The 54,939-nt window shown below is 66.5% G+C and carries 56 protein-coding genes (1 of these 56 cut by a window edge); 29 read left to right on the top strand and 27 right to left on the bottom strand.

All coding sequences use genetic code 11. From position 1 onward, the window contains the following. The first annotated feature begins 162 nt into the window (after window positions 1-162). From DN388_RS24035 to DN388_RS24015, 5 genes are all read left to right on the top strand, one after another. The gene (locus tag DN388_RS24035; RefSeq protein WP_100634002.1) at window positions 163-471 is read left to right on the top strand and encodes a DUF3077 domain-containing protein; all 309 of its coding nucleotides are present in this window, start codon (window positions 163-165) and stop codon (window positions 469-471) included. Between the two features lie 165 nt (window positions 472-636). Continuing rightward, the gene (locus DN388_RS24030) at window positions 637-1,152 is read left to right on the top strand and encodes a sigma-70 family RNA polymerase sigma factor (protein ID WP_255002486.1); all 516 of its coding nucleotides are present in this window, start codon (window positions 637-639) and stop codon (window positions 1,150-1,152) included. Beyond that, window positions 1,149-2,129 (top strand): FecR domain-containing protein, encoded by a 981-nt coding sequence (locus DN388_RS24025; protein ID WP_255002483.1) that lies wholly within the window; start codon window positions 1,149-1,151, stop codon window positions 2,127-2,129. Before DN388_RS24030 ends, DN388_RS24025 begins: the two co-directional genes overlap by 4 nt. Window positions 2,130-2,226: 97 nt before the next feature. Beyond that, window positions 2,227-4,692, top strand: coding sequence for a TonB-dependent siderophore receptor (locus DN388_RS24020; protein WP_255002481.1), 2,466 nt, complete (start codon window positions 2,227-2,229; stop codon window positions 4,690-4,692). A 1,046-nt stretch (window positions 4,693-5,738) separates the two neighbouring features. Beyond that, complete coding sequence (locus DN388_RS24015) at window positions 5,739-5,900, top strand: DUF2986 domain-containing protein (protein ID WP_078480115.1); 162 nt, start codon at window positions 5,739-5,741, stop codon at window positions 5,898-5,900. 10 nt (window positions 5,901-5,910) lie between these two features. On the opposite strand, the gene gcvA is transcribed toward DN388_RS24015, so the two are convergent. Continuing rightward, complete coding sequence (gcvA, locus tag DN388_RS24010) at window positions 5,911-6,798, bottom strand: transcriptional regulator GcvA (protein WP_104573117.1); 888 nt, start codon at window positions 6,796-6,798, stop codon at window positions 5,911-5,913. 129 nt (window positions 6,799-6,927) lie between these two features. On the opposite strand from gcvA, the gene DN388_RS24005 reads away from it, so the two are divergent. Beyond that, the gene (locus tag DN388_RS24005) at window positions 6,928-7,563 is read left to right on the top strand and encodes a glutathione S-transferase family protein (RefSeq protein WP_235384162.1); all 636 of its coding nucleotides are present in this window, start codon (window positions 6,928-6,930) and stop codon (window positions 7,561-7,563) included. Between the two features lie 22 nt (window positions 7,564-7,585). Further along, window positions 7,586-8,632, top strand: coding sequence for an LLM class oxidoreductase (locus tag DN388_RS24000; RefSeq protein WP_255002475.1), 1,047 nt, complete (start codon window positions 7,586-7,588; stop codon window positions 8,630-8,632). A gap of 3 nt (window positions 8,633-8,635) precedes the next feature. On the opposite strand, the gene DN388_RS23995 is transcribed toward DN388_RS24000, so the two are convergent. The 3 genes from DN388_RS23995 to DN388_RS23985 all read right to left on the bottom strand — a co-directional run bounded on the left by DN388_RS23995 (window position 8,636) and on the right by DN388_RS23985 (window position 10,682). Continuing rightward, complete coding sequence (locus DN388_RS23995) at window positions 8,636-9,286, bottom strand: hypothetical protein (RefSeq protein WP_255002472.1); 651 nt, start codon at window positions 9,284-9,286, stop codon at window positions 8,636-8,638. Window positions 9,287-9,329: 43 nt separating this feature from the next. Beyond that, entirely contained in the window at window positions 9,330-10,061 is a 732-nt protein-coding gene (locus tag DN388_RS23990; RefSeq protein WP_255002469.1) for a carbon-nitrogen hydrolase family protein, read from the bottom strand. A 138-nt stretch (window positions 10,062-10,199) separates the two neighbouring features. Further along, window positions 10,200-10,682, bottom strand: coding sequence for an Lrp/AsnC family transcriptional regulator (locus tag DN388_RS23985; RefSeq protein ID WP_043860522.1), 483 nt, complete (start codon window positions 10,680-10,682; stop codon window positions 10,200-10,202). Window positions 10,683-10,812: 130 nt separating this feature from the next. Between DN388_RS23985 and DN388_RS23980 the strand changes: the two genes are divergently transcribed. Beyond that, window positions 10,813-12,273, top strand: a complete 1,461-nt coding sequence (locus DN388_RS23980) for an L-lactate permease (protein ID WP_255002465.1) — start codon at window positions 10,813-10,815, stop codon at window positions 12,271-12,273. Here DN388_RS23980 and DN388_RS23975 read toward each other — a convergent pair whose 3' ends face one another. Continuing rightward, the gene (locus DN388_RS23975) at window positions 12,274-13,083 is read right to left on the bottom strand and encodes a sulfite exporter TauE/SafE family protein (protein ID WP_255002462.1); all 810 of its coding nucleotides are present in this window, start codon (window positions 13,081-13,083) and stop codon (window positions 12,274-12,276) included. Between the two features lie 105 nt (window positions 13,084-13,188). Here DN388_RS23975 and DN388_RS23970 point away from each other — a divergent pair, with 105 nt between their 5' ends. Further along, on the top strand, window positions 13,189-13,986 hold the full coding sequence (locus tag DN388_RS23970; RefSeq protein WP_043860525.1) for a helix-turn-helix domain-containing protein: 798 nt from the start codon (window positions 13,189-13,191) through the stop codon (window positions 13,984-13,986). A 1-nt stretch (window position 13,987) separates the two neighbouring features. Here DN388_RS23970 and DN388_RS23965 read toward each other — a convergent pair whose 3' ends face one another. After that, the gene (locus DN388_RS23965; RefSeq protein WP_088515349.1) at window positions 13,988-14,872 is read right to left on the bottom strand and encodes a DMT family transporter; all 885 of its coding nucleotides are present in this window, start codon (window positions 14,870-14,872) and stop codon (window positions 13,988-13,990) included. A 123-nt stretch (window positions 14,873-14,995) separates the two neighbouring features. On the opposite strand from DN388_RS23965, the gene DN388_RS23960 reads away from it, so the two are divergent. Together DN388_RS23960 and DN388_RS23955 are read left to right on the top strand one after the other, a co-directional pair. Continuing rightward, window positions 14,996-15,559 (top strand): helix-turn-helix domain-containing protein, encoded by a 564-nt coding sequence (locus DN388_RS23960; protein ID WP_054915334.1) that lies wholly within the window; start codon window positions 14,996-14,998, stop codon window positions 15,557-15,559. Window positions 15,560-15,597: 38 nt separating this feature from the next. Then, complete coding sequence (locus tag DN388_RS23955) at window positions 15,598-16,095, top strand: hypothetical protein (protein ID WP_043860528.1); 498 nt, start codon at window positions 15,598-15,600, stop codon at window positions 16,093-16,095. Between the two features lie 21 nt (window positions 16,096-16,116). Here the strand turns inward: DN388_RS23955 and DN388_RS23950 are convergent, their stop codons facing one another. Further along, the gene (locus tag DN388_RS23950; protein WP_043860529.1) at window positions 16,117-16,599 is read right to left on the bottom strand and encodes a MaoC family dehydratase; all 483 of its coding nucleotides are present in this window, start codon (window positions 16,597-16,599) and stop codon (window positions 16,117-16,119) included. A 36-nt stretch (window positions 16,600-16,635) separates the two neighbouring features. Beyond that, complete coding sequence (locus DN388_RS23945; protein ID WP_255002457.1) at window positions 16,636-17,253, bottom strand: LysE family translocator; 618 nt, start codon at window positions 17,251-17,253, stop codon at window positions 16,636-16,638. A 148-nt stretch (window positions 17,254-17,401) separates the two neighbouring features. Between DN388_RS23945 and DN388_RS23940 the strand changes: the two genes are divergently transcribed. Further along, a complete protein-coding gene (locus DN388_RS23940; protein WP_043860530.1) occupies window positions 17,402-17,854 on the top strand; it encodes an Lrp/AsnC family transcriptional regulator in 453 nt (150 codons plus the stop codon). A 102-nt stretch (window positions 17,855-17,956) separates the two neighbouring features. Further along, a complete protein-coding gene (locus DN388_RS23935; protein ID WP_236171939.1) occupies window positions 17,957-18,577 on the top strand; it encodes an AraC family transcriptional regulator in 621 nt (206 codons plus the stop codon). Here DN388_RS23935 and DN388_RS23930 read toward each other — a convergent pair. From DN388_RS23930 to DN388_RS23915, 4 genes are all read right to left on the bottom strand, one after another. Then, window positions 18,560-19,453, bottom strand: a complete 894-nt coding sequence (locus tag DN388_RS23930; protein ID WP_255002454.1) for a sterol desaturase family protein — start codon at window positions 19,451-19,453, stop codon at window positions 18,560-18,562. The two genes, DN388_RS23935 and DN388_RS23930, sit on opposite strands and share 18 nt — an antisense overlap. A gap of 98 nt (window positions 19,454-19,551) precedes the next feature. Continuing rightward, window positions 19,552-20,082, bottom strand: coding sequence for a glyoxalase superfamily protein (locus DN388_RS23925; RefSeq protein ID WP_100633977.1), 531 nt, complete (start codon window positions 20,080-20,082; stop codon window positions 19,552-19,554). A 178-nt stretch (window positions 20,083-20,260) separates the two neighbouring features. After that, window positions 20,261-21,106 (bottom strand): TIGR03915 family putative DNA repair protein, encoded by an 846-nt coding sequence (locus DN388_RS23920; protein ID WP_255002452.1) that lies wholly within the window; start codon window positions 21,104-21,106, stop codon window positions 20,261-20,263. Then, a complete protein-coding gene (locus tag DN388_RS23915) occupies window positions 21,103-22,323 on the bottom strand; it encodes a putative DNA modification/repair radical SAM protein (protein WP_196932402.1) in 1,221 nt (406 codons plus the stop codon). The genes DN388_RS23920 and DN388_RS23915 overlap by 4 nt, the downstream gene beginning before the upstream one ends. A 280-nt stretch (window positions 22,324-22,603) precedes the next feature. On the opposite strand from DN388_RS23915, the gene mrdA reads away from it, so the two are divergent. Then, window positions 22,604-24,496 carry a penicillin-binding protein 2 gene (gene mrdA, locus DN388_RS23910; RefSeq protein ID WP_043860536.1) on the top strand — a complete coding sequence of 631 codons (1,893 nt, stop codon included), beginning with the start codon at window positions 22,604-22,606 and terminating at the stop codon, window positions 24,494-24,496. 101 nt (window positions 24,497-24,597) lie between these two features. After that, window positions 24,598-25,668, top strand: coding sequence for a hypothetical protein (locus DN388_RS23905; RefSeq protein ID WP_052504211.1), 1,071 nt, complete (start codon window positions 24,598-24,600; stop codon window positions 25,666-25,668). Here DN388_RS23905 and DN388_RS23900 read toward each other — a convergent pair. Next, a complete protein-coding gene (locus DN388_RS23900) occupies window positions 25,657-26,103 on the bottom strand; it encodes a MarR family winged helix-turn-helix transcriptional regulator (protein ID WP_058540700.1) in 447 nt (148 codons plus the stop codon). The genes DN388_RS23905 and DN388_RS23900 overlap by 12 nt on opposite strands. A 131-nt stretch (window positions 26,104-26,234) precedes the next feature. On the opposite strand from DN388_RS23900, the gene aceE reads away from it, so the two are divergent. Next, window positions 26,235-28,907, top strand: coding sequence for a pyruvate dehydrogenase (acetyl-transferring), homodimeric type (gene aceE / locus DN388_RS23895; protein ID WP_255002448.1), 2,673 nt, complete (start codon window positions 26,235-26,237; stop codon window positions 28,905-28,907). Window positions 28,908-29,014: 107 nt separating this feature from the next. Here aceE and DN388_RS23890 read toward each other — a convergent pair whose 3' ends face one another. Then, window positions 29,015-29,332, bottom strand: coding sequence for a DUF2388 domain-containing protein (locus DN388_RS23890; RefSeq protein WP_043860539.1), 318 nt, complete (start codon window positions 29,330-29,332; stop codon window positions 29,015-29,017). 155 nt (window positions 29,333-29,487) lie between these two features. Here DN388_RS23890 and DN388_RS23885 point away from each other — a divergent pair, with 155 nt between their 5' ends. Genes DN388_RS23885 through DN388_RS23875 form a run of 3 tightly spaced genes read left to right on the top strand, consistent with a single transcriptional unit; the run spans window position 29,488 to window position 32,387 of the window. After that, complete coding sequence (locus tag DN388_RS23885) at window positions 29,488-30,546, top strand: NAD(P)-dependent alcohol dehydrogenase (RefSeq protein ID WP_058540721.1); 1,059 nt, start codon at window positions 29,488-29,490, stop codon at window positions 30,544-30,546. A 37-nt stretch (window positions 30,547-30,583) separates the two neighbouring features. Continuing rightward, on the top strand, window positions 30,584-31,207 hold the full coding sequence (locus DN388_RS23880) for a glutathione S-transferase family protein (RefSeq protein WP_043860541.1): 624 nt from the start codon (window positions 30,584-30,586) through the stop codon (window positions 31,205-31,207). After that, the gene (locus DN388_RS23875; RefSeq protein ID WP_255002444.1) at window positions 31,185-32,387 is read left to right on the top strand and encodes an MFS transporter; all 1,203 of its coding nucleotides are present in this window, start codon (window positions 31,185-31,187) and stop codon (window positions 32,385-32,387) included. Before DN388_RS23880 ends, DN388_RS23875 begins: the two co-directional genes overlap by 23 nt. Before the next feature lie 279 nt (window positions 32,388-32,666). On the opposite strand, the gene DN388_RS23870 is transcribed toward DN388_RS23875, so the two are convergent. After that, window positions 32,667-33,557, bottom strand: coding sequence for a DMT family transporter (locus DN388_RS23870; protein WP_253087006.1), 891 nt, complete (start codon window positions 33,555-33,557; stop codon window positions 32,667-32,669). A gap of 105 nt (window positions 33,558-33,662) precedes the next feature. Here DN388_RS23870 and DN388_RS23865 point away from each other — a divergent pair, with 105 nt between their 5' ends. Then, window positions 33,663-34,994 carry a PLP-dependent aminotransferase family protein gene (locus DN388_RS23865; RefSeq protein ID WP_255002441.1) on the top strand — a complete coding sequence of 444 codons (1,332 nt, stop codon included), beginning with the start codon at window positions 33,663-33,665 and terminating at the stop codon, window positions 34,992-34,994. A gap of 10 nt (window positions 34,995-35,004) precedes the next feature. Here the strand turns inward: DN388_RS23865 and DN388_RS23860 are convergent, their stop codons facing one another. The 3 genes from DN388_RS23860 to DN388_RS23850 form a co-directional block, all read right to left on the bottom strand. Next, complete coding sequence (locus tag DN388_RS23860; protein WP_255002439.1) at window positions 35,005-37,293, bottom strand: TonB-dependent receptor; 2,289 nt, start codon at window positions 37,291-37,293, stop codon at window positions 35,005-35,007. 81 nt (window positions 37,294-37,374) lie between these two features. Continuing rightward, complete coding sequence (locus DN388_RS23855) at window positions 37,375-38,493, bottom strand: aryl-sulfate sulfotransferase (RefSeq protein WP_236176913.1); 1,119 nt, start codon at window positions 38,491-38,493, stop codon at window positions 37,375-37,377. 66 nt (window positions 38,494-38,559) lie between these two features. Continuing rightward, entirely contained in the window at window positions 38,560-39,549 is a 990-nt protein-coding gene (locus tag DN388_RS23850) for an ABC transporter substrate-binding protein (protein WP_255002436.1), read from the bottom strand. Between the two features lie 46 nt (window positions 39,550-39,595). Here DN388_RS23850 and DN388_RS23845 point away from each other — a divergent pair, with 46 nt between their 5' ends. Beyond that, window positions 39,596-40,723, top strand: a complete 1,128-nt coding sequence (locus tag DN388_RS23845) for a GlxA family transcriptional regulator (RefSeq protein WP_235593671.1) — start codon at window positions 39,596-39,598, stop codon at window positions 40,721-40,723. 27 nt (window positions 40,724-40,750) lie between these two features. Next, entirely contained in the window at window positions 40,751-41,227 is a 477-nt protein-coding gene (locus DN388_RS23840) for a hypothetical protein (RefSeq protein ID WP_043860504.1), read from the top strand. A 140-nt stretch (window positions 41,228-41,367) separates the two neighbouring features. Here the strand turns inward: DN388_RS23840 and DN388_RS23835 are convergent, their stop codons facing one another. Then, window positions 41,368-41,838: a hypothetical protein gene (locus DN388_RS23835; RefSeq protein ID WP_054915351.1), complete on the bottom strand. Its 471-nt coding sequence runs from the start codon at window positions 41,836-41,838 to the stop codon at window positions 41,368-41,370. Between the two features lie 113 nt (window positions 41,839-41,951). Here DN388_RS23835 and DN388_RS23830 point away from each other — a divergent pair, with 113 nt between their 5' ends. Beyond that, a complete protein-coding gene (locus DN388_RS23830; protein ID WP_043860502.1) occupies window positions 41,952-42,254 on the top strand; it encodes a hypothetical protein in 303 nt (100 codons plus the stop codon). On the opposite strand, the gene DN388_RS23825 is transcribed toward DN388_RS23830, so the two are convergent. The 5 genes from DN388_RS23825 to DN388_RS23805 form a co-directional block, all read right to left on the bottom strand. Beyond that, window positions 42,251-42,580, bottom strand: a complete 330-nt coding sequence (locus DN388_RS23825) for a hypothetical protein (RefSeq protein ID WP_043860501.1) — start codon at window positions 42,578-42,580, stop codon at window positions 42,251-42,253. The two genes, DN388_RS23830 and DN388_RS23825, sit on opposite strands and share 4 nt — an antisense overlap. A gap of 72 nt (window positions 42,581-42,652) precedes the next feature. Next, on the bottom strand, window positions 42,653-43,378 hold the full coding sequence (locus tag DN388_RS23820; protein ID WP_213605717.1) for a DUF72 domain-containing protein: 726 nt from the start codon (window positions 43,376-43,378) through the stop codon (window positions 42,653-42,655). Continuing rightward, entirely contained in the window at window positions 43,375-44,163 is a 789-nt protein-coding gene (xth, locus tag DN388_RS23815; protein ID WP_043860499.1) for an exodeoxyribonuclease III, read from the bottom strand. The genes DN388_RS23820 and xth overlap by 4 nt, the downstream gene beginning before the upstream one ends. 17 nt (window positions 44,164-44,180) lie before the next feature. Continuing rightward, window positions 44,181-44,423, bottom strand: a complete 243-nt coding sequence (locus DN388_RS23810) for a hypothetical protein (protein WP_054915353.1) — start codon at window positions 44,421-44,423, stop codon at window positions 44,181-44,183. Between the two features lie 75 nt (window positions 44,424-44,498). Next, a complete protein-coding gene (locus DN388_RS23805) occupies window positions 44,499-45,632 on the bottom strand; it encodes a GGDEF domain-containing protein (protein ID WP_255002423.1) in 1,134 nt (377 codons plus the stop codon). A 171-nt stretch (window positions 45,633-45,803) separates the two neighbouring features. Between DN388_RS23805 and DN388_RS23800 the strand changes: the two genes are divergently transcribed. The 3 genes from DN388_RS23800 to DN388_RS23790 all read left to right on the top strand — a co-directional run bounded on the left by DN388_RS23800 (window position 45,804) and on the right by DN388_RS23790 (window position 48,053). Continuing rightward, the gene (locus DN388_RS23800) at window positions 45,804-46,532 is read left to right on the top strand and encodes an AraC family transcriptional regulator (protein WP_043860496.1); all 729 of its coding nucleotides are present in this window, start codon (window positions 45,804-45,806) and stop codon (window positions 46,530-46,532) included. 77 nt (window positions 46,533-46,609) lie between these two features. Further along, window positions 46,610-47,569, top strand: a complete 960-nt coding sequence (locus DN388_RS23795; RefSeq protein WP_078480222.1) for a DMT family transporter — start codon at window positions 46,610-46,612, stop codon at window positions 47,567-47,569. Between the two features lie 16 nt (window positions 47,570-47,585). Beyond that, on the top strand, window positions 47,586-48,053 hold the full coding sequence (locus DN388_RS23790; protein WP_058540690.1) for a GNAT family N-acetyltransferase: 468 nt from the start codon (window positions 47,586-47,588) through the stop codon (window positions 48,051-48,053). 85 nt (window positions 48,054-48,138) lie between these two features. Here DN388_RS23790 and DN388_RS23785 read toward each other — a convergent pair whose 3' ends face one another. From DN388_RS23785 to DN388_RS23775, 3 genes are all read right to left on the bottom strand, one after another. After that, entirely contained in the window at window positions 48,139-48,990 is an 852-nt protein-coding gene (locus DN388_RS23785) for a CAP domain-containing protein (protein WP_043860494.1), read from the bottom strand. 177 nt (window positions 48,991-49,167) lie between these two features. Continuing rightward, window positions 49,168-49,887 (bottom strand): GNAT family N-acetyltransferase, encoded by a 720-nt coding sequence (locus DN388_RS23780; protein ID WP_100633953.1) that lies wholly within the window; start codon window positions 49,885-49,887, stop codon window positions 49,168-49,170. Between the two features lie 73 nt (window positions 49,888-49,960). Next, window positions 49,961-50,845, bottom strand: coding sequence for a LysR family transcriptional regulator (locus DN388_RS23775; protein WP_123752518.1), 885 nt, complete (start codon window positions 50,843-50,845; stop codon window positions 49,961-49,963). A gap of 111 nt (window positions 50,846-50,956) precedes the next feature. Here DN388_RS23775 and argC point away from each other — a divergent pair, with 111 nt between their 5' ends. The 3 genes from argC to DN388_RS23760 all read left to right on the top strand — a co-directional run. Further along, entirely contained in the window at window positions 50,957-51,880 is a 924-nt protein-coding gene (gene argC / locus DN388_RS23770; RefSeq protein WP_100633949.1) for an N-acetyl-gamma-glutamyl-phosphate reductase, read from the top strand. Window positions 51,881-52,283: 403 nt separating this feature from the next. Further along, the gene (locus DN388_RS25445; protein WP_255002498.1) at window positions 52,284-53,978 is read left to right on the top strand and encodes a DUF262 domain-containing protein; all 1,695 of its coding nucleotides are present in this window, start codon (window positions 52,284-52,286) and stop codon (window positions 53,976-53,978) included. Next, window positions 53,975-54,939, top strand: the start of a protein-coding gene (locus tag DN388_RS23760; RefSeq protein ID WP_255002418.1) for a DUF262 domain-containing protein. The gene runs 1,399 nt beyond the window's last position; the window shows 965 of its 2,364 coding nt (coding positions 1-965); the start codon lies at window positions 53,975-53,977; the stop codon falls past the right edge of the window. Before DN388_RS25445 ends, DN388_RS23760 begins: the two co-directional genes overlap by 4 nt.

Here is a 54,939-nt window from a genome sequence, read left to right as displayed (position 1 = left end):
CGCATACCGCTGTAGAACGCCTTGAATCCCCACCCCAACCCCGCTAATCTTGCGACGTCGCTGTCAATTCAGCGACCGGGCGTCGCGGCCCGCTAATGCAAAAGGCGCTACTGCGCCACCTGAACATCAGATGGCGGTTCCACTCAAAAAGGGAGCTGCACAATGGTCAAAACCGTCTCCAATCCCCCGCTTACTACTCAACCCCGCAAACGTATCTACACCGCCTTCGGCTGTTGCAACGGCAATCACCCGCCCCTGTTTTCCGTCTGCGAAGGCATCGAGCTGGAAGACGCCCTGGTTCACCTGTCGCTCCAGATCCAATGCGCCAAGGACACCACCGCCCAAGCCTGCGAACGTGCCGACGAGCAGTTCAAGACGCTGCTGATCGCCGCACAGCAATCGCTGGAAATGAGCACCGTACTGATCGACACCGTGCTGGACGGCATGGAAGCAAACGCGACACCCGAGTAACGACGCAACACACGGGCCGCACACGCGGCCTACCGAGCTCGCTCCGCCCACCAAAACCCCACCTGCCCCCCAACATCACGCACTCTCCCCTTGCTGTCCACGGCCCACTGGCACTAGGATGCGACAAATTCTCAAATGCACCTGGCTATCATGCTGAGGTTTTCCGTGTCGTCGCCATCCACTTCCCCCACCCCTCACGCCGATGTTCGTGCGCTGTACATCAACCATCACGCCTGGTTGCTGGGCTGGTTGCGCAAGCGCATGCGCCACGGCGACCACGCGGCGGACCTGGCCCAGGACATCTTCGTGCACATCCTCGGCAAGCCGGAGCAGCTGCAGCAGTTGCGTCAGCCGCGTGCCTGGTTGAGCACCGTGGCCCACGGGCTGCTGGTGGATCGCGTGCGCCGCCAGCGGGTCGAGCGGGCGTATCTGGAGGCCATCGCACACCTGCCCGAAGCCGAGGTGCCGTCGCCCGAGTCGCAGCTGATACTGCTGGAAACCCTGGCCCGTGTGGACGCCCTGCTCAACGGCCTGCCGCCCAAGGTGCGCATGGCCTTTCTGCTGTCGCGCCTGGAGGGCCTGAGCTACAAGGAGATCGCCGAGCGCCTGGCGGTAAGCCTGAGTTCGGTGGAGAAGTACATGGCCAGCGCCATTCGCCATTGCTACCTGGCCCAGCGATGAGCCGCCCGCCATTGCCCGAACTGCCCGACAACGTGCTAGACCAGGCCATCGGCTGGCTGGTGCGCATCGAGTCCGACGGCGCCAACCCGCAACTGCTGGAAGCCTGCCAACGCTGGCGTCAGGCGCACGCGCTGCATGAGGTGGCCTGGCAAGCGCTGCAGAAAAGCGATGCCACCTTCCAGGGCCTGGCCGCACTGCCCGGCTCGGTGGCGCGGGACACCCTGCAACGCCTGCAAGGCGGTCGTCACAGCCGGCGCCAGGCGCTCAAGCTGCTGGGCGTGGGGCTGCTGGCCAGCGGCGTTACCGGCTGGTCGATGCGTGACAGCGCGCTGGTGCCCTGGGGCGCGGACTACGCCACCGAGGTGGGCGAGCGCCGTCAGTTTTTGCTGGATGACGGCACCCGCCTGCAACTGAACACAGCCAGTGCAGTGGACGTGCAGTTCACCGCCCAGCGCCGGTTGATCGTGCTGCGGCGCGGCGAAATCTTTATCGACACCGGCAAGGACGCCGCCACGGCGGGCGGGCGTCGCAGCTTCTGGGTCAGCACGCGGCATACACAGTTGCAGGCCATCGGTACGGCCTTTGCGGTGCGTGATGAAGCCAGCGGCACGCGGTTGCGGGTCGAGGATGGGGTGGTGGCGATTCAGGGCAAGGGCCAGCCGGTGATGGTTGCCGCCGGGGAGCAATACCTGATCGATGCAAACGGCAGCCAGCGGGTCGAAACCAGCCCCCTCAATGCCAGCGCCTGGGCGCGCGGGCAACTGGTGGCCAAGCGCATGCAACTGCGCGAGCTGACCGCAGAACTGGCGCGCTATCGCCACGGCTGGCTGCGCTGCGACCCGGCCATCGCGCACCTGGAGGTGTCGGGCGTGTTCCAGCTCGATGACATCGACCAGGCCCTCAGCGCCCTGAGCGATTCGCTGCCGGTGCGGGTGGAACGCTTTACCCCGTTATGGACCCGTATCGTCGCCCGGTAAGGCTGATGAGAAGAAATCTCAAAAACTTTTACGGGTTTTGCCGCCCTCTTCGACAGACAGGCAATACACCTCGTCATTCGAAAGGAGCACGCCGTCCATGTCTTCTGCTTTTATCCCCACCCGGCCTTTGCAGCGCAGCGTGCTGGCACTGACCCTGCGCAGTATGTTGCTGGCCGGTGCCACCAGCGTGTCGCTGGCCAGTGCGGCCGCGCAGGCCGCCGAGGCAAGCAGCCACCACTACGAGCTGGCGGCCGGCCCGCTGGAAGAGTCGCTCAACAGCTTTGCCCAGGTGGCCGGCATCAGCCTGCCGTTCGACCCGGCGCTGGTGCAGGGCAAGCGCGCCCCGGCACTGCGTGGGGACTATGCCGTGCAGGATGGCCTCGAACGCCTGCTGGCCGGCAGCGGCCTCACGGTTACCCGCACCGCCAGCGGCAATTACCTGCTGATTGCCCGTAGCCAAAGCGCAGATGCCCTGGAACTGGGCGCCACCACCATCAGCGGCCTGGGCCTGGGCTCGACCACCGAGCACAGCGGTTCGTACACCACCGGCGCCATGCAGACCGCCACCAAGCTGCCGCTGTCGCTGCGCGAAACACCGCAGTCGGTCACGGTGATTACCCGCCAGCGCATGGACGACCAGGGCATGCGCAGCCTCGACGACGTGGTGCAGGCCACGCCCGGGCTGCGCCTGTCGGCCGCGCGCCCGGCCAACAGCGAGTTCTTCGCCCGCGGCTTCCCCATCACCAACCTGATGTTCGACGGCCTACCCACCACCTACAACGCCGACTGGGTGGCCACCGCCGACCTGGCCCCCTATGACCGCGTCGAAGTGGTGCGCGGCGCCACCGGCATGATGCAAGGGGCCGGCAACCCGTCGGCCGCCATCAACATGGTGCGCAAGCGCCCTACCCAGGCGTTCCAGGCCAGCGTGACCGGCAGCGCCGGCAGCTGGGACAACTACCGCAGCGAGCTGGATGTGTCCGGCCCGCTGAACGACAGCGCCAGCGTGCGTGGCCGCATCGTCGGCGCGTACAACGACAAGGGCAGCTATCAGGATTACGCCGGGCGCGAGCGCGGGGTGTTCTACGGCATCAGCGAGTTCGACCTCACCGACAGCACCACCCTGACCGTGGGGGCGTCCGACCAGAACGACAATAACAACATCAACTGGGGCGGCCTGCCGGTGAACCCCGATGGCAGCCACATGGGCTTTTCTCGCTCCAAGACCTTCGGCTACAGCTGGTCGCACCAGGACGTCGAGAACAAGACGGTGTTCGTCGAGCTCGACCAGCGCTTCGACAACGACTGGCGCCTTCACCTGGGCGCGTCGAAAAACTGGTCCGAATTCAAGATGATGGGCGGCGTGCTGGAGCGCAACAACGACGCCACCTACCGCCAGCGCATCTTCAACCAGAACCGCGACTTCGATCAGTCCACCTACGATGTCTATGCCACAGGCCCGTTCACACTGCTGGGGCGCGAGCATGAACTGGTGGTCGGCGCCAGCAAGCGCCAGCTCAAGACCGAAGCCACCGGCGGCACGGTGTTCGTCGATGTGCCGGACATCAACCGCTTCAACCCGGGTGGCCTTGCCAGACCGAACGTGCCGGACATCTACTCCATCGACGACAAGGTCGATCAGGAAGGCCTCTACCTCACCACGCGCTGGAACCTGGCCGACCCGCTGAAGGTGATACTCGGTGCGCGCCTGGACTGGTACGACGCCACGGCCATCTATGACCAGATCAACGATCAGTACTACACCTCGGGCAAGACCAAGGTGGTGCGCAACGTCACCCGTTATGCCGGGGTTATCTATGACCTGGACGACAACCATTCGGTGTATGCCAGCTACACCGATATCTTTCAGCCGCAGACCGAGAAGGACGGCCAAGGCAAAGGCATCGAGCCTATTACCGGTGAAAACTACGAAGTAGGTATCAAGGGTGAGTATTTTGGCGGCGCGCTGAATGCCAGTGCTTCGCTGTTCCAGATCGACCAGCTCAACCGCGCTGCCGAGGTGGCGGATGCAAGCCTGTGCAAGGTCATCCCGGTGGGTAGCTACGGGTGCTATGAAGCGGCTGGCAAGGTGCGCAGCCAGGGCATCGAGTTCGAGATCAATGGTGCGCTGACGCCCAACTGGCAAGTGGGCGCCGGCTATACGTTCGCCCAGGCCAAGTACGAGAAGGATGCCGACAAGGCCAAGGAAGGCCGGCTGTTCGACACCGACCTGCCGCGTCATATGTTCAAGGCCAGTACCACGTACCAGTTGCAGGGTGATCTGAAGCAGTGGCGTGTGGGGGCCAACCTCTATAGCCAGAGCGCGACCTTCAACAAGGGCAGCAATGTGTTCGGCAACTACCATGTCGAGCAGGAGGCGTATGCGCTGGTCGGGTTGATGGCGGGTTACCAGGTCAACAAGCATCTGGATACGCAGTTGAACATCAACAACGTGTTCGACAAGAAGTACTACCAGGGCATCGCCAGCAACTCCACGTGGAGCCCATATGACGTGTTTGGCGACCCGCGCAACTTGATGGTTACGGCGAAGTACAGCTTCTGATGATGCGCCGGGGTCAGCGTGATTGCCGGCATATGCAGATTGACTGATGCACCGTGCATTCAGGCGCTGCGACCGCTTCGCGCTCGATTCGCGGGTCAAGCCCGCTCCCACGCCCTGCGGGCAGAAGCGGATTATGCATGGCTCGATGATCTGTTTCGGGCCGCCAGGCCGTGGGAGCGGGCTTGACCCGCGATCTGGCGCGCAGCGCCAGTAAAACCTGCACATGCGGTTTGCCTGATACACCGTGCATTCAGGCTTTACGACCGCTTCGCGCTCGTTCGCCGGCAACGCCGGCTCCTACGCCCTGCGGGCAGACTCCGCCTCTGGCCGCCAGGCCGTGGGAGCGGGCTTGATCCGCGATCTGGCGCGCAGCGCCAGCAAAACCTGCACATGCGGGTCGCCTGACACACCGTGCACTCAGGCGTTGCGACCGCTTTGCGCTCGTTCGCCGGCAACGCCGGCTCCTACGGCCTGCGGGCAGACTCCGCTTCTGGCCGCCAGGCCGTGGGAGCGGGCTTGACCCGCGATCTGGCGCGCAGCGCCAGCAAAACCTGCACATGCAGTTTGCCTGATACACCGCGTACTCAGGCGTTGCGACCGCTTCGCGCTCGTTCGCCGGCAACGCCGGCTCCTACGCCTGCGGGCAGACGCTGCCTCTGGCCGCCAGGCCGTGGGAGCGGGCCTTGACCGCGATCTGGTGCGTAGCGCCAGTAGAACCTGCACACGCGGTCTGCCTGATACACCGCGAACTCAGGCGTTGCGACCGCTTCGCGCTCGTTCGCCGGCAACGCCGGCTCCTACGCCCTGCGGGCAGACTCCGCCTCTGGCCGCCAGGCCGTAGGAGCGGGCCTTGCCCCGCGATCTGCCGCGCAGCGCCAACAAAGCCTGCGAACGCGCCCTCAAAGCCCCCCACGCACAACGCTCACGCTTGCAGCGCAACCTTTAGTAAACTCGCCCCAACCGGCAGTACCGGCAAGGCTCTGCAGAACACCTGCAACCTCCCCGCCATCGCACCGCTTTCAAGCATCTACAGGCCCAGCAGAACCATGAACCGCCAAAAGAAGATCAAGCAGATACTCAAGGCCAACGCCAAGAAGGCCAGCGCCAAGCTGGCCCCCAAAAGCAAACCCAAATACATCTGCAAGGCCGACCGACTGAAGCTGGCTGCCGAAGCCGCCGAAACCCCGACCCCCGCCGCCGAAGGCTGAGCCACACCTGTCACGCAGCGCCCGCCTGCTGCGTTATCCACTCGATGAACGCCTGCACCTGCGCCCGCTTCAAGGCCTCTTTGCGCGTTACCAGGTAGTACGCAAATCGCGACGGCCACGGCCTGTCCAGCGCCACCACCAGCCTGCCGTTGTGCAGATCTTCCTGGGCATGATTGTCCTGCACCAGGGCGATGCCCTGCCCGCTCGCCGCCGCGCGCAGCAGCAACAGGTCTTCATCGTAACTGGCACCGCGCTGGCTACGGCTGTCAGCCTCCACGCCATGCGCTTGCAGCCACAGCGGCCAATCCGCTCGCTCGGTGTCGTGCAGCAACGGGTAGTTCAGGCAATCCTGCGGGCTGTTGATCGGCGGCCCCTCGGCCAGCAGCCGAGGGCTGGCCACCGGTAGCAGCACCGGCGCCATCAGCGGGATCGACTCCAGCCCCGGGTACTGGCCCAGGCCATGGCGCAGCGCAATGTCGATGCGCTCGCGCTGGAAATCCACCAGCCTTGCCGACGCCTCCACCCGCACTTCGATGTCAGGATGCCGGGCACTGAAGTCACCCAGGCGCGGCACCAGCCAGGTGGACGCGAACGACGGCACGGTGCTGATGGTAAGCGTTTGCTCGTGGGTGAACGACTCAAGTTCGAGTAGCGCGTTCTCGATCTGCCCAAAGCCCCGCGACAACCCGGGGAAAAGACGTGCGCCGGCATCGCTGAGCTGCACCCCATGCCGCCCCCGCACCAGCAGCGTGACGCCCAGGCGGTCTTCCAGCTGGCGGATCTGCTGGCTGATGGCGCCGGGGGTGACGCCCATGTGCTCGGCCGCCGCCTTGAGGCTGCCCAGCCGTGCAGCTTCGGTAAAGGCGCGCAGCGCCAGCAAGGGTAGAACGGCGCCCATGGCGTATTCCTTGGTTTAGAAAATCTAACGTCAAAGCGCAGGACTAATCGTTTTTGTCCCAGGCAATCACTTACTAGCATGGCACCCACACCACGCAACAAGCATTAGTCTGCCTGAGGTATGTGCCCTGTGTCCGATCCTGACCTGATTCTCTACACCGACAGTTCGCCAAACGGCTTCAAGATCACCATCGCCCTGGAAGAAATGGGCCTGCCCTACAGCCTGCGCCATGTGCGCATCGATGAGGGCGAGCACCAGCGGCCCGAGTTTCTTGCGCTCAACCCGCACGGTCGCATTCCGGTGCTGATCGACCGCGCCACGGGCATCACCCTGTTCGAGTCCGCCGCCATCCTGCTGTACCTGGCGGACAAGAGCGGCCAGTTGCTTGGCCACGACGCTCCCGAGCGCTGGGCATGCATCACCTGGCTGATGTTTCACAGCGCCAGCATGGGGCCGTTGCTGGGCCAGCGCGTGCACTTCGAATGCTTCGACAGCGTGCCCAACCCTGCCGCCATCCAGCGTTACAGGACCCTCACCGAAGCCACCTTCGTCACCCTCGATCAGCATCTGGCAAACCAGCCGTGGCTGGGTGGCGCCACCTATTCGATTGCAGACATAGCCACCTTCGCCTGGCTGCATATCGCGCAGCTGGTGGGCTTCGACTTCAGCCAGCAGCCCTGGTTGAGCCAATGGTACGCGCAGGTAGAGCAGCGCCCTGCGGTACAACGCGGCATTCGCCTGCCCGCCCCTGCCACCGGCCCATGAACCCCGACACCAAGGAACAGGCATGAACACCATGACCCACCCCACTGCACCCGCCGTCACCTGCGGCGCGAACGCCGAAGCCTTCGCCCACCACCCCGGCTACCGGCGCATGTTCGCCGCCGATCACCTGACACTGGGCATCTTTCTGCCACTGCGCTTCTACCAGGGCGACATGGTGGTGCTTCACGCCCAGGCGCAGCATGTGAGCGAGATCGAGCGCCTGGGCTTTGCTGCCGTATGGGTGCGCGACGTGCCCTTGTTCGACCCGGCCTTCGGCGATGCCGGCCAGGTGTTCGACCCCTTCGTGTACCTGGGCTACCTGGCCGCCCATACCCGGCACATCGCGCTGGTCACCGGCAGCGCCATCTTCACCTTGCGCCACCCCATCGACCTGGCCAAGTCTGCCGCCAGCCTCGATCGCCTGTCGGGCGGCCGGTTGGTGATGGGCATCGCGTCGGGGGACAGGGCCGTGGAGTTCCCGGCCTACGGCCTGGCCCATGACCAGCGCGGTGAGCGCTTTGCCCACAGCGTGGACTACTTTCGGCAATTGCTGGCGCAGGGCCCTGCGACCATCCGCTCGCCGCTGGGCCAGACGAACGGCACGCAGCTACTGCCACAACCGGTCACCGGGCGCATTCCGCTGATCGTGACGGGGTCGTCGCGTCAATCCCTGCAGTGGCTGGGTGAGCAGGCCGATGGCTGGCTGACCTACCCGGACGCCACCCACACGGCGCAGGGCCCGCTTCGCCTGGCAGAAAAGGTTCGGGCGTGGCGCTCGCAGATCCCCAACGGCGGGTTTCGCCCGCACATGACCAACGAGTGGATCGACCTGGACGAAGACCCCGACTTCCCGCGCACGCCGTTGCAAGGTGGGTATGTGCTCAAGACCGGGCGCAACGGGCTGATCGCGTTGCTTGGCGAATGGAAGGCAGCGGGCGTCAATCATGCGGCGCTGGGCATTCAGATGGCCCGGCGGCCGGTTGACGAGGTCATTCAGGAATTGGCCGAGGAAGTGTTGCCGCTGTTTCCCACCTTGCAAGGGCCAGCGCCGCTGGCCCAGGGGTGGTAGCACTTATCTGGCGCAGGGGTAGCCCGTTTCGACAGCCGAGGCCACCGCCTCGGCAAAGTCCAGTTGCGGGTTGAGCGCGGCCACCAGGTCGGCGGTCAACGGGGTGTGGTCGTAGAGTTGCTGCACCGCCGCCAATGGCACGGCCTGTTCGTAGTACCACTGGGCAAACTCCACGTAGCCACTGGCCGGTTCGATCAGCAGCGCCAGAAACTCCACCGAGCCATCGTCGAGGTTGTCCGTTGTGACGTTCGGCGCTGCCACCTTCTGCCAGGCCGCGTCGTCAGGGCTTCTCCAGTAGCAGTAGCTCAGCCAGTCCATGCTGAAGGCCGCTTCGTTGAGAAAGGCGGCAAAGGCCGGCGGCACTTGTTGCTGTACGGCCTCGACGAGACGGCTGTCGCCGGCTAACGGGGATTCATGCGCAATCCCCTTGATGGCCGCGCCGAACGGCCCGAAGTGCACAAACCATTCATCGCCCGAGCCATTGCGCATCGACGCCATTTCCTCACCGTCGAACCAGCTCGCGTTGTAGCTGAAATAGCGGTATTCCCATTCGGGCGAGACGATGGCATCGAGCATGGCCAGGGCCTTGGCGCGCTGGCGCAGCGTGGCGATGTCCGGGAGTGTTGCGGGGTCAAGGGGAATCAAGGCGGGCATGAGTGCTTTCCGAAGGTCGACGAATTGGGGTGGCGATGGTGATTCAAGCCAGGCTGACAGTGCCCGCTTCTCCCGTGCGTGTGTCATATGCGACCAGGGCTTGCCGGGTGGCGTCGGCAGTGCAGACGCGCTTGCCATGCGGGTTCCAGACCGCGGACTGGCCTGCACCGATGAAGTTGTCGGCGGGGCCTACGCAGTTGGCCATGATCACGGTCATGCCATGCTTGCGGGCCATTGCCGGGTAATGGTTGCAGGCCAGGTCCACGCCCTTCTGCGACTTGGCCACGCTGGCCAGGTACACCTGGGCACCTGCCGCGGCGGCCTGGGCTGCATGGGCGGGCTGCAAGGATTCATAGCAGATCGCGGGCACCAGAACATGCCCGCCCTGGCGGAACACCTGCTGCTGGGTACCGGGCGTGAAAAAAGGCAGTTCATCGGCGTGCAGAAGCTGCTTGGAATACACCGCACGTGGCAGCCCTGGCTGGAAGGCGATCATGCTGATCTGGGTGCCCTCCCTCCCCTGGGTTGGCGCACCCACGGCGATGAGCAGGGTGTAGCGATCGCTCAAGGCCTGGAACGCATCGAGGCGGCTGTCGGTGGGCGCCATCGCCAGGCCACCGGCCAGTTCGGGTTCGTAGCCGGTCAGCGAAAGTTCGGGGAAGACCACCGCATCGGCTCCCTGGCTTGCGGCGGCGTGGATAGCGTCGATGTGTTGGGCGAGGTTCTTTTCGACATCCCCCGGGGTGGCCGAGATTTGCGCAGCGATCAGCTTCATTCGAGTCTCATGTCCCTTTGTCGACGCGGGCCTATGCTGCACCAACATCGTTACCTTGGAAAGTGTGCGGTGTATCAGGCTGATCGCGTCGCAGGTTCTGCTGGCGCTGCGCGCCAGATCGCGGGGCAAGGCCCGCTCCTACAGGCTGGGCACCTGCAACCCGACCTTCACCCGGTCCAGCGCCACAATGGTCTTGAACCAGGTGACATTGGCGTTCTCGGCAAACAACCGCCGCGCCAACGCCTGGTACTCCTGCATGCTGGCCACGGTCAGCACCAGCACGAAATCCACCTCGCCAGTGACGTAGTAGCACTGCTGCACTTCAGGCACCGCAAAGTGCGCCTTCATGGCCTCCAGCGCATCGAGGCTGGTGCGCTCGGCCATCACCTCCACGATGATGGTGATCGGCCGACCCACCGCAGTAGGGTCGACGACGGCGACATTGGCGGTGATGACGCCCCGCTCCTCCATGCGCTTGATGCGCCGCTGCACCGCCGCCGTGGACAGGTTGACCTGCTCGGCCACCAACCGCAGCGGCACGGTGTTGTCGCGCTGCACCAGGTCAAGAATGGCGCGGTCGAACTTGTCCAGCGGCTCAGCCGCTACATCGTGAATGGCCATGGAAACCCTGCGAGAAATTTTCTCGAAAACTACCAGAAATCCGCGCCCCTTTATCTGACAGCGAGAAATATTATCGAGCCCCAGCCTGCAGCCGCAGCCCTGGTCGGGACTCACACAGGATATTGCTCGCATGCTCGCACTGTTTCATCTGTCGCCCGTGCTGCTGGTCACGGCCATGCTGGTGGTACTGCGCCGCCCACCCGCGCACGCCGCCATCGCCGGTACGCTGCTGGTAATGGTGCTGTGGCTGGTCGGTGCTGCCGATACGTGGCGCCTGGGCAGCCTGGTGGCGGCCGCCCAGGACACTGCCGTGCTGTTTGCCAGCACCGCGTTCGTGATCGTACCGGGGCTGGCCTTCGTGATCTTCATCGAGCGCCTGGGCGTGAACCTGGCATTCAGCCAGTGGGTACGCTCGCTCGGGCTCGGGCGCGGCGACCAGGTGGTGTTCATCGTGCTCGGGCTGGCCCCGTTGCTCGAAGCCATGACCGGCTTTGGCGTGTCGTTGATCGCCACCGTGCCGCTGCTGCTCAGCCTGTTCGACCGCCGGGTGGCGCTGCGTATCGCGTTGGCCGGCATGGCGATCATGCCGTGGGGGACGCTGGGCCTGGCATCGGTGATCGGCGCTTCCCTGGCCCATCTGGACGCTGCGGCGCTGGCAGCCACCTCGGCACTGACCAGCGCACCGGTGTTTCTCGCGCTCGGGGCGATGGCACTGTACCTGGCCGAGGTTCGCACCTTGCGCGAATGGACGGTGCTGGGCGCTGGCTGGCTGGTATTCGTGGGGGTGCTCTACAGCAGCAGCCGCGGGTTGGGGCCGGAGGTAGCCGGCGTGGCGGCGGGCCTGGTGAGCGCAGCCGCCGTACTGGCCAACGGGCTGTGGCGCCTGCACAACCACGGCGGCACACGCAGGGCGCGACAATGGCCGCGCCAGGCGTGGCCTTACCTGGTGCTGATCACCAGCATCGTCGCGCTCAAGGCGCTGTGGGCCATCACCGGCTGGCAGAACCTGTGGGTCGTCCAGGGCGCGCAGGTCACCTGGAAGCCGCTTGCCTCGCCGGGCGTGGCACTGATCCTGGTGCTGGTGGGCCTGGGGTTTCACGCGCGAAGCGCACCGTCCCTGCCGGTGCCGGGCACCCGCATCGGCACCGCACTGCTGGCCCGGGCGAAGCGGCCCCTGTTGACGATCTTCTTTTTTCTCGCCATGTCGCAGTTGATGGTCAAGGCCGGCTTTCTGGCGGTCCTGATGCAGCTGCTGACCGGCCTGGCACCGGCCGCCGCCTCGTTGCTGGTCGCCCTGCTGGGCGGGTTGTCCGGCTACATGACCGGCTCGAACGTGGGCGGCAATGCGATCTTCATGCCCGCCATCGCCATGCTGCCCGAACACGGCCGCCTGTTGCTCGCGGCGGTGCAGAACAGCGCGGCGGGGCATGCGGCGCTGGGCTCGCTGTCGATCGTGATGCTGATCCTGGGCCTGGCCAGAACCAGCACCAGTGAAGAAGGCGAACTGGTGCGCTTCGGCTTTGCGCTGGTGTGCCTCAACACGGCACTGGTCGCGCTGGCTGCGGTGTTGCTGAGCGTCTGGCTGGGCTAGTCAGGCAACCACCATCACCACCAGCACCACCCCCAGCAGGGCCAGGTAGCACTTCACATGCAGCGCGTCGGGCATGCGCCCGATCCACGGCGCGGCCAGGCGAATGCCGCACCACGAGCCCAGCACCAGCACGGCCAGGGCACGCACGTCGATATAGCCGGCAAACCAGGGCCCCAGCACTTCGGTGCGCCACGCAAGCACGGCGTAGGCGGCAGTACCGGCAATCGCCATCGGCAGCGACAGCGGGTTGGCCGACGCCGTCGCCACGGCCATGCTCGCCCCACGCCTGCGAATCAGCGGCACGCTCATCACGCTGCCGCCGACTCCCAGAAAAGCCGCCACGGCGCCCATGCCGACACCGATCACGGCGCTGGCTCGACGGCCCAGCGGGCGCATGCCATCGCTTGTGCTCACGGTAAACCCCGGGCGCAACACGGCATCAAGAATGGTCAGGCCAAGGTAGCCGATGAACAGCCAGCGTATCCACGCCCCTTGCACCTGCGTGGCGGCCCATGCGCCCAGCACTGCACCCAGCGCAACGTAACCCAGCAACGGCCGCACCACCGGCCACTGCAAGGTGCGCGCACGGGCATGGCGCAAGGTCGAAAGGCCTGCGCCGAAGATCATCGCCGCCGTGGAGGTGGCCACGGCGATATGCATCGCGGCCTCGCCGATGGCCGACCCCGGCGCATGGCTCACACTGATAAGGGTGAACAGCAGCGGCACCGCCACAAAGCCGCCACCAAAGCCGAACAGCACAGTCGTCACACCAGCTACCACACCGAACGCACACAGCAGAAACCAGAACATGCATCGCTTCCAACACAAGGGGGAAGCCACACGTTAACGGCCAGACATGTGGCCAGCCCTCGCGAATTGGCCAATAATCCTCGCGTTCCGGCCAAGGTGCTTCACATGCTCAATATTCCGCTCGCCAGCGTCGACGCCGTCGCCCGCCCGGTGCTCGCCATCGGTACCGACTACCCGCCCGACACACTGCTGCCCACCCATGTGCATCGGCGCGCACAGTTTCTGTATGGCATGAGTGGCCTGATGGAGGTCCAAACCCAGGACGGCAGCTGGGTGATTCCGCCCGGTAGCGGGGTGTGGATACCCGCCGGCAAGCCGCACCAGGTGCTGATGCGCGGGGTGAGCACCCGCAGCCTGTACATAGAGCCGGCGCAGCCGGTGCGTGATACCTCGCAGTGCCAGGCCCTGGTGGTCTCGCCCCTGCTCCACCACCTGTTGCTGGCCACGGCGCACGTACCCGCACTGTATGAAACACACGGTCGCGACGGGCATCTGATTCAGTTGGTACTGCACGAGCTGCGCAGCGCGCCGAGCCTGGCGCTGTTCGCACCCTTGCCAAACGACCCGCGGCTGGCCGAACTATGTCGCAACTTCCTGCGCCAACCCCGCATCGACACCAGCGCCGAGTCCTGGGCAAGTGCCCTGCATTGCAGTGCAAGAACCTTCAGCCGCCTGTTCCGCCAGCAAACCGGGCTTTCATTCGGCACCTGGCGCCAGCAGGCCTGCCTGATGGCTGCCGTCACCCGCCTGGCGGCCGGCGCCTCGGTCACACGGGTCGCGCTGGAGCTGGGCTACGACAGCCCCAGCGCCTTTTCCAGCATGTTCCATCGTCAATTGGGCGCCCCGCCCAGTGTTTACCTGGCCACGCTCGACCAGTGCGGCCCAGGGCACGCGGTGGTCTAACTCAGGTATTCAGGGCCGGCTTTGAGCCCAGGCGCCAGCCCAGGTTCATGCCGGCCGCCGCCAGCAATATGGCCAGCGCCCCGGCTGCCTGCAGCGCGCTGAGGGGGTGATCGAAGGCCAGCCAGTCGACCAGGATGGCCACCGCCGGGTACAGAAACGACAGGGCGCCGATCAGCGCCGTGGGCAGTTTCTGGATGGCGCCGTACAGCAGGGTCGACATCAGCCCGGTATGCACCGCGCCAATGGTCAGCAGGTAGGCCCAGGCCTGGGGCTGCGCGGTCATGTCCGGCACCTGCGCCCAGGGCCAGAGCATGGCCGCGCCCACCAGCAGCTGCACCAGCACGATCAGGTGCGGCGGCACGCCCTGCAGGCGCTTGGCGATGATCGCCGCAATCGCGTACAGCAAGGCCGACGCCAGCGCGAGCATCACACCCATCAGGTAGTTTTCCCCGGCCGCCCCCGTCTTGGCCGTCACAATCAGCAGCATGCCGACAAACGCCAGGCCCAACCAGCCAGCACCACTGGCCGAAATTCGCTCGCCGAACAGCAGCACGCCCAGCCCCACCAGCATGAAGGGTTGCGTGTGGTAGACCACCGTGGCCACCGCGATGGAGGCCTGGCTGTAGGCGCTGAACAGCAGCAGCCAGTTGCAGGCCAGCGCAACGCCACCCAGCAGCATCCACCCCCACTGCGCGCGCGTCGGGCGCAGCGTGCCAAACACCCCCAACGCCCAGCACGCCAGGGCCATCACGGCGGCGCCGAACAGGCAGCGCCAGAACACCATCGACGAAGGCGACTGGCCCGACTGCACCACGAACCAGCCGACAGTGCCAGAAATGCACATGGCGGTGACCATTTCGAGGGTGCCGCGTGAACGTGCATTCATGGCGCGCGGTGTCCCGTCGAGGCAAAAACAGAAGGCTGTGTCATCGAACAAAATCCATCAAAACGAACAAGTGGGTGCCATAATGTCCGCCGCCCTCTCTCCCAGTCAACCCATAACGAACAAATGACCATTATATCGAACGATGCGCCGATCATGATTCTTGCCCAGGCCATCAGGCGCGAGCGCTTGCAGTCGGGGATGTCCGTCAGCGATCTGGCGCGCCGCGCCGGCGTGGCCAAATCCACGCTGTCGCAGCTGGAGTCCGGCCTTGGCAACCCCAGCATCGAGACCCTGTGGGCGCTGGCCACGGCATTGGGCATTCAGGTCACGCGGTTCTTCGAGCAGCCGGCGCAGACGGTCACGGTGATTCGCGCAGGCGAAGGTGCGGCGCTCAAGGCCGACGACGCCGACTACGCGGCGACCCTGCTCGCCGACTGCCCGCCCGGCATACGCCGGGACCTGTACCGCGTGCATGCCCAGCCCGGGCAGCCGCACCATTCCCAGGCGCACCCGGCGGGCACTTTCGAGCATGTATTCGTGTGCCAGGGGGCCGCCAGCGCAGGCCCGGCCAGTGCACCGGTGCTGTTGCATGCCGGCGACTACCTGCGCTACCCGGCCAACCAGCCCCATGTGTTCGAAGCCTTGGAGCCCGATACCGTTGCTGTCATGCTGATCGAGCACAGCTGAAGCAACTGCCTGCCCTATCCCTCAGGACCCCCACCCCCATGACCAACCACAGAATCGAGCTGTCAAACGGATGGATCGCCGAGTTTGCCAACCAGGGCGAGTTCCGCATGGATGCCGAAGGCTGGAACCTGGTGCTGCACGGGCCGCAGGGGCAATCCATCCAGTACTTCAACGACCAGATCGTGCTGGTGAACGATGACGACGGCACGCAGGCCAAGGCGTGCCTGCAGCTGTCGGAGGATGGCGTCTACGGTTACCTGAGCACCTCGGTGGGCACCGGCTGGGTGATCGACTTTGCCCGCGGCATGCTTGCCCCGCACCGGGTGGATATTCGTCACTACCACGACGGCTACGACGAGAGCATCGCATTGACCGAGCAGCCGGCCTTCCAGCGTGCACGCCAGTACATTCAGGTGAAGGGGCGATTCGTGTACCTCACCTTCCCGTTCATCCGCGAGGCGGAGTTCCCCAAGGTGTGGGAGCAGTATGTGGCGATCCGTCGGCGCCAGCTGGACGAGCTGTACTTTCGCAATTGAACCCTGCCGCGTGCCGGCGCCTTAGGCACCTGCCGCAGCCAGGTTGCCGGGGTCGCCCTCGGCCAACAGCTGCGCCATGCGTTCACGCGCCGCTGCGTTCGGCAACACCCCGGTGGTCATGCCTTCCAGCACGGTTTCGCCCTGCGCGTTGACGATGCTCAACTGCGCCCGCGCATGCCCGCGCTCGTCCTTGTCCACGATCAGCCAGTGGCAGGTGATTGCATCGCCGGCATACACCGGCCGCTTGAACTCGAAGCTCATGCTGGTCGCCAGCCAGCCGATCTGCCCGCCGATCTCGGTCACCAGGCTGGCCGTCAGCAGGCCATGGGAAATGATCGACCTGAACCTGCGCAGTTCGGCCGAGGCGGCATCGTAGTGCACGGGGTTGTAGTCCCGCGAAAGCTGCGCAAAGCAGCGGATGTCCTCATCGGTGAAGCACCGGCTCACGCTCAGTTGCGCCCCCACCTCCAGGCCCTGTACGGCCCGTGCTCTCAAGCTCTTCATGGCACTCCCCCTGTTCGATTGCCGCGTACATTCTGCCTACCTGGGTAGCTGCCCGCCCAGCAGCACCAGCGCGATGATGACCATCGCCGCCCCCGACACCCGGCTGACCCACAGCGCCGCCGCAGGCCGCGCGCCCAGCACGGCCTGCGAACCAAAGCCCACCAGCAGGTAGATCACCCCGCAGCTGAGCGCATGCACCAGCCCCAGCGCCACGATCTGCAGCGGTACCGGCCACGGCGCCGTGGCGTCGGTGAACTGTGGCAGCAATGCCAGAAACAGCAGGAACACCTTGGGGTTCAGGCCGCTCACACACAGGCCCTTCACCGCCCAGCGCTGCCACGCACCGGCTACCTGCACCTGGTCCGCCTGGGGCACAGTCGGGTGCCGCAGCATGCCGATGCCCAACCATAGCAGGTACCCGGCCCCGGCCACCGTCAGCACCAACAGCGCAAACGGATGCCCCGCCACCAGCGTGCCCACCCCGGCGGCGACGATCAGTGTCGCGATCAGATGCCCCGACAACAGCCCGGCCACGGCGGGCAATACCACCCGCCCCTTCAGCCCGGCCGATATCGCATAGGCCCAGTCCGCACCCGGCGTGATGATGAACAACATCGACACCGCCCAGAACGCCACGAAAACACTCAGGGTCATGGCGCTACCCACGTCAGGGATGTGTACACGGTTGGCTGCATCGTCCTGCTCCACAAGCAAATTGGTGCAGGGAACAATAATGAAATCTTGCTAGAATTTTCTTTCGAAGATAATCGCGACATAGGCCAATAGGGGAAGATCCTTCCAGATGGACCGCATCGACCGGAACATTCTTGCCGAACTGCAAAAAGACGGGCGCCTTTCGATCACCGAACTGGCCGAGCGGGTGGGGTTGAGCCTCTCCCCCTGCCACCGGCGGGTGCGTGCCTTGGAAGAATCGGGGGTGCTGCTGGGATATCGGGCGAAACTGGACCCCATTGCCCTGGGCCTGACCTTTTCCGCCATGGTCTTCGTCACCCTTCGCGAGGGCGATCGCACGGCGGTCGAGGCGTTCGAGAACGCGCTGGTGGCGTTGCCACAGGTGGTGGATGCGCAGCGCCTGTTCGGCGAGCCGGACTACCTGCTGCACGTGATCACCCAGGACCTGCCGGCCTTCCAGCGGCTCTATGATGAAAGCCTGTCGTCGCTGCCCAACGTGCAGCGGCTCACCTCCACCCTGGTGATGAAGCGCGTGGTGCAGGACCGGCCCTTGCCGTTGTAACCTCGCCGCCCGCCTTCAGCCTCACCCAGGAGCACCACTATCCACCGCGCACCCAACGAACCCTGGCAAGGCGACCTGTGGCTGGCCACCGACTACTGCCTGGTGGCCGGGCAGGTCGGGCAAACCCAGGCCCACGCCCACTATGCCCACCAGGTGCTGATCGCCTGCGCTGCCCCGGTGCGGGCGTCGATCCAGGGCCAGGTCGAGTGCGGGCCGCTGCTGCTCATTGCCTCCGGCCAGCCGCATGCGATTCTCAGCGAGCAACCGGCGATCACGCTGTTTGCCGAGCCATTGGCTTTCGAACTGCCGGTGCTGCGCCAGCTCTGCGAAGACGCCGGCGCAGACCTGGAGGGCCTGAACCAACGCTTGCGCGCCCTGCCCCGGCGCCCTTTGCATCCGCGCCTGGCCACCGCCTTGCAACGGGTGCGTGCACTGGATGAAAACACCCTGCCCGCCGCGCAGCTGGCCAGTGAGGCGGCGCTGTCGCTCAGCCAGCTGGAGCGCCTGTTCAGCGGTCAACTGGGGCTGTCGGTGCGCCGCCTGGTGTTGTGGCAACGCCTGCGCGTGGCCTTGCAGCTGGCACTGGGCGGTAGCAGCCTGACCGAGGCAGCCACCTGCGCAGGCTTTGCCGACTCGGCCCACCTGTCACGCAGCGTGCGCCAGCAGTTCGGCATCCGTGCCGACCGTACCCTGCGCCACCTGCGCCTAAGGCTGCTGGACTAGCGCACGGCTCAGGGCATCGGGCAGTACGGCAGGTGGATGCTCGGGCTGGTCGCGGCGAAAGGGGTGGCGCAACTGCGCGCCGTAGCCCACCGGGTAGTCCGGAAAGTCGCCGATACCCAGGTCGTCGTCCGCCAGGTGATAGTGCGGCAGGTGCAAGGCGGTACCCAGCAGGCGGTCCCAAACGCTGAAGAACAGCGCGAAGTTCACATCCCCCGTGGTGCCGTACTTGAGGTGATGCAGCCGGTGCACCGGCGCCCAGGCAAACACATGGCGCAGCCAGCCGATGCGCATGTCGACGTTGCTGTGCTGCAACAGCAGCTGGATGGATATGCTGAACGCCAGCAAGGCCGCCACATCCAGCGGCAACCCGCACAGCAGCAAGGGCAAGGTGCCGCCCAGCGCTTCGAGCATCTGGTGCAGCGGGTGCTTCATCAGCCCGTTGAAGCCGTACATTCGGGTCACGCTGTGATGCACGGCGTGCAGGCGCCACAGCAACGGCAGGCGGTGGCTGGCGTAATGCACCAGGGTGATGCCCAGGTCTGCCACCGGCAACGCCAGCAACAGCTGCAGCGCCAGCGGCCAGTCGCTCGGCCACAGGCCGGTATCGGGCAGCACCAGGGCAATCAGGGGGATGGCGGCAATGCCGGCCGCGTTGAGCGCCTCGTTCACCCCCGCGTGAATCACGTCCCGGGTGCCATCGCCCTGGCTTACATTCCAACGCTCGCGATAGGGCCACAGCCGCTCGCACAGCATCGACACGCCAATCGCCAGCAACAGCAGAACCGGCAACCAGCCAAGGCTTGCGCCCTCGTCCAGCAGCCACACGGCCGAGCCGATGAATCCAAGGAAAAATACAGGGGCGTACAGGGTTCGCATCGTGAAACTCCAGGCAGGTCAGAGCCTGGAGTTTCGTGTAGCCGCAGCCTGCTCCGCTTGAACAAACGGCGCATCTTCAGCCTGGGGGGAAAGGCCGGTCAGCCCTGGCAGAAGCGAATGCGATTGCCGAACGGGTCGTACACCTCAAGCACCTTGCCCCAGCCCTGCTCGACGATGTCCGGGCGGCCATAGCCGTAGCGCTTGGCAAGCAGCTCGTCGCGCAATTGCTCGATGTTGTGCATGGGGATGAACACCGTCGAGCCAGGGCTCGCGTCGCCGTGGTGCTCGGACAGGTGCAGTTGCAGCCCATTGCGTACGATGCCCAGGTACAGCGGTAGGTCGGCTTCGAAGCGGTGTTCGAACTCCACGCTGAAGCCCAGGAAGTCGAGGTAGAACTCGCGCGCCTTGGCTTCGTCGAACATGCGCAGGATGGGGATAGGCTTGTCGAAGCTCACTTCGCTTGCAGGGGTGGCGGGGGCAAGCAGGGCCGAGGCGGTGTTCCAGTCCTTGTAGCCCAACTGCTGCGCCACCAGCTCCAGTGCGCCGGAGTGGGTCAGCGGCGGGTTCTGCGCCTGCAGGGCGGTACGCAGACGCTTGGCCATCTGTTTGGCCTGTTCGATCGAGATCATCATGTGCTCCTGGTGACGAGGCAGTGTGGGGCTCGCGTTGCCAGGCCTCGACGTTCAAGAGAATGATCGCGTCAGGGGTAACTGCAATGCTTTCACCTTTCCCAACGGGAGCGAGCGGCGGGCAGCATCGGCCCGCGCCGATCATACACAGCCAGGGTGGCATATGGAAAGGCGGCCCTCAGCGCGTTGGCGAATCCCCGCGCCCGATGCGCTTGCCGCCCTGCTGCCCCACCTCCTGCGCCTGGCCGTCGCGCTGCTTGCCCTGGCGCGCCTGGCCCACCAGCCGCGCGATCAGCGGGCCTTCGGGCAGATGACGCCAGAAGCGCCCCGGCATGTGCTGGCGCATGGCATCGGGGTTGACCCGTGCAGGGTTGAAGGTGTGCCGGTAATAGGTGCGCCACAGCTCGGCGCCAGGGTCGTCGGCCTGGCAGGCCCACTGGCGCCATTGCTCGGGGCAGTGCCGTCGGTAGTCCAGGGTGCTGCCATCGAAGCGGATGCCATCGCGTGGCGTGGCGATCAGCCAGCGCTGGCGGCCTAGCCGGTCGGCAAAGTGGCCGCTGGCGCTTTGCAGAATGTCGTGGGCCGGTTCATGGAAGGCCACCAGGTCCAGTTGCAGTTGCTCGGCCAGTGCCGCCGGCAATGGCACGAAGCGCACGAAGGCATGCAGGTGATGGGCCTCGCGGCTGACCTGCTTGATGCGCCGCTGCAGCTCGCTGCCCAGCCGGTCGCCCGCCAGCATGGCGGTGCGGTCGCCATGGGCCACGCGCCACAGCACTTCATACAGCAGGTTCCAGCGCTGCTCGCCACGGTAGCGGGCGGCCTGCTCAAGTTGATCCAGCAAGGCGGCCGGCACCCGTGTGCGAAACGGCCCGGGGCCCTGCGGCAATACCGCCGGCACCGCCAGCAGATCGTGCACCGGGCCGTGCGCCCACACCACCTCGGTGGGGTCGATGCCGTGGCCCAGCAGCACGCGGGCCTGGTCGCGCCAGGTGTCGAAGTGCTCGTCGCAGTCCAGCGCGATCATCCCCACAACCCCATCTGCACCGGTGCCTGCGGCTCGCGCAGGCGTTCGCGCAGCAGGCCGCTGCGGGTTTCCGACTGGGGCGGGCGGTAGTCGCTGGTGACGATGAACGGGCGCGCCTTGTCCAGCACGCAGCGCAGCTGGATCAGGTCGTCATAGCGAATGCGCCGTTCACGGCGCAGCGCCACCAGGCGTTGCACGCTGCGCAGCCCGATGCCGGGAATGCGCGCCAGCAGCGCCGGCTCGGCACGGTTCACATCCAGCGGAAACACCTCGCGGTTGGCCAGGGCCCAGGCCAGCTTGGGGTCGATGTCCAGCGCCAGGTTGCCCGCGCCGCCCAGCAGTTCGCCGGCCTTGTAGCCATAGCCGCGCATGAGAAAGTCCGCCTGGTACAGGCGGTGCTCGCGCAGCAGCGGCGGCGCGGCCAGGGGTACGCTGGTGGGGCTGTCGGGGATCGGGCTGAACGCCGAGTAGTACACACGCCGCAGGCCATAGCCGTGGTACAGCGATTCGGCATTGCCCAGGATGGTGTGGTCGTCGGTGGCATCGGCGCCCACGATCATCTGGGTGCTCTGCCCGGCAGGGGTGAAGCGCGGTGCGTTGACTTCACCGGCCACCGCCTGCTGGCCGTGGTGGATGGTGCCCATGGCCTGGCGAATGGTACGCACCTGCTTCTCCGGCGCCAGGCGCTGCAGGCTGGCTTCGGTGGGCAGCTCGATGTTCACGCTGAGGCGGTCGGCCAGCCGCCCGGCCTGCTCGATCAGCAGCGGGTCGGCGTCGGGGATGGTCTTGAGGTGGATGTAGCCGCGAAAGTTGTGCTCTTCGCGCAGCAGCTGCGCCACGCGAATCAACTGTTCCATGGTGTAGTCGGCAGAGCGGATGATGCCCGAGCTGAGGAACAGCCCGCTGATGCAGTTGCGCCGGTAGAAATCCAGGGTCAGGCGCACCACCTCCTCAGGCGTGAAGCGTGCCCGCGGCACGTTGCTGGAGCGGCGGTTGACGCAGTACTGGCAGTCGTACAGGCAGAAGTTGGTCAGCAGCACCTTGAGCAGCGACACGCAGCGCCCGTCGGGGGTGTAGCTGTGGCAGATGCCCATGCCATCGGTGGCGCCCAGGCCGTCGCGACCGCGCGAGCTGCGCTTGGGGGCGCCGCTGCTGGCGCACGAGGCGTCGTACTTGGCGGCATCGGCCAGGATGCCGAGCTTGGCGATGAGCTGCATGGGGTCCACCTCGATACTGATTATCCATACAGTATTCGCAGTTCGCCACGCATGCAAGCGCAGCCTGTCGACCGGGCCGCTGCGGCCTTCATGAAAAAATCTTCATGAACGCTGCGCCCCGCTAACCGGGGAACCTCGGCGCACCCTCGCCCGCCTGCGGACAACCGGCCTTGAGGCACCGCAGCAGCTTGCGTAGGATCGCCGTTCATTCACGCCATCGCGCCCGTTCACTGCCTGCTCCCAGGCCGGTGGTGTATCCGTTTTCCGCAAGAGCCTGCAAATGCCCCAGCCTATCCCCCTCAAGGACCACGAGAAAGAAACGCACCTGGTCAACCGCAGGCTGATCGCGTGTGCGCTGCTGGTACTGGTGCTGGTGGCGGTGCTGGTGGGGCGGCTGTACGTGCTGCAGGTGGTGCAGCACGACTACCATGCCGCCGTGTCGCAGAACAACCGCGTGCACGTGCTGCCCATCGCCCCCGAGCGCGGGCTGATCTACGACCGCAACGGCGAGGTGCTGGCCGACAACAAGCCCAGCTTCAACCTCACCATGACCCGCGAGCGTGCTGGCGACACGCCCAGGGTGCTCGACAGCCTGGTGCAGATCCTGGGCCTGGGCGAGGAGGACCGCCAGGGCTTCGAGAAAGACCTGCGCCGTGGCCGCAAGCCGTTCGAGCCGGTGACGCTGATGTTCGGCCTGAGCGAAGAGCAGATCGCCCTGATCGCGGTCAACCAGTTCCGTCTGCCGGGGCTGGACGTGGAGCCGCAGTTCATTCGTGAATACCCCATGGGCGCGCACTTTGCCCACTCGGTGGGCTACGTGGGGCGCATCAACGAGAAAGAAGCCAAGACCCTCGATGCCACCGAATACCGTGGCACCCAGTCCATCGGCAAGACCGGCATCGAGCACTTCTACGAGGCCCAGCTGCACGGCCAGGTGGGCTACGAAGAGGTCGAGACCAACGCCCAGGGCCGCATCATGCGCGTGCTGCGCCACCACGATCCGGTGCCCGGCAAGAACATCACCCTGAGCCTGGACGCGCACCTGCAGCTGGCCGCCGAAAAGGCCCTGGGCGATCGCCGTGGTTCGGTGGTGGCGCTGGACCCGGCCACCGGCGAGGTGCTGGCGATGGTCAGCAACCCCAGCTTCGACCCCAACCTGTTCGTCAAGGGCATCAGCTTCAGGCAGTACGCCGAGCTGCGCGATTCCATCGACCGGCCACTGTTCAACCGCGTGCTGCGCGGCCTGTACGCCCCGGGCTCGACGATCAAGCCCGAGGTGGCCATCGCCGGCCTCGACAGCGGCGTGATCACCCCGGCCAGCCGGGTATTCGACCCCGGCTACTACGAGCTGCCCAACTACGACCACAAGTACCGCAACTGGAACCGCAGCGGCGACGGCTGGGTGGACATGTACAGCGCCATCATGCGTTCCAACGACACCTACTTCTACGACCTGGCGCACAAGCTGGGGGTCGAGCGCCTGCACGACTACATGAGCGAATTCGGCCTGGGCCAGAAGGTCTCGCTGGACATGTTCGAAGAGTCACCCGGCCTGATGCCCTCGCCCGCCTGGAAGCGCGCCAACCGGCGCCAGGCCTGGTACCCCGGCGAAACCCTGATCCTGGGCATCGGCCAGGGCTACATGCAGGTCACCCCGCTGCAACTGGCGCAGGCCACCAGCCTGCTGGCCAGCAAGGGCGTGTGGCACCGCCCGCACCTGGCCATGAGCATCGGCGACGAGCCTCCGGTAGACCCCAACCCCATGCCCGACATCGTGCTGCATGACCGCCACGCCTGGGACCAGGTCAACCAGGGCATGCAGATGGTCATGCACGCCCCGCGCGGCATCGCCCGCGCCGCCGCTGCCGGGGCGCAGTACCGCATCGCCGGCAAGAGCGGCACCGCGCAGGTGGTGGCGATCAAGCAGGGGGAACGCTACAACCGCGACAAGACCCTGGAGCGCCACCGCGACAACGCGTTGTTCGTGGGCTTTGCCCCCGCCGACCACCCGAGCATCGCCATCGCGGTGATGATCGAGAACGGCGAGGCCGGTGGGCGCGTGGCCGGGCCGGTGGTCCGGGAAATCATGGACGCCTACCTGCTGGACGAACAAGGCCACCTCAAGCCCCAGTACGCCGGCAACGCAGCACCCGCCGCGGTGCCCCATACCTGAAAGCGCAGCACCCTGATCGTGCCGACAGCATCTGATTGCATTTGCAATCAGATTGCAGTATCCCTTGCGCTTCTGCCAAGGACCGATCATGGAGCTGCCCCGTGGATTCACTGCCTGCCATCCCCCCTGCCCGACTGGCCGCCCACGCCTGCATTCGCAGCATCGAGGCCGGCCTGCCGTCGACCGGCGCAGCGTCGCACTCGCCACTTTTGCAGATTTTGCAGACCGTGCACCGCATCGAGCACGACCCGGCCGTGGCGGGCAACCTGTGGGTGATCAATGACCGCGCCGACAGCGCGAGCGAGGTGGTCAGCCCCTGGGGCATCTGGTTTCGCCAGCAGGCGCCCAGCCGCGAACGCCCGCTGATCTACCTCACCCAGTCGCCGAGCTCGGCCCGCGTGTCGATGCTGGCCGAGCAGATCGGCCACCGCGGCATCGTGTTCAACGACCTGGAATCGGCCGCCTCGCGCTGGCCCAAGGGCGCGCACCCGTGGCTGCCGTTGTGGCTGTCGGCCAACGCCCAGTGCCGCCCGTACGACCCCGCCAGCGCTGCCGAGGCCCAGGCCATCCTGCTGGCGGCGCTGGACGAGCTGTACGTACAGGGGCGCCACGGCTTCTACTACATGACCCTGCACGATCAGCCGCCGGCAGCCGATGAACCGGCACACGACGATTGCAGCGATGCATTCCTGGGCATGTACCCGTTGCAGCCCACCAGCGCTGCCCGCCCCCAGGTACGCCTGCTGGGCGCCGGCGCCATGCTCCGGGAGGTACGCGCCGCCGCGGTGCTGCTCGACACGCACTGGGGCATCGCCAGCCAGTTGTGGAGTTGCCCCAGCTACACGCGCCTGGCCCGTGACAGCGACGATGCCGCACGCTGGAACCGCCTGCACCCCGAGGCCGCGCCACGCAAGAGCTACCTGCAGTACTGCCTGATGTCGGCCAGCACGCCGGTGATCGCCGTGACCGGCTATGCCCAGCACATCGCCGACCAGCTTGCCCCGCATGTCACGGCGCCCTTCACCGCACTGGGCGCCGACAGCCTGGCGCCGGGCAACTGCCTGGATCGGCGCTGGATAACCTTCAGCGCGTTGCAGGCACTGGCCGGCCAGGGCCTGTTCGACACCCAGGCGCTACCCGCCGCACAGGCCCGGCTTGGCCTAGGCGAATGACGCCCGGGCCTTGAAGCTCGACTGTTCCAGCGCCTGGGCGAACAGCGCCTGTTGCTCGGGCGTGAACTGGCTCAGAAACAGCTCGTCCACTGCCTGCTTGTACACCGCCCACATGCGCTTGCGCAGCGCCTTGCCGCTGTCGGTGATGCACGCCAGGGCGCCGCGCCCGTCGCCCGCGACCTTCTTGCGCACCACATGCCCTTCGGCCTCCAGACGGTCGACCAGTCGGGTCAGGTTGTAACGCTCGATGGCCATCACATCGGCCAGCTCGTGCATGCGCCGGCAGCCATCGGGGCCGCTCTCGATGCCCCACAGCGCGTCATACCAGGCGTACACGGGCAGGCCCTGGTCGGCCAGGCGGCGTTCGATTTCGCGAATCAGGTTGCGGTGGGCGCGAATGAAGCTGAACCAGAGGTCAGCGGTGGGTGCAGCCATGAGGGTTCCTCGGGTCAAAGTTATTGCATTTGCAATCATACGGGGCGCATGCCTAGAATCAATTGCAAATGCAACTACTACCCGGCAGGCCTGCCGGCACTGCCCGCCACAACCCCACAGGAGGATTACCGATGCAACAGCAGCCCCCTCTGTTGAACGACCCAGATCCCGAGCAGACCCAGGAATGGCTTGAGTCCCTGGCCACCGTTGTCGAGGTGGAGGGGCGCTCGCGTGCGCACTTCCTGATCGACCAGATGCTGGACCTGGACGTGTCGCTGCACGGCGACTTTCGTGGCCGCGTCAACACCCCCTACGTCAACACCATCGGCCCCGAGCGCGAACTGCCCTACCCCGGCGACCTGGCCACCGAGCAGCGCCTGAATGCCTATATCCGCTGGAACGCACTGGCCATGGTGCTGCGCGCCGGCAAGCATTCGGGGGTGGGCGGGCATATCGCCACCTACGCCTCGGCGGCGGTGCTGTATGACGTGGGCTTCGACCATTTCTTTCGCGGGCGCACCGCGCAGTTTGCCGGCGACATGGTGTACATCCAGGGCCACTCGGCGCCGGGTATCTATGGCCGGGCCTACCTCGAAGGGCGCCTGAGCGAAGCGCAGCTGGACAACTTTCGCCGCGAGACCGACCGCGATGGCGTGTCGTCCTACCCGCACCCGCGGCTGATGCCCGAGTTCTGGCAGTTTCCCACCGTATCCATGGGCCTGGGGCCGATCACCGCGGCGTACCAGGCGCGCTTCATGCGCTACCTCGAAGACCGCGACCTCACCCCACGCCAGGGCCGCAAGGTGTGGGCGTTTCTCGGTGACGGCGAAATGGATCAGCCCGAGTCGCTGGCGGCCATCTCGCTGGCCGGGCGCGAAAAACTCGACAACCTGATCTTCGTGGTCAACTGCAACCTGCAGCGCCTGGACGGCCCGGTACGTGGCAACGCCAAGGTGATCCAGGAATTCGAGAGCCTGTACCGTGCTGCCGGCTGGAACGTGATCAAGGTGGTGTGGGGCAGCGGCTGGGATGCGCTGCTGGCCAGGGACAGCAGCGGCATCCTGCGCCAGCGCATGATGGAGTGCGTGGACGGCGAGTATCAGACCTACAAGTCGCAGAACGGCGCCTACGTGCGCGAGCACTTCTTCGGCAAGTACCCGGAACTGCTGGCGATGGTCAGCGACCTGAGCGATGACGACATCTGGAAGCTGGCTCGCGGCGGGCACGACCCGGTTAAGGTGTACAACGCCTACGCGGCGGCCGTGCGTCACACGGGGCGGCCAACGGTGATCCTGGCCAAGACCGTCAAGGGCTTCGGCATGGGCGAAGCCGGCGAAGGCCAGAACATCAACCACCAGTTGAAGAAGATGGGCGACGAGGCGGTCAAGGCCTTCCGCGACCGCTTCGGCCTGGACCTGAGTGATGAGCGCCTCGGCGAGATCCCCTACCTCAAGCCCGCCCCCGACAGCGCCGATGCGCGCTACCTGCAGGTGGCCCGTGATCGCCTGGGCGGGCATGTGCCGGCGCGCCAGGCCAGGGTCGAGCCGTTGCAGGTACCGGCCCTGGAGGCCTTCGACAGCCAGCTCAAGGGCACCGGTGACCGTGCCATCTCCACCACCATGGCGTTCGTGCGCATTCTCGGCACCCTGCTCAAGGACCCGCAGGTCGGCCGCCTCGTCGTACCGATCGTGCCCGACGAATCACGCACCTTCGGCATGGAGGGGCTGTTCCGCCAGATCGGCATCCACTCCCATGTGGGCCAGCTGTACACGCCGCAGGATGCCGGCACGCTCAGCTACTACAAGGAGAGCACCGACGGCCAGATCATGCAGGAAGGGCTCAACGAGTCCGGCGCCACCTCGTCGTGGATTGCCGCCAGCACCGCCTACGCCAACCATGGCGTGATGACCCTGCCGTTCTACATCTTCTATTCGATGTTCGGCTTCCAGCGAGTGGGCGACCTGCTGTGGGCGGCGGGCGATGCGCGCGCACGGGGGTTTCTGCTGGGCGCCACCAGCGGGCGTACCACGTTGATGGGCGAAGGCTTGCAGCATGACGACGGGCACAGCCACGTGATGTCGGCCACCGTGCCGTGCTGCGTCTCCTACGACCCCACCTATGCCTACGAGCTGGCGGTAATCATCCAGGACGGCATGCGCCGCATGTATGCCGAGCAGGAGGACATGTACTACTACATCACCGTGCTCAACGAGAACTACGCCCACCCCGCCATGCCCGAAGGCGCCGAGCAAGGCATTCTCAAGGGGTTGTACCGCCTGCCGGTAGAAAAACCGCCGCAGGGCGAGCGGCATGTGCAGTTGATGGGCAGCGGTTCGATACTGAACGAGGTGCTGGCGGCGGCGGATATTCTGCAGCGTGATTTCGGCGTCAGCAGCGAGGTGTGGAGCGCCACCAGCCTGACCGAGGTGCGGCGCGAGGCGCAGGCGGTGGAGCGCTGGAACCTGCTGCACCCGCTGCAGGCGCCGAAGACGCCATACATCGAAACGCTGCTGCAGGGGCATGCGGGGCCGGTGGTGGTGGCCACGGACTACATGAAGATCCATGCCGACCAGATCCGGCCGTGGGTGACCGGAAGGCGTTTCGTGGCCTTGGGTACCGACGGCTTCGGCCAGTCGGACACCCGCGAGGCGCTGCGCCGGCATTTCGAGGTGGACCGCCAGTTCATCGTGCTGGCGGCGCTGAATGCGCTGGCGGCGGACGGGGTGATCGAGCGCGAGGTGGTGGCCGGCGCGATCGAAGCGCTGGGCATCGACCCTGGCAAGGTTGATCCTGCTTCGGTCTGATAGATCGCGGCGTACCCATCGCGGGTCAAGCCCGCTCCCACAAAGGCCATGAAGATCCCTGTGGGAGCGGGCTTGACCCGCGATGGGCTCACCTTGCCTGCGGCGCCTTACTGCCCCGCCCCCAGCTCATCCTGGGTCAGTATCGCCTTGGCCAGGTCTTCGTCACTGGCCTGCAACCCAGGGTTCTGCTGACGGATACGCTGCAGCATCGACTCCAGGTACACACCGCGAATTTCGCCGCCGCTGGCGATGAACGTCGAAGCATCATCGCGCGCCGGAATCACCAGCTTGTCGTCCTTGAAGGTCGAGTACAACGAGGCGGAAACCCCGGCGGAGGTGGCGACATCGCGACCATCCACACGGGCCAGGGCCGTGCCCAAAGGCAGGCAGAGCACAAGGGAAGAAACCAGCAGTAAACGGCGCATGACGATGCCTCCGTGATGGGGGGGAACCTACATTCATTAGGATAGGCCCCCCAGGCCAAGAGTTCCCGCCAATATCCCTACCCGCCCACCGAAGCCCGCCATGCTGGCTATATTGAAACCCTGGTCCCCATTCCCGAGCGTGACGAGAGGTGAACATGTACACCATTGGCTATGCAGCGCAGCACCGCGAAGCACCGCTGGCACCCTTCAAGTTCGAACGCCGCGCCCTGCGCCCCAACGACGTGGCGATGCAGATCCTGTACTGCGGCGTATGCCACTCCGACCTGCACCAGGCCCGCGACGACTGGGGTTTCAGCCGCTACCCGATCGTGCCCGGCCACGAGATCGTCGGGCGCGTGACCGAGGTGGGCAGCCAGGTCACCCGCTACAAGGTCGGTGACGCCGTGGCGGTGGGCTGCATGGTCGACTCCTGCCAGCAGTGCGACCAGTGCCGCAAGGGCGAGGAACAGCTGTGCCGCGAGAACAACACGCAAACCTACAACAGCCTGGACCGCATCACCCGCGAACCCACCTACGGCGGCTATTCCAAGCACCTTGTAGTGCGCGAGGAGTTCGTGCTGCGCGTGCCCGACGGCCTGGACCTGGCCAAGGCCGCGCCGCTGCTGTGCGCCGGCATCACCACCTACTCGCCGCTGCGCACCTGGAATGCCGGGCCCGGCAGCCGCGTCGCGGTCATCGGCCTGGGCGGGCTGGGGCACATGGCCGTGAAGCTGGCGGCGGGCCTGGGTGCCGACGTCACGGTGCTCAGCCGCACCCCCGACAAACTCGATGATGCGCGGGCGCTGGGCGCCGACAAGCTGCTGGTGTCGTCCGACGCCAAGGCCATGGCCGCCGCGCGCTCCAGCTTCGACCTGATCATCGACACGGTGCCGGTGCGCCATGACGTGTCGCCCTACATGTCGCTGCTGGACGTGGACGGCACCCTGGTGATCGTCGGCCAGGTGGGGCCGATCGACGAACAACTGACCGTGCCGTTCATCCTCGGCCGGCGGCGCCTGGCCGGCTCGCCGATTGGGGGGATTGCGCAAACCCAGGAGATGCTCGACTTCTGCGCGAAGAAGAACATTCTGCCGGAGTGTGAAATGATCCGCATGGACCAGATCAACGAGGCGTTCGAACGCATGCAGCGCTCCGATGTGCGCTACCGCTTCGTGATCGACATGGCCTCGCTCGACGACACCACCGGCGCCTGACGCGCCTCACTCCCCTACCGAACCACAAGGGCCTCCCATGCTGCAGATACTCGGCAAAGCTTCCTCCATCAATGTACGCAAGGTGCTATGGGCCTGCACCGAGCTGGGTATCGCCTTCGAGCGCGAGGACTGGGGCTCGGGCTTCAGGTCCACCTTCAGCCCGCAGTTCCTGGCCCTCAACCCCAACGCCATGGTGCCGGTGATCAAGGACGGCGACTTCGTGCTGTGGGAGTCCAACAGCATCCTGCGCTACCTGGCCAACCAGTACCACGGGCAGCACCTCTACCCCGCCGAGCCCCGGGTGCGCGCACGGGTGGACCAGTGGATGGACTGGCAGGCCACCGACCTCAACAAGTCCTGGACCTACCCCTTCCTGTCGCTGGTGCGCCATTCCCCCGACCATCAGGACCCCGAGGCACTGGCGGCGGCATGCAGGCAGTGGACCACCAACCTGCAGATCCTCGACCGCCAGCTCGAATCGACCGGCGCCTACGTCAGTGGCCAGGACTTTTCACTGGCGGACATCGCCATCGGCCTGTCGGTCAATCGCTGGTTCGAAACCCCGCTGGAGCATCCGGATTTTGCAGCGGTTCGGGCATACTACGAGCGTCTGACCGAACGCGAAGGGTTTGTCATCCATGGAAGAAACGGTACCCCGTAACGCCACCGTCACCACCGAAACCTCGGTGCGCCGCCGCTCGCTGCTGGCCGGCTGCAGCGCCCACGCGGTGCACGACGGGCTCACCGACGTGATCTACGTGCTGCTGCCGCTGTGGCAGGCGCAGTTCGGTCTCAGCCTGGCCCAGGTGGGCCTGTTGCGCGGGGCCTATTCCGGGATGATGGCCGGCTTTCAGCTGCTGGCCAGCCGCGCGGCACGGCGCTTTGGCCGCGAGCGCCTGCTGGTGGGCGGCACGCTGCTGGCCGGCGTGGCCTACCTGATTGCCGGCCAGGCCACGGGCCTGGGTGTGCTGCTGGTGGCGCTGATGCTGGGCGGGCTGGGCGCCAGTACCCAGCACCCGCTGGCCTCCTCGATGATCACCGACAGCCACGCGGCGGGCGGCGGGGTCAAGCAGGCGCTGTCGCACTACAACTTCGCGGGCGATATCGGCAAGGCGGTCATTCCGGGCCTGATGGGCGTGCTGCTGGTGGCCGTCAGCTGGCGTACCGGTGCAACGCTGCTGGGCGTGCTGGGTGTGGCTGCGGCGGTGTTGCTGTGGTGGCTGATCCCCTCCCGGGCCCAGGCCCTGGCGGCGGGCGGCAAGGCGCCGAAGCTGGCCACCGGAAACGGCTCGCCGGGCGGCCTGCGTGCCCTGCTGATGCTGGGCATGCTCGACAGCGCGGTGCGCATGGGGTTTCTGACCTTCCTGCCGTTTCTGCTCAGGCTCAAGGGCGCCGGCACCGCCGGTATCGGCCTGGCGCTGACGCTGCTGTTCGTGGGCGGGGCCTTCGGCAAGCTGCTGTGCGGCTACCTGGGCGCACGCATCGGCCTGCTGAAAACCGTCTCGCTCACCGAAGCGGGGACCGCACTGTTGATCGTGCTGGCGGTGGTGCTGCCGTATTCGGCCACGCTGGTGATGCTGCCGTTGCTGGGCCTGGCGCTGAACGGCACCTCGTCGGTGCTGTATGGCGTGGTGCCGGAGCTGGCGGCTGCCGGCAAGCACGAGCAGGCCTTCGCGCTGTTCTACACCGGCACCATCGGTGGCGGCGCGCTGGCACCGGTGGTGTTCGGGCGGCTGGGGGACGTTACCGGGGTGCCCACGGCGGTGGTGGTGCTGGCGGCCACGCTGCTGCTCACGCTGCCGCTGGCGTGGCGGGTGAACAAGGGCTTGGTGGCAGAATAGAAAAGAAGGCGCGGGAGTCTCGGCGCCTTCCTGGTTTTGTGCGGGGTGTGGCGGGGGTTACAGGGGGGAGATGGTACCCAGTGCTCCGATTGCGAAGGCCAATACCAGAAAGCCGAATACAAAAATTGCCATCTTGCCCATGGGAGCTCCTAACTGAGGGGGTGCGGCTGTCGAAGGCCACATTGTCTGCCCCCTTCTGATCTGGAAACAGATGCAGCTAGCGAGGCAAAAAGCGGATCAGATGAGTTCGGCTCAAAAGCCCAGGCTGGGCGCAACCGTCTACCGCGCCCACCGCCTCGCCCCCGCCACACACAGGATCACCCCCACCGTCACCCCCAGCATACCCGGGCTGACCTGCTCGCCCAGCAACCCCGCCGCCAAGGCCAGGCCAAAGAACGGCTGCAGCAGCTGCAACTGCCCCACCGCCGCAATCCCGCCCTGGGCCAGGCCGCGGTACCAGAACACGAAACCGATCAGCATGCTGAACAGCGACACATACCCCAGGCTCACCCACGCCGGCAGGCTGATACCCGCGAACGTCGACGGCGCCAGGTACCAGGTCAGCACCAGCATCACCGGCAACGACACCAGCAGCGCCCAGCAGATCACCTGCCAACCGCCCAGCGCCCGCGACAACCGCGCCCCCTCGGCATAACCCAGGCCGCACACCACCACCGCCAGCAGCATCAGCAGGTCACCCTGGGGCGACGCCGCCAAGCCCTGCGACAACGCAAAGCCCACCACCATCAAGCACCCCAGCACCGAAAACAGCCAGAACACCGGGCGCGGGCGCTCGCCCCCGCGCAGCACGCCAAACACCGCGGTGGCCAGCGGCAGCATGCCGATGAACACGATCGAATGCGCCGAGGTCACGTACTGCAAGGCCAGCGCGGTCAGCAGCGGAAACCCCACCACCACCCCAAGCGACACCACGATCAAGGGCATTACCTGAGCCCGGGTCGGGCGCGGTTGCCTGAGCAGCATCAGCAAGGCCAGCGCCAGTACACCGGCAATGGCGGCACGCGCCACGGTGAGGAACACCGGGTCGAATTCCAGCACCGCCAGGCGCGTGGCCGGCAAGGAGCCGCTGAAAATCACCACGCCGATCAGGCCGTTGATCCAGCCACGGGTGGTGTCGTCCAGGGTACGAGGTTTGAGAGTCTGTTCCATTGAAGTCACGCTCGACAGGTTGCAGGGGTAAGGGCACGCTTGCCAAAAACCATGCTAGGGCCGACGATCAGCACAATCAAAAAATCGTCATGGATACATCTGCACATGCCTCGCTCGCGCTACAAGGCCCTGGTCGACACCTTCGCCGCCGACATTCGTGACGGCAGGCTCGCCCCTGGCACCCGCCTGCCCACCCACCGTCACCTGGCCGCGACCCATGGCCTGGCCCTGGTCACCGCGTCACGGGTATATGCCGAACTCGAGCAGATGGGCCTGGTGAGCGGCGAGACCGGGCGCGGCACCTTCGTGCGCGAAACCTCGCTGCCGCCCGACCTGGGCGTCGACCAGCAGGTGGTGGCCGCCGGCATGGCCGACCTGAACTTCAACTACCCGGCATTGCCCGGCCAGGCCGACCTGCTGCGCAGCGGCTTGCGCCAGCTGGCACTGAGCGGCGACCTGGAGGCGCTGCTGCGCTACCAGCCCCATGCCGGGCGCGCCCATGAACGCGCCTGCATCGCCCGGCACCTGCTCGGTTGCGGGCTAAAGGTGAATCCAGAGCAGGTACTGATCGTCAGCGGCGCCCAGCACGGGTTGGCCGTGGTGCTGATGGCCCTGCTGCAGCCCGGCGACGTGATCGCGGTCGACGCCCTCACCTACTCCGGGTTCAAGGTGCTGGCCGAGGCGTTGCGCCTCGAGATGCTGCCGATTCCGGTCACGCCCCACGGGCCGGACCTCGGCGCCCTGCAGCGGCTGTGCCGCAGCCGCCCGGTACGCGCGGTGTACAGCATGCCCACGCTGCACAACCCGCTGGGCTGGGTGATGAGCCTGGAGCAGCGCGAACAACTGGTGTCGATTGCCCGCACCCACAACCTGCACCTGATCGAGGACGCCGCCTACGCCTTCCTGGCCGACGACGCGCCGCCGCCCCTGGCCCAGCTGGCACCGGAGCGCACGCTGTACGTGTCAGGCCTGTCGAAGAACGTCGCCACCGGCCTGCGCGTGGGCTTCATTGCCGCGCCGCCGCACCAGGTTGCCGCGCTGGAGCGCTCCATTCGCGCCACCACCTGGAACACCCCCGGGGTGATGACCGCCATTGCCTGCGCCTGGATCGAGGACGGCACGGTGGAGCGCCTGGAAGCCGAGAAGCGCGCCGATGCCCAGGCCAGGCAGGCCATCGCCCGCGAAGTACTGGCGGGCATGCCCTGCGTCACCCACCCCACTTCGTACTTTCTGTGGCTACCGCTGGCCGATGACGCCCGCGCCGAACAGATCGCCGCCGCCCTGATGCGCGAACAGGTGGCGGTGTCCACCGCACAGCCCTTCGCCACCACCAGTCACGTGCCGCGTGCACTCAGGCTGGCGCTGGGCTCGGTGGACCTGGACACGCTGCGCGCGGCGCTGGCGAAGGTACGCTGGGTGGTGCAGGCGTACTCCTGAAGCCCACGCCTCAGAAGTCGTAGCGTGCACTCATGCCCAGGGTGCGCGGCGTACCCAGCACCCCGGTGTAGGCGCCGTTGGGCGAGTTCCACAGGGTGGTGTAGTAGGTTTTGTCGAAGGCGTTCTTCAGCCACAGCGACACGTCCCACTGGCCCTGGCCCCAGTCGCCGCGCACCCCCGCCGACAGGTTGACCAGCGCATACCCCGGCAACTGCGCCAGGCGCGAATCGTCCACCGTGCCCACCGCCTGCGAGCGCCAGGCGTAGTTGCCGTTCACGTAGGGTTGCAGGCCGTTGTCCAGGTCCCACTGGTAGCTGGCGCTGGTGTTGGCAATCCATTTGGCCGCGCCCACCACGTTATGCCCGCTGAGGTCGCAGGCGGCCGGGGCGCCGGGGCGCAAGGCCACCTCCGCCGGGCATGGGGCGTTGTCGTAGGACAGGTAGCGCACATCGTTCCACGAGCCGTTCAGGCTCAGCGTCAGGCCACGGCTCACCCGCCAGGTACTGTCCAGCTCAAGGCCACGGCTGCGCACGCTGCCGGCGTTGGTCAGGTAGCTGGTGAGGTTGGCGTCGTCGTAGGCGTTGGTCTGGTAGCCGTGCACAATCGTCCAGAACAGGTTGGCATTGAGTTGCAGGCGCTGATCCAGCAGCGTGGTCTTGATGCCCAGTTCGGCGTCGTTGGCCCGTTCGCTACCGATCAGCAGCGAGTCGGCGCCGGCCACCGGGGCGCTGGCCACGCTGAGGTTGACCCCGCCGGACTTCTCCCCGTGGGACAACGAGCCATACGCCAGTACCTGGTCGTTAACCCGCCAGGCCAGGCTGGCCAGCGCCGACGGGCTGAAGCTGTAGAGGCTCAGGTCGCCCGAATCATAGGCGCCCACACGCCCCTGCCTTACCGCTGCCGCCGCACCCGTCACGCTCGCGCCGCCCACCGGGGCATCGCGCGTCACCCTGGCCTGCTTGCGCTCGTAGGTACCGCGCAGGCCCAGGCTCAGGTCCAGGCGCGGGGTCAGGTGCCAGGTGCCCTGGGCAAAGGTGGCGAAACTGTCGGTGTCGATGCTGCCGTGGCCCACGCTGTTCACATCGTTCAATGCGCCCTGCGGGGTGCCGTTCCAGGTGTCGGCCAGCGGCCCGTACTCGGTGAACACGCGGTTCTGCATCTGCTGGCGAAAGTAATAGCCGCCCACCACGTAATCGAACCGCTCACCCAGCGGCGAGGCCAGGCGCAGCTCTTGCGAATACTGCTTGTCGCGGGCCGACTGGCCTACGTTGTGCATCACGTCCACGTTCAGTTCGTCGTCGTTGCGCGGGGTGAAGTCCCACCAGCGGTAGGCGCTGATCGACGTCAGCGTGAAGCCATCGGCCAGCCCCCAGTTCGCCTCCAGCGAGGTGCCGCCCTGGAACACCGTGACACGCTGGTCGGCATCGAGGTTGACCCTGCGCCCGTCGACCAGCGTCGCGCCCACCGCCTGGGCCCGCTGTTCATAGCGGTTGACCCCGTTGATGGTCGGCCCGGTGCTGAACAGCGAGCGCGTGCCGGCGCTGGAGTGCTCCTCGTTGTAGTCGCCGATCCAGCGCAGGCTGAAGTCTTCCTGCGGCTTGAACAGCAACTGCCCGCGAAAGCCCTGGCGTCGGCCGCCGCCCAGGGTGTCGCCGTCGAACCGGTTCTCCACGTAGCCGTTCTCGTCGGTGCGGTAGGCCGCCACCCGCCCGGCCAGCGTGTCGGTCAACGGCCCCGACACACCGCCCTGCACCTGCCGGTAGCCGTCCTCGCCCAGCGACGTCGACACGTTGCCCTGCGGGGTGAAGGTGGGCTGGCGGGTGGCGATGTTGAGCACCCCGGCCGTGGTGTTCTTGCCGAACAGGGTGCCTTGCGGGCCGCGCAGCAAGGCGATCTGCTCGATGTCCAGCAGGTCGAACACGGCCATGCCGGGGCGGCCCAGGTAGACGTTGTCGAGGTAGATCCCGGCGCTGCCCTCCAGGCCGTCACTGGCCGGGTTGTTGCCCAGCCCGCGAATCGACAGGCTCGACTGGCGCGGGTTCATGAACGCCACGTTGACGCTGGGCATGGCCTGTTGCAGGTCCTGCAGGCGATACAGGCGCTGGGCCTCCAGGGCCTGGGCGCCCAGCACGCTCAGGGGGGTGGGCACGTGCTGCGCCTCTTCGCTGCGCCGGCGCGCCTCGACCGTCACCGGGGCAAGGGTCGGGGCGTCGGTGGGGGTAGGTTCAGTGGCTGACGCAGGCAGTGACAGCAGGCCCAGTGCGGCCAGGCACAGGGGGCGTGGATAAGGCAGCTTCATCATCGATTCCTTTGGGGGTATGGCGGTACCTCGCTGCGCGTGGTGTGCGTGAGCGTGAGGGTGGGTGCTGGTGCGCTGTGTTCAGGCTTTCAGCCAGGGAATGTCGTCGCGCTGGTAACGGTGCGCGCGGAAGATCGCGTTGTTCTCGCCCGGCAGGTAGCGGCGCGAGGCCGCATCGGGGTAGGCGGCAAAATGCGGGTTGATGTACTCCCACACCACCTCGCCGGCCGGCGTCACTTCGAACAGGCGGCCGAAGTTGGCCTCGGTGATCAGCGTGTTGCCGTTGTGCAGGCGTTGCGCACCGCCCATGAACGGGGTGAAGAAGGCGTAGCCGGGGGTATCGGCGTACTGCCATTCGATGCGCCGGGTCAGCGGGTCGATCTCCAGGATGCGCGAGTGCGGCATCGACACGTGGGGCCGCGAAATACCGTTGTCGAACACCAGGATGCGGCCGTCCTCCAGCTCGCTAGGGCAATGCTGCTGCGCCACCAGATCGTGGCCCAGACGCCACAGCACCTCGCCGCTGCCGCGCTGCACGGCGATCACCGACGACACGCTGCGCAGGCTGAGGATCACCTTGCCATCGCGACCCGGGGTCACCGCGTTGGTCATGGGCCAGTGGTAGCGCTCGAAGGTGTCGTGCAGCGGGTAGTCCTCGGGGCGCAGGTGCTCCCAGCTGCGCCACTCCCACACCACCTGGCCCTGGCGATCCACCTCCTTGACCACATCGGCATAGATCACCCCGCCCGCCGCCTCGCTGCCGGGAATACCGCCCACCACGCGGCTGGCCAGCTCGGGGCTCAGGGGCTCGACCGTGGTGTACAGCAGGTGGCCGTTGTCCAGCCACTGGGCATCGTGGTGGTGCAGCAGGTCGGTGTGCTGCCACACCACCTCGCCTTGGGCGGTGACTTCACTGAAGGCGCCGCCGTGCCACACCGACCAGCCTGGGAACAGCTCGGGGGAGTCGGGGTGGTTGCCGTTGTAGCCCAGGTTGCCGTTGGGCAGTATCACCGCGTCGCGACCGGGGCGCTGGGGCAGCTTCCAGCGGTGTACCACTTCGCCGTCCAGGTCGATCAGGAACACGTTGCCGTCGGCGGTCTGCGGTGCGAACAGGGTGTAACCCCCGGCGCTGCGGGCGTGGTCCACGGCAACCAGGCCGGTCCTGTGGCGTTTGAGGGTCGGGGTGTGCAGGGCAGTCATGACGTTTCTCCGGGTGAGTGATGCCCTGCCGACGGCAGGCCGGCATGGCAGGTCGAGTTGAAGTGTTTAGTCAGGTTGTGGCAGCAAACTGTTGAAACGGCTATCGAATACCTGTTCAACCTGCAGCGGTTTTGGGATCAGGCGCTCGGCGGCGAAGGCATCGGCCAGGCGTTGCTGCAAGGCGATGATCGAAGGGTCGATGGGCACATAGCGCAAGTGCTGGTGCGCCAGCATCTCGCGCACCAGCTCAAGGGGCAGGCGCGTGCTGCCTGCCAGCGCCTGGGCCCAGGCATCCGGGTGGGCGGTGGCCCAGGCCTGCGCCCTGGCCAGGCGCACCATCAGCTCGCCCAGCTGTCGAGTACGCTGCGGGTCGGCCAGGGCCTGGCCGCTGGCGACCGTGAAGTTAAGGCCGGTCTCGGGCCAGGCCGAGCCGTCCACCAGCACCCGGGCGCCGTGGGCGGTGGCCTGCCCGACAAAGGGGTACCACACCGCCCAGGCGTCCAGGTGGCCACTGGCAAAGGCGTTTTGCGCATCGATGGGGCTGGCATAGGCGATCTTCACCTCGCGAGGGCTCAGCCCGGCCTGGCGCAGCGCGGCCAGCAGCAGGTAGTGGCCGCTGGAGCCCTTGGCCACCGCCACGCGCCGGCCCTTGAGGTCGGCCACCTGTTGCACCGTCGAGCCTTGTGGCAGCAGCAGCGCATTGTTGTTCTGAGCGCCGTCGGCCACGCCGATGATACGGATGTCGAAACCACCGGCCTGGGCAAACACCGGCGGCGCATTGCCCACCACCCCGACATCCACCGCCCCGGCACTCAGCGCCTCGAGCAAGGCCGGGCCGGCCGGGAACGGGTGCCAGCTCAGGGGCAAGGTCAGGGACTCAGCCTCCCCGGCGGCCTGCAGCAGGGTTTGTACCAGCCCGCTCTGGTCGCCGACCCGCAGCGCGGCAGGTGCGGCGCTGACGGCCTGGGCCAGCACCATGCCGGCGCACAGCGCCACGGCGCGCAAGGTGGTGCGGCGGGCGTGCAGGTGCTTGGCAGCAGCAGCGAATAACGGCATTGTCGTCCCCTTGTTTCGTGTTGAACCCAGTATGTCGAGGCCCCCCGTGCAACTCCATGCCAAACACCCCTCCTTTGCTGCCACGCCACCCGCGCCCCGCACGGTGGTGGTGCTGGGTTTCGACGATGCGTTGCTGCTCAATGCGGCCGGCCCGCTGGAGGTGTTCGGCGCCGTGCCGCGCCTGCTGGCCGGCGCGTTCGCACAGCACCCGCCCTATCGCCTGGTACTGGCCTCGCCCGAGGGCGGCCTGATCAGCACGGTGTCGGGCATCGAGGTGATGACCCGTTCACTGACGCAGCTGGACCTGGAGCTGCGCGACATCGACACCCTGATCGTGGCCGGCGGCCCGGGGGTGGCCGCACTGGAAGCAGACCCGCGCGCGTGCGACTGGCTGCGCCGGCGCCATGGGCAGATTCGCCGGCTGTGCTCGGTGGGCACGGGCACCTTCGCGCTGGCGGCTGCGGGCCTGCTCGATGGCCGTCGGGTGGTGACCCACTGGAAGTTCAATGACGAGTTGCAGGCGCGCTACCCCAGCGTGCAGTGCCAGCCCGACGCGCTGTACCTGAATGACGCCAACCTGTGGACCTGCGGCGGCGCCACGGCGGGCATCGACCTGGCGCTGGCACTGGTGGAGCAGGACCTGGGCCCCCACGCGGCCCTGGCGCTGGCACGCTACTTCACGGTGTTCCTGTGGCGCTCGGCCGGGCAACCGCAGCTCAGTGCCTCGTTGCAGGCACAGTCCAACGCGCTGCGCACCGCACCGGATGTGCGCCTGGCCCGGCTGCATGCCTGGATCGCCGCCAACCTGGATGGCGACCTGCGGGTGGAGCGCCTGGCCGAGCAGTTCGGCATGAGCCCGCGGCATTTTGCCCGGGCCTATGTGGCGGCCACGGGTGACACGCCGGCCCAGGCGGTGGAAACATTGCGCCTTGAAGCGGCGTGCCGCCTGCTGGAGACCACCCGCGAGCCGATCAAGCGCATTGCCGAAACCGTCGGCTTCGGCCGCGAAGAACGCATGCGCCGGGTGTTTCAGAAAGAGCTGGGCACCAGCCCGCTGGGTTATCGTACCCAGGCCAGGGCCCCGCAACCGGGCGTGCCCGTGCCAGTGGCCGGCCAGACCGGCTACCGCCATGTGGAGCGGCCGGGCATCGCGCTGGAGCACCTGGCGCAGTAGATTCGGATTGTCGAGAACGGAGTGATCATGAAAGTTCTGTATACCCTGCTTGCCCTACTGGCGTTGAGCGGACTGGGTGGCACTGCCTATGCCAAGGCACCGGCCGCAGAGGCGGCGCGCGAGTTCGTGGTCAAGAGCCAGGCCGGGGCCAACCTGGGGCCGATTGCGCTGTCGGCGGCCATGCGCACCAACACCTACGGCCTGCTGACTGCGCAGGTCGGCAGCCAGCAAGCGGAAAAGAGCGTGACGGCGGCCATCAAGGGGCTGCTGCCCAAGTACCAGCCGCAGTGGGACCAGCACCTGGTCGAGGCCTACAGCCAGTCGTTTTCGGCGAAGGAGCTGGCGTCACTGGCCAGCGAAGGTCGCGAATCCAAGTATGCCGACAAGGTGATGAGCAAGCAGCCAGACATCGGCAAGGCCATGCAGGCCAGTGCCAGGCCGGTGCTGATCGAGCTGGTGACCGAGGCGTTGAAGGTGGCGGTGGCGGCGCATCCGGTGAAGTGAGGGGCGTAGTTGCCTGCTGGTGCTGCGCACCCGATCGCGGGTCAAGCCCGCTCCCACAGGTTTGCGCTGCTTCTGTGGGAGCGGGCTTGGCCCGCGATCCCAGTGCGCGGTTTCGTGAACGATGAACTCAGCGGGGATCTTCAACGCGCCTTCACCTCGGCCAGCGCCTCGCGCAGTGCCTGTGCATCGGCCAATTCCTGCTTGGCCGTCACGCGCCCGTGCTCCAGTTGCAGCAACAGCACCGTGCCCTCGGCGCCCGGGTAACGCGAGGCCACCCGCCCCTCGCGGTCCAGCAGCACGCGGTAGCTGTAGTCGCGCATGGCCGGGATGGCGAACAGCTTGGCGATCAGCGCCGGCATGCGCTGCACGTCGGCGACAAACACACCCTTGCGCGCCTCCAGGTAGCCCTTGGGCTGCCCCTCCAGCACCGCCTTGACCAGCTTGCCACCCTCCATGCTGCGCGCCACCAGCACCAGGGCAGTGTCGTCGTTGAGGGTATACGGCTGCTCGAACTGGTCGAGCAGGGTCCACGGGGCCACGCGCTCGCCCACCTCAAGCGCCTGGGCAACGATGGGCATCAGGCCCAGCAACAGCACGATCAGCACTCTCACACCACACCTCGTTCATTGGGCTTCGACAAGCCGGCGACTATAGCGCGACTCAGGCAGGCGAAGACATCGCCCGCGCCACCGCATAAAGTGACGCTTTTTTCCGGGAGGTATGGATGAACGCGCCCACTGACCACACCCTCACCGCCCGCGAGGTGTGCCAGCAGCTACGTGACGCCGCCCTGGGGCTGGCCAGCCTGCAGTGCCTGCAGGCGCAACCGGCCAGTGGCGTGATGCAGGTGCAGATCGACGGCTGGCAGTTGAGCCTGGATGTCGAACACGGCCACCTGCACCACTGCCAGCGCTGCCAGAGCCCGGATGGCCGGGTGTACGAGCCTGGCCTGCGCTACGGCACCGACCCGGTCTACCTGCTCAGCACCTGGGAACTGGCCCGGATCGAGCGCCTGCTCGGCGCCTAGCGCTGCGCCATGGCATGGCGCGCGCACTGTTCGTAGTAGGTCTGCTTGATGGCTGGCGGCTTGAGCCGCGAGCGGCTGTTGTAGGTCTGTTCGGTAATGCCCATGGCCGTCATGCGCATCCACGGCTTGGGGAACTTGCGCGATTGCAGACGCTTGCGCGCGGCATACAGCGTGACCCCGGACAGCTTGGACTGCTGCGCACCGGCGGCAATCTCCGAACCCCAGCTGCACACGAAGCGGTCATTCTTGTTCAGCGCCTTGGCGTGCGTCGCCAGCGAGAAGGTGGCCAGTGCGCACACGGCCACGGTCATCACGAAACCTCGCATGAAGTCATCCTAACCCGTTGAAAGGCGGCGAGTTTGCCAAGGATGAAAAGGCGTCGGGGCCAGCAAATTGCCTTATGTGTCCTCCAGCAGTTGCAGCAGGCCCAGTGCATCGCCTACCGCAGCGCCGCTGGCGGTGTTGTCGAAGATGCACCAGCACTCCACGCCGGTCTGCAGGGCCTGGCGTATGTCCTGGGCCAGCAGTGCCAGGCGTTCGTGCCCATAGGCGCTGTGATAGAGGCGTGGCGAGCCGTGCAGGCGCCAATAGCGCAAGCCGGCCCAGCCACCTGGCTGCACGGCACCGATGGGGCTGGGGTCGGCCCCCACCTGGGCAATGCGCCAGCGGTCGAGCAGCGCCCCGGCGTCGGCCCAGGAGGCATGGCGCGGCTCGAACGCCACGGCGCCGGCGTAGCGCTCACGCAGTGCACCGAAGAACGCCTGCGCCACCTGCGGCTCGCAGGCCAGCGATGGCGGGGTCTGCACCAGCAGGCATCCCAGGCGCTCGCCCAGCTGCGTGCACTGCTGCACAAACGCATCCAGCAACCCGGCGCAGTCATGCAGGCGTTGCACATGAGTGATCTGCTTGGGCACCTTGACCGAGAATGCGAAGCCTGGCGGTACCGCATGAGCCCAGCGCGCATAGGTGGCGGGCTGGTGCGGGCGGTAGAACGAGCTGTTGATTTCCACGGCCGGCAGGCGCGACGCATACCGCTGCAGGTGCGTGCCCTGCTCGGCGAACGCCGGCCAGTACGCGCGCGGCAGGCTCCAGCCGGCACAGCCGATGCGTAACAAGGGGCTCATCGAGCGGCCTTGAGTTCGATCCAGGTGGGTGCATGGTCGCTGGCATGCGCTTCGTTGCGCACCCAGGCGTCGACCCCGGCGTTTTTCAGGCGCCTGGCCAGTGGCGGGTTGAGCAGCAGGTGGTCGATGCGCAGCCCCGAGTTCTTCTGCCAGTGCTGGCGAAAATAGTCCCAGAAGGTGTATACCCGCTCGTCCGGGTACAGGTGGCGGATCGCGTCCGTCCAGCCCTGGGCCAGCAGGCGCTGGTAGCATTCGCGGCTTTCGGGCTGCAGCAGCGCGTCCTTGAGCCAGGAGCGCGGGTTGTAGATATCCAGGTCGGTGGGCACCACATTGAAGTCGCCGGCCAGCAGCACCGGGTGCTCGCTGTTCACCAGGCCCTGGGCGTGGGCGATCAGGCGTTCGAACCAGGCCAGCTTGTAGTCGAACTTGGGCCCCGGTTGCGGGTTGCCATTGGGCAGGTACAGGCAGCCGACCTGAATGCCCAGCACCGCCGCTTCGAGATACCGGCTTTGCGTATCGTCCTCGCTTCCCGGCAAGCCGCGGCGCACCTCCAGTGGTTGCGCGTCACGGGCCAGAATCGCCACGCCGTTCCACGACGCCTGGCCATGGTGCAGGCAGCCGTAGCCGAGGGCTTCGAAGTCAGCCACAGGGAACGCGCTGTCTACCGCCTTGAGCTCCTGCAGGCAGGCGATGTCGGGCTGTTCCCGCTCCAGCCAGGCCAGCAGGTTGGGCAGCCGTGCCCGCAGGCCGTTGATGTTGAATGTGGCGATCTTCAGCGTTTTCATCCGCACCTCCCTGGCGATCAGGTATCCGGGTCGTCGACCTTGGCCTCCACGGCCGCTTCGATGGCGTGCGTGTTCGCCTCGTCGGCCATGGCCTTGAGCGCCAGCCAGTCGTCCCATTCGATGGCACCGTCGTCCAGCAGCGCCTGGGCCAGGCTGACCAGGGCCTGGTGGTAGGCATCCGGCGATTCCAGCCGGTAACTCTGATCGTCCAGCACGGCATACCAGGCTTTGAGTTCAGGCGTATTGCGGTCAACCGACATGGCATTGTCCTCTGGGTCACTCAGCTCTAGTGAGTGCCGGGCGCGACCGAACGTTCAGTTGCAGTGCACAGGCGGTCAGTCGGCCGCCACCACCTGATTGCGCCCCTGGGCCTTGGCACGGTACATCGCCTGGTCGGCGCTGTTGAGCAAGGTGTGCAGGTCGCTGTGCGCCGCACTGGCCACCGCCACGCCGAAGCTGGCCGTCATGCCCTGGCGGCCGTCGCTGTGGTGCACGAACTGCAATTGGGCGATGGCTTGCGCCAACTGTTCGGCGATGCCCAGCGCCGTGTCCATCGGGGTGTCGGCCAGCAGCACCGCGAACTCCTCGCCGCCCAGCCGACCGTACACGTCGGTGTCGCGGAACGAGGCCTTGATCACCCCGCCGATCTGGCGCAGCACCTCGTCGCCGACCTGATGACCGTAGGTGTCGTTGATGCGCTTGAAGTGATCGATGTCCAGCATCAATGCGCACAGCGGGCGCTGCTCGCGCTGGCTGTGGGAGTACAACTGCTGGGCATGTTCGAAGAACGCCCGGCGGTTCTTCAGGCCGGTCAGCTCATCGGTTTGCGCCGCGCTGCTGGCGATGTGGTGCGCGCGTTCCATCTCGTGGGTCAGGCATAACGCCTTCTCCAGCGCCGCGCAGAGCTTGCCGGTGGCACGCAGCATGAACGAGGAAAACACCAGCACCGCCAGGGCCATGCCGGTCTGCAGCTGCGAGGGCTGAAACAGCAGCCACAGCGTGCAGGGCAGCAGCACCAGGCCGATGGCGGCCAGGGTCATCGAGCGGTAGGCGTAATAGCAGGACACCGCGCTGCCCGACATGCCCACGGCGAACAACAGCACGATCGCCTGGGCCAGCAGGCTGTCGTGCGGCATCACCGCCAGCGCCCCCAGGCCCCACACGCCGGCACTGAACACCAGGGTGACCCAGTATCTGCGCTCCCAGCGCGAGGGGGTATGGCTGGTCTCGGGGCTGCGGTAGTAAGCGGTGAACAGCACGATGCGCGACAGGGTCGCCACGCTCAGCACGCCGATCCAGCTCAACGCGACGTTGTGCTCGATGTAGTCCCAGCACAGCCAGCACAGCATCACAGCGCCAAGAAAGCTGCCGTAGACCGCGGTCAGCGACTGACGGAACAGCAACTGCAAACGGTCGGTACGGGCCAGTTGCGCCACAGTGGTATCAGGGTGCGAAAAGGGATGATCCATTGGCTATGCCCGCTATGGTGAAGCGCTGGTAAGCCGCATTGTGGCACTGTGCGATCATCTCGAACAGCCGGCTGTCGGCTGGGGCGCGCACGTGCGATTGAATGTTCAGAGGGTCGAGGATAGCCTGTGCGCACGGCGGCCATGCCGACGTCTGACGCCAGGAGTGCACCATTGGTCTTGAACCTCGATATTCGCAGCTATCAGGCTGAAAGCGCTCATCACCAGCATGACTTCACGCAACTGGTGCTGCCCATCTGCGGGCGCATGGAAATCGACGTGGATGGCCGTGGCGGCAGCATCGACAATGCCCTGGCGGCGCTGGTGCGACCCGGTTCGCAGCACGCGCAGCTGGCGCAGCCCGGCAGTCGCTTCCTGGTGCTCGACTGTGCCCCCGATGCACTGCACGGCCAGCCGTTCACGGCGCTGGCGCAACGCACCTACGTCGCCATCCCGCCCGCCACCCGGCGCCTGATCGAATATGCCGAGCTCATCGGCCGTGACCAGCTGGCGGCCACTGCAACGCACCTGGCGCCCTTGCTGCTGGCGTCGCTGGCCGCCCTGCCGGTGCAGCCGAACCCCGGCCTCAACCGCCTGATTGCCCAGGTACACGCCCGACCAGCCGCCGCCTGGAGCAACGAGCGCATGGCCCATGTCGCGGGCATGAGCCTCAGCCAGTTGCATCAGCGCTTTCGCGAGCTGCATGACTGCACCCCGCAGGGCTGGCTGACCCGCGTAAGGATCGAGCAGGCGCAGCGCTGGCTGGGCGACAGCCACCTGCCGATTGCCGAGATCGCCCTGCGCAGCGGCTTCAGCGACCAGGCCGCCCTTACCCGCGCCATGCAGCGGGTGGGCGGCATCACTCCCGCCGCCTACCGCAGGCGCCAGCAACAGCCTGGGTAAAAAACCCCGCAGTCGGCGCCAATACCACCACTGGCAAAACCCGCATGCTGGGCACCTTTCACGGCAGGGGTGGTGCGATGTTCGCTGATCGTTCGTTGGTAAAGGGGCTTGGCTACGGCGTGGCGGCCGGGGTGTGCTGGGGCGTGATCTTCCTGGGCCCCGAACTCACCCCAGGGTTGAGCGGGGTGCAGTTCGCGGTACTGCGGTTCCTGTGTTACGGGCTGTTTTCGCTGGTGCTGCTGATGCCGCGCCTGCACCGGGTATGCGCGCAGCTCACCCGTGCCGACTGGGTCTCGCTGTTCTGGCTGAGCCTGGTGGGCAACCTGGTGTACTACTCGCTGGTGGGCAGCGGCGTGCAACTGGTCGGCATCGCCACCACCTCGTTGATCGTCGGTCTGATCCCGGTGCTGGTGACCCTGGCGGGGCGCCATGACGCCAACGCGGTGCCTGTGCGGCGGCTGATCCCCTCGCTGACGCTGGCGATGGCCGGCGTGGCCCTGATCAGCCTCGATGCGTTGCACAGCGGCGCCGACACCCGCACCAGCAGCGGCCAGGTGATAGCCGGCCTGCTGTGCGCCGTGGGCGCGCTGGTGAGCTGGAGCTGGTACGCGGTGGCCAATGCCCGTCGGCTGGCCCTGGTCGGCGGCGTGTCCTCCCACGACTGGGCCTTGCTCACGGGCCTGATGACCGGCGCACAGGCGCTGGTGCTGGCGATTCCGGTGCTGGGCCCTGAAGTGGCGGCCCATGGCGCGGCAACCTGGGTTCACTTCGTGCTGGTGGCCGCGGGCGTGGCGCTGCTATCGTCGGTGGTCGGCGGCGCCTTCTGGAACCAGGCCAGCCGGCTGCTGCCGCTGGCGCTCAGCGGCCAGGTGCTGGTGGTGGAAACCCTGGCGGCGCTGCTGTTCGGCTTTTTGTGGGAACAGCGGCTGCCCGGTGCGCTGGAGCTGGTTGCTATTGCGCTGCTGGTCGGTGGCGTGGTCTGGTGCCTGAACTGCCACCGCAGCGATACTGCCAGTGCCACCGCAACCTCCTCCTGAACCAATGGACTGTGAAATGCTCACCATCAGACCCGCTACCAGCGCCGATGCCCAAGTGGCCTACGACATACGTCGGGAGGCAGTCCGTCATCACTGCATCGGGGCCTACCCGGCAGAACAGATGCTGGCCTGGACGGCGGGCACGGCCGAGGATGGCTACGCCAGCCTCATGGCCAGTCACTTCTACATGGGGTGCATCGAAGGTGAGCCGGTGGCAACCGGCATGCTGGATGTGAATGCCCGTGAAATCGGGGCGATCTTCGTGTTGCCGGGGTACATGCAGCAAGGCCTGGGCAAACAGATGCTGGCGTTTCTTGAAGCGCTGGCGCGCAACCTGGGGCTGGCGCAGGTGAACCTGGACGCCACGCTGAACGCAGCAGCCTTCTATCGACAGTGTGGTTATGTGGGCGAAGCGACAGCGCTCTATCACTCTCCCCGGGGCATCGACCTGGCGTGTGTGCCCATGACCAAGGTACTGGTGTAGGTCGGCGCCGGCCTCTCGCGGGTCAAGCCCGCTCCCACAAGGATGGCGGTGTGCCTTGTGGGAGCGGGCTTGACCCGCGATGCTGTCACTTCGTCCCGAACATCGCCGTCCAGTAGATCCCCGCATCGCTCTTGGGGTCCACCGCATAGGCCGCGCCCAGCTCCTTGAACTGCGGGTTCATCAGGTTGGCGCAATGCCCGGCGCTGGCCAGCCAGCCATCGACCACCTTGCGCACGTTGTCCTGCCCGGCGGCGATGTTTTCCCCGATCAGCTGATAGCTGTAGCCCTGCAACTCGGCGCGGTCGCCCGGCATGCGCCCGTCACGGTCGCGGTGGTCGAAGAAATTGCCGTTGGCCATGGCCCGCGTATGGCCCTGTGATGCCTCTGCCAGGGTGGTATTCCAGGCCAGCGGCGCGCTGGCCGCATAGGCCTGGGCGCCGCACTGGCGCGGCTGGGCCCGCGCACTGTTGATCGCATCGAGCAGCTTCTGCCCCTCCACCTGCGACTCCGCCAGCTTGGCACTGAGCAGTGGGCGCGCCAGCACGATGCGCCAGTCACGCCCTTCGCGGCTCACGCCCACATCGACGAACTGCGGGTCGAGCACCACCTTGCAGAAGCTCTCCTGGATCGCCTTCATCGCTGCCGCTGCATCGCGCGGCCCCGACAGGCTGATGGCCTGCACGCTGACCATCGGGTACGAGGCCTTCACCAGCGCCTGCTGCAAGTCGCCGACACCGTTGGCCGGGAGCACCAGGCGCGGGTCGCTGGCCAGCGGCGGCAGCTCCAGCGACACCTGCTCGGCACAACGTTGCGACTGGCTGCGATAGCCATTGATCGACTCGACCAGTTGCGTCTCGTCGCTCGCCACCGCCAGCGTGGTGACAAGCATGCCCAGCGCCAACGCGCCCAGACGCAGCCTGGATGATAAGTCGTGCATGTAACTCTCCCTTGAACAAACTGCGCCCATGATGCGGGATTTTGTGTTGCTTTCGTAGCACCACGGGATGCGACGCATTATCAATACCTGCCTGTGCGCCGCTATCGAGCTTGGATGCGCAGTGCCGGCCGGCGTTCCTTGCCCTGCGCACAAATCCACCGGTTGACGCCCCTACCCTCACACCAGCCGCAGGCTGGCAGCGGCTTGCGCGCCCGTGTCGCCAAGGCGCTGCTGCACGAATGCCCTGGCCTGGCGGGTGAGTTGATCCAGATGACGGTCGCGCTGCTTTTCGGCGTCCACCATGGCCCGCTTGCCGTGCTGCTTGAGCAGGTAGGCGTGAATCTGCTGGACCTCAAGGGTGCGGTAGATCGGCGCCACGTCGAGCACCGCCAGCAGCCCCTCGGTGGCGTGATCGCGGGTGTTCATCAATACCTGCGGCCCGCGTGCCCCCAGCACCTGAAAGCCCATCGCCTCGAAATACGCAACCTTGCCCACGGCGCAGGCCAGCTCCACGTGCGGGTAGCGCTCGCGCACCTGCCCCAGCAGGGCCCGGGCGATGCCCTGGCGCCGATGCCCGGCCAGTACCGCCATGTACGCCACCGCACAGGCCTGGGGGTCGTCCTGCACCGGCAGGTACAGCACGAACCCCAGCAGCAGCGAGGGGTCCTGCTCGTCGGTGGCCACCAGCAGCTCCACCGGGATGCCGCGCGCGCCACTCAGGGCCTCCAGGTACAGGTGCACTTCATAGCCGATGCCGTACTGGTAGAGGCTGTACAGCGGGTTGCTCGGCGGCAGGGCCACGCTGCTGATGTCGGTCAGGTAGTCGACCACCATCTGCAGGATCTGGCCCTTGATCGGTTCGTCGGGGGGTGTTTGCAGCAGGGTGATGACAGGCATGCGGCGTCTGGCTCCGGAAACAGGGTGACCTTGCGGTCCTGGCGGGGATTCTACAGGTCTGCGCGGCCCCGCCCTACCCCGCGCTCAAGCCCCACAGCACCTGCAGTACATGGCCGGTGGCACGCTCCACCTCGCCGCTGCGGTGCGCGATGCCCAGCTGGCGCCACAGCAGCGGCTGCAATGGGCGCATCACGATGCGCGCATCGGCCAGCGGCGTGGAGCCCTCGTTGGGCAGCAGGGTGGCGCCGTAGCCGGCAGCCACCAGGCTCTTGATCGCATCGTTGTAGTTGAGCTGGATGCGCGGCACCGGCTGCTGGCCGGCCGCGTTGAACCACTCCGAGGTCAGGCGTGACAGCCCGGTGCTGCTGTCGTTGAGAATCAGCGGCTGGGTCGCCAGCCACTCGGGCGTGACCTGCGCCGGGCAGTCCCAGCGTGCCGGCAGGTACGCCATGACCGGGTCGCGCCGCCAGGGCTCGATGCTCAGCCCCTTCACCGGGCTTTGCGGCAGGGCCACCAGGCCGATGTCCAGCGAGCCCTCGGCGAGCTTATTGAGCGTTTCGCGCGAGGTCAGCACCGCCACCTGCACATCGATGCCGGGGTGTGCATGGCCCAGGGTTTCCAGCGCCTGGGGCATCAGTTGCGCAATCGCCCCGGTGGACGCCCCCAATCGCACGCGCCCGGCCAGGCCCAGCACCTGGCGCTGCACGTCGTCCAGTGCCTGCTGCGCGTCGGCCAGCAGGCGGCGGGCGCGCTCCACCAGGGTTTCGCCGATGGCCGTGGGCTGCACGTTGCCGCGGGTGCGCGAAAGCAGGGTGCCGCCCACCCGCGCTTCAAGCTCGGCGACATGCAGGCTGACCGTGGGCGGCGCCAGGTTGAGCACCCGGGCGGCTTCGGCGAACGACCCCAGGTCGGCAATCGCCACCAGGGTACGCAAACGGTCCAGGCTGATTTCACGCATGGATGTTGCCTCTTCAGTAAAACTGAACCTGACCTTTGTCAAATTCAACTTTTCCTATCTTAACCGCGCATCGAAGATAAGCCCTGACCTTTTTCACGTGCGAGCACACTCATGGCCACACCCGTTGTATTCATCGATGGCGACCAGGGCACCACCGGGTTGCAGATCCACCAGCGCCTGCAGGGCCGAACCGACCTGCAGTTGCTGACCCTGCCCGCCGAACACAGAAAGAGCCCGCAGCACCGCGCCGAGGCGATCAACGCCTGCGACATCGCCATGCTGTGCCTGCCCGACGATGCCGCGCGCGAGGCGGTGGCCAGCATCCGCAACCCGGCGGTGCGGGTGATCGACGCCAGTTCCGCGCACCGTACCCACCCGGAGTGGGTCTATGGTTTCGCCCAGATGAGCCCGCAGCAGGCCGAGCGCATTGCATCAGCCAAGCGGGTGAGCAACCCCGGGTGCTACCCGACCGGGGCCATCGGCCTGCTCAAGCCGTTGATCGATGCCGGCCTGTTGCCGCAGGACTACCCTGCCAGCCTGCATGCCGTGTCGGGCTACTCGGGCACCGGGCGTGCCGGTGTCGAGCTGTACGAGGGGCCGGATGCGGCCGGGGCGCCGGCATACCAGGCGTATGGGCTGGGGCTTGCGCACAAGCACGTGCCGGAGATCCAGCAGTACAGCGGGCTGGGCCAGCGGCCGATGTTCATGCCGGCCTATGGTGCGTTCCGCCAGGGCATCGTGCTGACCATCCCGGTGCAACTGCGGCTGCTGGCGCCGGGTGTTACCGGGGAGCGCTTGCATGCGTGCCTGGCCGAGCACTATGCGCAATTGCAGCACGTCGAGGTGCTTTCGTTGCAGCAGGCCAAGGCGCTGACGTACCTGGACCCGCAGGTGATGAACGGCACCGACGACCTGCGCCTGATGGTGTTCGAGAATGGCGAGCAGGTGCTGTTGGCGGCGGTGTTCGACAACCTGGGCAAGGGCGCGGCGGGGGCGGCGGTGCAGAATCTGGACCTGATGATGGGGGGTGAGTGAAGGGCACTTCCCTGGCGATTGGCGCGGTGGCCTCGCAGCAAAAGCCTGCATTGTGCATGTAGGCCCTGCGACCGCTTCGCGCTCGATTCGCGGGTCAAGCCCGCTCCCACGCCCTGCGGGCAGAAGCGGATTATGCATGGCTCAAAATGATCTGTTTCGGGCCGCCAGGCCGTGGGAGCGGGCTTGCCCCGCGATCTGGTGCGCAGCGCCAGCAAAACCTGCCCACGCGGTTTTTCTGCCCACTCCGTTGCCAACCTCGCCCCACCAAGGCACTCTGCCATCGCTCGGCTGTTGCGCACCCTCGGCAATAAGGACCATTGCAATGACCTCACCCGATTTTCGGCCCAAGCCCGTCCACCAGCTGATCAGGGAGGACAGGTAAAGCCCGGTCAATCGCTTCTGGATCCCCGCCTACCAGCGCGGCTACCGCTGGAAACCCGAGCAGGTGCAACAACTGCTGGAAGACATCCTCGAGTTCGCCTACCGCAAGAACCCGCAGAACGACGACTTCTACTGCCTGCAGCCGCTGGTGCTAAAGGCCCGCGACAATGGCCAGTATGAAGTGGTCGACGGCCAGCAGCGCCTCACCACGCTGCTGCTGATTCTGCGTTTCTTCAACCAGCGGCTCACCGAAAAACACCGCGCACCGGTGTTCGAACTCAGCTACGAAACCCGCCCGCACCTGCCGGATTTTCTGCTCGAGCCCTCGGCCGAGCAGGCCCGCGGCAATGTCGATTTCTTCCACCTGTACCAGGCCATGCACAGCATCGAGCACTGGTTCGATCAGCACGACAACGAAGTCGACGACTTCAAGTCCACCCTGCTCAACCGCACCAAGGTCATCTGGTACGAGCTGGCCGCCAGCGAGAACCCGGTGGACGCCTTCACGCGCCTGAACATCGGCAAGATCCCCCTGACCGACGACGAGCTGATCCGTGCGCTGTTTCTCAAGCGCAACGCCGACGACGCCTCGGGCGAAACGCCCCAGCAACTGCGCATCGCCCACGAATGGGATCAACTCGAAAAGGCCCTGCAGAACGACGCGCTCTGGTACTTCCTGAACGAGCAGCCAAGCACCGGGCAGAACCGCATCGGCTTCCTGTTCCAGCTGGTAGCCCGGCTGGAAGGCGCAAGCGCGCCAGCCCGACAGCGCTACTCCGTGTTCCATCACTACAGTCGCCGGCTGGCTGCCCCCGACGCCTCGGCGCAACCGCTATGGCAGCAGGTCAAGAACACCTGCATGCTGCTGGAGGAATGGTTCGAGGACCGCCGGCTCTACCACATCATCGGTTTTCTGGTGCAACAGGGTGTCGCCGTGGCCGAGCTGTTTGCCCTGTCGCAAGGCCTGCCCAAGAGCCAGTTCGAACAGCGCCTGCGCCAGCGCGTGTTCATGCAACTGACCGGCTCGCCCCTGCCCCAGCCGGCTACCCGCGACGCCATTACCGATGCGCTCTCGCCCTTCCTCGCCGGCCTGGACTACTCACAGCGGGACAGATCGGCCATTCGCGCGACCCTGCTGCTGTTCAACCTCGCCAGCCTGCTGCAGAACCCGCAATCGAACGTGCGCTTCCGGTTCGACAGCTTCAAGAAGGAGCGCTGGGACATCGAACATGTGCGCTCGGTCACCGCCCACCGCTTCAACGGCGCCGAGGAAAAACAGCAATGGCTGCAGCGCTGCCTGCCGCACCTGCCGGACAAGACCGAAACCCGGCCCCTGCGCGAGGCCCTGGAGGCATTCATTGGCGACCCCAAGGGTGCAGACGATGAGGCTTTCAACGCGCTCCACCAGGCAGTGCTGGAGGCGTTCGGCGAAAACCAGGAGGTCGACGACAGCATCGGCAACCTCACGCTGCTCGACCAGAAGACCAACCGCAGCTACAAGAACGCGATCTTCGCGGTCAAGCGCGAGCGCCTGCTGGCCCTGGACCAGGGCGGCGTGTTCGTGCCGCTGTGCACGCGCAACCTGTTCCTCAAATGCTACAGCCCTGACGTCAAGCACCTGCTGTTCTGGGGCGAACAGGACCGCAAGGGCTACGCGCTTGCGCTCTTGCACACCCTGATAGCCTTCTTCGCCGACCCGCAGGAGCAGCACGCATGAGCGCCAACAGCCAGATCATCTTCGGCCAGCTGTTCGAGCGCTACGCCGGCACCCGCATCCCGCTGATCCAGCGCGACTACGCCCAGGGCAGGGCCGATACCGAAGAGGTGCGCAGCGAGTTCCTCGGTGCCCTGGCCCGCGCCCTGGCACTGCCGCCCGACGACCCGAGCCTGCCGCTGAACCTGGACTTCGTCTACGGCACGCTGAACCCCCAGCGCCAATTCGTCCCGCTCGACGGCCAGCAGCGCCTGACCACACTGTTTCTGCTGCACTGGTACCTGGCGCAACGCGACGGTGAGCTGGCAGCCTTCACCCAGCTGTTCTGCAACGCCAACGGCAGCGCCCGATTCGCCTACAGTGTCAGGCCCAGCAGCAGCGAGTTCTTCGACGCCCTCAGCCAGCATGCGCCCTCGCCCGCACTGGGGGCCGACGACTCGCTGATCGAGCACCTCACCGACCAGCCCTGGTACTTTCGCCACTGGCGCCTGGACCCCACCATCCAGTCATGCCTGACCATGCTGCAGGCCATGCACGAGCGCTTTCACAACGCCGCCACCGCCCGTTTTGCCCGCCTGATCGATGTGCAGCGGCCGGTGATCAGCTTCCAGATCCTCGACCTGGACGACTTCGGCCTGGCCGACGACCTGTACATCAAGATGAACGCCCGCGGCATGCCGCTGACCGCCTTCGAGACGTTCAAGGCGCGCTATGAACGGCACCTGCACACCCAGTTCGACGGTCACACCCGGCAGATGCACGGCAAGCCGGTCAGCACCGCGACCTTCTTCGCCTGGCGCATGGACACGCGTTGGGCGGATTTTTTCTGGAACTTCAGCAACGCCCGCAATGACGCCACGGCCCCCGCGACCATGCGCCTGTTCGACCAGGCGGTGATGAACCTGTTGCAGATGGTCGCCGCGGCCACCCGCGCGCCCGAGGCGCCGGGCTACGAAGCCGACCT

Origin of the sequence: Pseudomonas sp. S12(2018) (assembly GCF_024355235.1) — a bacterium.
GTDB lineage: Bacteria > Pseudomonadota > Gammaproteobacteria > Pseudomonadales > Pseudomonadaceae > Aquipseudomonas > Aquipseudomonas palmensis.
Note: the sequence above shows the minus strand (reverse complement) of the source record. Positions and strands in the feature narration are given on the sequence as shown.

Bases quoted from the DNA above. Each gene is read 5' to 3' on its own strand.
- DN388_RS23955 (WP_043860528.1), top strand. From the start codon at position 15,598: ATGACCAACCACAGAATCGAGCTGTCAAACGGATGGATCGCCGAGTTT.
- DN388_RS23965 (WP_088515349.1), bottom strand. From the start codon at position 14,872: ATGAATGCACGTTCACGCGGCACCCTCGAAATGGTCACCGCCATGTGC.
- DN388_RS23825 (WP_043860501.1), bottom strand. From the start codon at position 42,580: ATGCGAGGTTTCGTGATGACCGTGGCCGTGTGCGCACTGGCCACCTTC.
- DN388_RS23810 (WP_054915353.1), bottom strand. From the start codon at position 44,423: ATGTCGGTTGACCGCAATACGCCTGAACTCAAAGCCTGGTATGCCGTG.
- mrdA (WP_043860536.1), top strand. From the start codon at position 22,604: ATGCCCCAGCCTATCCCCCTCAAGGACCACGAGAAAGAAACGCACCTG.
- DN388_RS23820 (WP_213605717.1), bottom strand. From the start codon at position 43,378: ATGAGCCCCTTGTTACGCATCGGCTGTGCCGGCTGGAGCCTGCCGCGC.
- DN388_RS23985 (WP_043860522.1), bottom strand. From the start codon at position 10,682: ATGGCCATTCACGATGTAGCGGCTGAGCCGCTGGACAAGTTCGACCGC.
- DN388_RS23925 (WP_100633977.1), bottom strand. From the start codon at position 20,082: ATGATCTCGATCGAACAGGCCAAACAGATGGCCAAGCGTCTGCGTACC.
- DN388_RS23995 (WP_255002472.1), bottom strand. From the start codon at position 9,286: ATGCCCGCCTTGATTCCCCTTGACCCCGCAACACTCCCGGACATCGCC.
- DN388_RS23840 (WP_043860504.1), top strand. From the start codon at position 40,751: ATGAAAGTTCTGTATACCCTGCTTGCCCTACTGGCGTTGAGCGGACTG.
- DN388_RS23990 (WP_255002469.1), bottom strand. From the start codon at position 10,061: ATGAAGCTGATCGCTGCGCAAATCTCGGCCACCCCGGGGGATGTCGAA.
- DN388_RS23775 (WP_123752518.1), bottom strand. From the start codon at position 50,845: ATGCGTGAAATCAGCCTGGACCGTTTGCGTACCCTGGTGGCGATTGCC.
- DN388_RS23960 (WP_054915334.1), top strand. From the start codon at position 14,996: ATGACCATTATATCGAACGATGCGCCGATCATGATTCTTGCCCAGGCC.
- DN388_RS23970 (WP_043860525.1), top strand. From the start codon at position 13,189: ATGCTCAATATTCCGCTCGCCAGCGTCGACGCCGTCGCCCGCCCGGTG.
- argC (WP_100633949.1), top strand. From the start codon at position 50,957: ATGGCCACACCCGTTGTATTCATCGATGGCGACCAGGGCACCACCGGG.
- xth (WP_043860499.1), bottom strand. From the start codon at position 44,163: ATGAAAACGCTGAAGATCGCCACATTCAACATCAACGGCCTGCGGGCA.
- DN388_RS23875 (WP_255002444.1), top strand. From the start codon at position 31,185: ATGGAAGAAACGGTACCCCGTAACGCCACCGTCACCACCGAAACCTCG.
- DN388_RS24015 (WP_078480115.1), top strand. From the start codon at position 5,739: ATGAACCGCCAAAAGAAGATCAAGCAGATACTCAAGGCCAACGCCAAG.
- DN388_RS23880 (WP_043860541.1), top strand. From the start codon at position 30,584: ATGCTGCAGATACTCGGCAAAGCTTCCTCCATCAATGTACGCAAGGTG.
- DN388_RS23890 (WP_043860539.1), bottom strand. From the start codon at position 29,332: ATGCGCCGTTTACTGCTGGTTTCTTCCCTTGTGCTCTGCCTGCCTTTG.
- DN388_RS23915 (WP_196932402.1), bottom strand. From the start codon at position 22,323: ATGCAGCTCATCGCCAAGCTCGGCATCCTGGCCGATGCCGCCAAGTAC.
- DN388_RS23980 (WP_255002465.1), top strand. From the start codon at position 10,813: ATGCTCGCACTGTTTCATCTGTCGCCCGTGCTGCTGGTCACGGCCATG.
- DN388_RS23920 (WP_255002452.1), bottom strand. From the start codon at position 21,106: ATGATCGCGCTGGACTGCGACGAGCACTTCGACACCTGGCGCGACCAG.
- DN388_RS23885 (WP_058540721.1), top strand. From the start codon at position 29,488: ATGTACACCATTGGCTATGCAGCGCAGCACCGCGAAGCACCGCTGGCA.
- DN388_RS23830 (WP_043860502.1), top strand. From the start codon at position 41,952: ATGAACGCGCCCACTGACCACACCCTCACCGCCCGCGAGGTGTGCCAG.
- DN388_RS23790 (WP_058540690.1), top strand. From the start codon at position 47,586: ATGCTCACCATCAGACCCGCTACCAGCGCCGATGCCCAAGTGGCCTAC.
- DN388_RS23805 (WP_255002423.1), bottom strand. From the start codon at position 45,632: ATGGATCATCCCTTTTCGCACCCTGATACCACTGTGGCGCAACTGGCC.
- DN388_RS24025 (WP_255002483.1), top strand. From the start codon at position 1,149: ATGAGCCGCCCGCCATTGCCCGAACTGCCCGACAACGTGCTAGACCAG.
- DN388_RS23900 (WP_058540700.1), bottom strand. From the start codon at position 26,103: ATGGCTGCACCCACCGCTGACCTCTGGTTCAGCTTCATTCGCGCCCAC.
- DN388_RS23950 (WP_043860529.1), bottom strand. From the start codon at position 16,599: ATGAAGAGCTTGAGAGCACGGGCCGTACAGGGCCTGGAGGTGGGGGCG.
- DN388_RS23930 (WP_255002454.1), bottom strand. From the start codon at position 19,453: ATGCGAACCCTGTACGCCCCTGTATTTTTCCTTGGATTCATCGGCTCG.
- DN388_RS23945 (WP_255002457.1), bottom strand. From the start codon at position 17,253: ATGACCCTGAGTGTTTTCGTGGCGTTCTGGGCGGTGTCGATGTTGTTC.
- DN388_RS24020 (WP_255002481.1), top strand. From the start codon at position 2,227: ATGTCTTCTGCTTTTATCCCCACCCGGCCTTTGCAGCGCAGCGTGCTG.
- DN388_RS23795 (WP_078480222.1), top strand. From the start codon at position 46,610: ATGTTCGCTGATCGTTCGTTGGTAAAGGGGCTTGGCTACGGCGTGGCG.
- DN388_RS24000 (WP_255002475.1), top strand. From the start codon at position 7,586: ATGAACACCATGACCCACCCCACTGCACCCGCCGTCACCTGCGGCGCG.
- gcvA (WP_104573117.1), bottom strand. From the start codon at position 6,798: ATGGGCGCCGTTCTACCCTTGCTGGCGCTGCGCGCCTTTACCGAAGCT.
- DN388_RS23975 (WP_255002462.1), bottom strand. From the start codon at position 13,083: ATGTTCTGGTTTCTGCTGTGTGCGTTCGGTGTGGTAGCTGGTGTGACG.
- DN388_RS23870 (WP_253087006.1), bottom strand. From the start codon at position 33,557: ATGGAACAGACTCTCAAACCTCGTACCCTGGACGACACCACCCGTGGC.
- DN388_RS23780 (WP_100633953.1), bottom strand. From the start codon at position 49,887: ATGCCTGTCATCACCCTGCTGCAAACACCCCCCGACGAACCGATCAAG.
- aceE (WP_255002448.1), top strand. From the start codon at position 26,235: ATGCAACAGCAGCCCCCTCTGTTGAACGACCCAGATCCCGAGCAGACC.
- DN388_RS23850 (WP_255002436.1), bottom strand. From the start codon at position 39,549: ATGCCGTTATTCGCTGCTGCTGCCAAGCACCTGCACGCCCGCCGCACC.
- DN388_RS23855 (WP_236176913.1), bottom strand. From the start codon at position 38,493: ATGACTGCCCTGCACACCCCGACCCTCAAACGCCACAGGACCGGCCTG.
- DN388_RS23860 (WP_255002439.1), bottom strand. From the start codon at position 37,293: ATGAAGCTGCCTTATCCACGCCCCCTGTGCCTGGCCGCACTGGGCCTG.
- DN388_RS23940 (WP_043860530.1), top strand. From the start codon at position 17,402: ATGGACCGCATCGACCGGAACATTCTTGCCGAACTGCAAAAAGACGGG.
- DN388_RS23785 (WP_043860494.1), bottom strand. From the start codon at position 48,990: ATGCACGACTTATCATCCAGGCTGCGTCTGGGCGCGTTGGCGCTGGGC.
- DN388_RS24035 (WP_100634002.1), top strand. From the start codon at position 163: ATGGTCAAAACCGTCTCCAATCCCCCGCTTACTACTCAACCCCGCAAA.
- DN388_RS23865 (WP_255002441.1), top strand. From the start codon at position 33,663: ATGCCTCGCTCGCGCTACAAGGCCCTGGTCGACACCTTCGCCGCCGAC.